The sequence below is a fragment of the Prevotella sp. HJM029 genome, from assembly GCF_000599605.1.
GTDB lineage: Bacteria > Bacteroidota > Bacteroidia > Bacteroidales > Bacteroidaceae > Prevotella.
In genome coordinates this window covers 1-57,671 of sequence record NZ_KK082674.1, presented here as the reverse complement: position 1 = coordinate 57,671, position 57,671 = coordinate 1, and the positions used below count along the sequence as shown (strand labels likewise).

Here is a 57,671-nt window from a genome sequence, read left to right as displayed (position 1 = left end):
GCTGCCTGTTTAGCTACTAATTCTTTTTTAGCTTCTGCTATAGAATCTTGTACGAAAGCAGCGCGCTGTTCTTCTGCAGAAGGTTGGTTATACCAACTAAATCCTATAAGGACTACTGCAATTAGTAAAAATCCAATGATGTTATTTTTATCCATTACTTCTTTTTATTTTCTATTGCTTTCTTAATAAAATCAAGGAACAAGGGGTGGGGTTTCAAAACAGTTGATTGATATTCTGGATGGTATTGTGTGCCTATATACCATTTTAATCCTGGTATTTCAACAATCTCTACCAAATCACTCTCGGGGTTCTTTCCCACACACATCATGCCATGTTTCTCAAATTCGGTTTGAAACTCATTATTAAATTCATAGCGATGTCTATGGCGCTCTTGAATATTTTCTTTCTTATAAATATCAAAAACTCGGCTACCTTGTTTTAAATTGCATTCGTATGCTCCAAGACGCATTGTGCCACCCATATTAGAAATGTTCTTTTGTTCCTCCATAATATCAATAACATTATGTGGTGTCTTTTCATCCATTTCGCGACTATTGGCATCTGCATATCCTAAGACGTTACGTGCAAATTCTATTACCATCATTTGCATTCCCAGGCAAATACCGAAGGTTGGAATATCGTGTGTGCGCGTATAGTGAGCAGCGATAATCTTTCCTTCAATACCGCGCTGGCCAAATCCTGGACAAATTACAATTCCATCTTGGTGTGCCAACTTCTCTGCTACGTTGGCTTCGGTTATCTCTTCTGAATTAAGGAAATTAATATTTACCTTGTAATCGTTGTACGTTCCTGCATGAGAGAGACTTTCGCGTATGCTTTTATAAGCATCTTGTAGGTCGTATTTTCCAACAAGTCCAATGTTGACGCTGTCTTTGGCTCTTTTACGTCGGTTGATAAACTCACGCCATGGACCTAATTCTGGTGTTGCACCAATAGGCTCTCCCGTCTTTCTCAAGATAGCCTCATCCAATCGTTGCTGTTGCATGTCAATGGGTACTTCGTAGATTGAAGGTAAATCTTCGCATTGAACGACGCAGTCTAAATCAACGTTACAAAATGCAGCGACCTTTTTTCTTACATCATTGCTCAAATGCTTCTCGGTTCGTAAAACGAGAATATCGGGCTGAATCCCTATGCTCTGTAATTCTTTTACACTGTGTTGGGTGGGCTTTGTCTTGAGTTCTCCTGCAGCTTTCAGATAGGGAACATAGGTGAGATGGATATTAACGGCACGTTTGCCCAATTCCCATTTAAGCTGACGTATAGCTTCCATGAATGGTGCGCTCTCAATATCTCCAATTGTTCCACCAATCTCTGTAATGACGAAATCATAATGATATTTTTGGCCTAAGAGCTTTATATTGCGTTTAATTTCATCTGTGATATGTGGAACCACTTGTATGGTTTTGCCTAAATAATCACCTCGGCGTTCTTTATCAATGACCGATTTATAGATCCTCCCCGTCGTCATGCTGTTAGCTTTCGTGGTTTGGATACCCGTAAATCGTTCATAGTGCCCCAAGTCTAAATCGGTTTCCATTCCATCAACCGTCACATAACATTCTCCATGTTCATAAGGGTTGAGTGTGCCTGGATCGATATTAATATAGGGGTCAAACTTTTGTATTGTAATATTGTAACCTCTTGATTGTAAAAGTTTACCTATTGAGGCGCTAATAATTCCTTTTCCTAATGAGGAAACAACGCCACCTGTTACGAAAATATATTTTGTTTCAGCCACGTGTAATTACTTTTTATTCATTTATAAAAATTATATTCTTTTCCAAACGTTGCCCTGTTTTCCTAAAAAGAATAGGCTATACCAAAGCTTGCATATTCTTTTATTTGCCAATAGCCAAATTTATGATCGCGTAATCCTGCGTCATCAAAGCGAGGATATATAAAGATGTTACTACTGAGGTAGCGGCTGAATTGCAAAATGAATGTGTTTTCCCACTCTATTTCGCTGCGGCGATAGGTGGTGTAGCCGTATAAGCGTGTCTGCCATTTCACTCTGTCGCTAAAGTTCCATTGCAAGTCAAAAGTGCATTCCGAACCCAAATTATGTAAGGTATGATGGCCTGCATCTAATCCGTTGCGTTCGCTTAGTGACAACCGACTTACATATTTAAAGTTATAGGCGAGCGGTGCCATGTGTATTGAGCCAACCAAACGTTTATTAAACCATTCCACATTATAATCCATACCAAGCGAAAGATTTACGTTGAGCGGATTGGCGAAAGCACTATAAACGAACGGGTCATTATTTTTAACTCCATGAAGGAATTGCGTGTTGCCTATGAGCTGTATGGTGTAATACCATTTCTTTGTGGCTTGGAAACCCAATTTTCCGGTGTAGCGCAGCAGGTCTTCGCTTGTTTTTAATTTGTGCAGATTGTCTGTTTGGGAAGTTTGTATGCCCAATTTCATTTCCAACTTGTTATCCCATTTGACCTTTTGCTTGTTATTATAATTCGCTGCTAATGTAACCGCTCCTACGGCACTATAGTTGCTTTCTCCGCCTTTATACCAGTTGTCGGAGATATAATTTTGAATGAATTGCAGGTAGAAATCACCATGATAAGTCCAGAAATTGGGCTTATAAACCTTGATGTCTGGCGCTTCAGGTTTCGGTTCTTCAATTTTCGAAACTTTTTCTATAGGCAATTGCTTGTTAACAGCAACTAAAGGTTTGTCGATAGCTTTTGATGGCCCTATTTTATTTAGATAGTCATCGGTGGTTTGAACCAAGTCGGGGCGATGTAAATACACATAAAGCAAGGTGCGGGCAAGGGCGTTTGTTGCGATATCTTGTGAAAAGTCTTTTGCCTCGAGCATCCGTTCGCCAATCTTTCCATAGTAGGTTGGTGGCAAAAACAATGGCGCGTATTTACCCTTTGGAACGAATAATTTTGTGGAGTCACCATTGTAACTCGTATTATTCATGTCGAGTGCTTGCTGTGCTATGCGCAAACTATCTGTATAACGCTCTACAAATGTTTTGCTTCTATTATCAGAAGCAACTGTCAGACGCTGTGCGAAAACTCCTCCAGGAAGTGCATGCAGCAGAAAAATCGCGAGTAAATTTTTTAATGAATTCATATTTCGTGGGCAAAGTTACATGAAAAAAAGCTAATAGACAAGAAACCATTTTGCAAAATACATGTTTTAAATCAGAAACGTGCAATTGGTGGGGTTGGGAGACGATGGGATGTTTTAAAAATAACGGGTTCCAAAGTTGGGGGAACATCAATTCGTTGAAGTTTGCGAGAAGCGAAGCGATTGCAAATGGCCAAACACAGCCTTTCCGCCGCGGCAACTATCTGTGATGCTGCCGAACGCGCCATTTTTGGTAACCCACTTTGTTGCCACATCGGCGGCGAGGGCATTTTTCGCGATAACGAGAGTTGGTTATCGCGAGCGAGGGTAATTTTCACGATAACGAGCAGTGGTTATCGCGGGCGAGGGCATTTTTCGCGATAACGAGAGGTAGTTATCGCGGGCGAGGGCAATTTTCACGATAACGAGAGGTAGTTATCGCGAGCGAGGGCAATTTTCGCGATAACGAGCGTTGGTTATAGCGGGCGAGGGCATTTTTCGCGATAACGAGAGGTAGTTATCGCGGGCGAGGGCATTTTTCGCGATAACGAGAGGTGGTTATCGCGAGCGAGGGTAATTTTCACGATAACGAGAGTTGGTTATCGCGAGCGAGGGCATTTTTCGCGATAACAAGAGTTGGTTATCGCGAGCGAGGGTAATTTTCGCGATAACGAGCGTTGGTTATCGGCGGCGGAGCCCTTCGCCTGAATAGATTTCTTTATTGAATGTGGTGGCGAGCGCTTTGCTCAGGTATGTTTTTCATTTGGATGTGTTGGCGAAACCCTTGCCCAAACATTTTTCTTGATGGCATGTGCAGGCAAGGGCTTTGCCATTAAAAGTCTTCGTCATCACTCATCGAGGATTCCTCAACATCTAAATTGTCAGGATCTTCATCATAAGTGGTTCGATAACTTTCTTCGGTCAATGTTTCTTCGTCAAAGGAATCTTCGTCGTCTTCATCGGTTTCATTAAACTCTTCGTCGAGAAGAACTTCATCTTCAGCGTCAGCATCTAAGTTTTCCTCATCGTCAAAGTCCTCATCCTCGTCAGCGATGTTTTTCGTTGTTTTCAACTCGGGTTTTTCTTTCGCAAAGATAGCCTCGACCCAAGTTCCTTTTTCAATTTCTAACACCTCATAGCCATCTTTGAGCTTCTTTTCATACATGCCTCCGGGTTTGTGCAGACGGTCCTTAGGTAGCGTTGTGGTGCTGATGTCAAAGCCCCGTTCGATGATGTCTTGAATGCTTTGCGACAAGCCTTCCCAACCACTTCCAAAATTGCGGTCTAACACCTCTAATAATTTTGTAGCCGAGATGTGGCGGATATTTTCATAAGTGAGGTCGGTTACACGCAAAATGGGTTTCTTCTTGATAGCCCATTTCACTTTGGTGCTGTCATCGATTTTTACAAAGCCCACCTTAAAACCGCGTTCTTCAAACTTGGCAATCACTTCAGGCTTATCAACTTTTACTTCCTCAATATCGAAAGCACTTTTAATCACATCTACATAATGACGCATGTTCTCTCTCAAATCGCTTTCGCGCTCGGCAGTGTCTAAAAGACGAAATACATCATTTTCCTGAATGTCCCAAATATTACTCTTTGTTAGAGTCCGTAAAGTAAGAGATTTTTGTTGCTTCATACATACTATTTTCTTTGCTGCAAAAGTATATACTTTGGGCCACATGCACAAACTTTTAATTGATATTTTTTTTGCGGTATCATGCGATTTCTTTATTTTTGCAGCGAATTATGAGCGAGCCATTAGCAGAAAGAATGCGTCCTCGAACGCTTGATGATTATGTGGGGCAGCAACATTTAATTGGTGAAGGTGCTGTTTTGCGTAGAATGATAGAAGCAAAACATGTTTCTTCTTTTATTTTATGGGGGCCTCCAGGGGTGGGAAAGACAACTTTAGCACAAATTGTTGCTCACAAGTTGGAAACACCTTTCTACACGCTGAGTGCAGTCACGAGCGGCGTAAAGGAGGTTCGTGAAGTGATTGATAAAGCAAAGAATAATCGTTTTTTCAACACGGCCTCCCCGATATTGTTTATAGACGAGATTCATCGTTTCAGTAAATCGCAGCAAGATTCTTTGCTCGGGGCAGTGGAACGTGGCGTTGTTACCTTGATAGGTGCCACGACCGAAAATCCCTCGTTTGAAGTTATTCGTCCATTGTTGTCACGATGCCAACTTTATGTTTTAAAGGCTTTGACCAAGGATGACTTGCTGCAATTGGCGAAACGTGCTATCGATACGGATGTTGAGTTGCAGAAAAAACACATCGTGCTGCAAGAAACTGAAGCGCTGCTGCGGTATAGTGGGGGAGATGCTCGTAAACTTTTAAACATTTTAGAGTTAGTCGTTGAGGTATCGGGAAAGGATGTTGTTGTGACGAATGCGCTGGTTGAAGAGCGTCTCCAGACCAATCCCATGGCCTATGACAAAGAGGGTGAATTGCACTATGACATCATCTCAGCTTTCATCAAGAGCATTCGAGGAAGCGATCCTGATGCTGCGCTTTATTGGCTGGCGCGCATGATTGAAGGAGGCGAGTCGCCACAATTCATCGCACGCCGCTTAATGATTAGCGCCGCAGAAGATATTGGTTTGGCCAATCCCAACGCCTTGTTGTTGGCCAACACAGCTTTTGATGCCGTCATGAAGATTGGGTGGCCCGAAGCGCGCATCATCTTATCTGAGGTGACGACCTATTTGGCTACAAGTGCCAAGAGCAATTCGGCTTATTTGGCTATCGATGCGGCTTTAGCAAAAGTGCGTGAAACAGGAAATCTCCCTGTGCCTTTGCATCTGCGTAATGCACCCACCAAGCTGATGGCCGAGTTGGGCTATCATGATGGTTATGCCTATCCACACGACTATCCAGACAACTTCACGCCGCAACAATATCTGCCCGAGGCACTGCAGGGCACGCGTTTCTGGGTGGGGCAGCACAGCGCGGCTGAAGAAAAATTAAATCAACAAATGGTGAAAAATTGGGGCGACCGATTTAAAACCTGATAAAAAAATATTGAATCATGAAAATTGTAGAATTAGATGGCTATGCCGTCAATCCAGGCGACCTCAGCTTAGAGGCCTTAAAAGCTTATGGTGAACTTGTTGTTTACGAACGCACAGATGCGAACGATGTTGTCTCGCGCGCACAAGATGCCGAGATGTTGCTCATCAACAAAATCAATCTCACAGCTGATATCCTGGCACAGTTGCCTCGACTGCGCTATATTGGTGTGATGGCGACGGGCTACAACACGGTCGACATTGAAGCGGCAAAAGCACAGGGTATTGTCGTAACCAATATTCCTGCCTACAGCACCGACAGCGTGGCGCAGATGACCTTTGCTCACATTCTCAATCTCACCAACCAAGTGGCTCACTATGCGCAACGTAATCGCGAAGGGCGATGGAGCAAAAATGCTGACTTCTGTTATTGGGATACACCCTTGATAGAGCTGCATGGCAAAACGCTTGGCATCGTAGGACTGGGCAACATCGGCTGCAAGGTGGCACAGATAGCTCACCAATTTGGCATGGATGTGTTTGCACTCACCAGTCGCAACGCTGCCGATTTGCCCGAAGGTATTCAAAAAACCACTTGGGAAGGCCTGCTAGCAGCGAGCGACATCCTGACCTTGCATGCTCCTTTGACTGCCGGCACACAAGAGATGGTGAATGTCGAAGCACTAAAGAGAATGAAGCCTGGTGCACTGCTCATCAACACTAGCCGTGGAGGTCTGATTGATGAACAAGCTGTGGCTGAAGCCTTGGCTACAGGACAATTGGGTGGCTATGGTGCCGATGTGATGACACTTGAGCCACCTGCAGCCGACAATCCCTTGCTTCATGCGCCAAATGCCTATATCACACCCCATATTGCCTGGGCCACGAAGGCTGCACGCCAACGGTTGCTTGACATTTGTATTGAGAATGTTAAAGCTTTCCTGGCAGGTACACCGCAGAATGTTGTCAATCCCTAAGCTCACAAAACATGTTGCCTGCAAATTTAGAGTTAGCACATACGGTGCAACAAATCATCGAGTTCATTGGTACATTTGCCTTTGCTATCTCTGGCATCCGCATGGCCGCTGCAAAGCATTTCGATTGGTTCGGAGGCTTCGTTTGTGGTTTTGCAGTGGCCATCGGGGGTGGAACGATTCGCGATGTGATGTTGGGTGCCACCCCCTTTTGGATGACTTCAACTATCTACATCATTTGCACTATTATTGCCATGTTGGTGGTGATTGTTTTTGCCAAATCGCTCATCCGCTGGGAGAATGCCTGGCTCACCTTCGATACCTTTGGCTTAGCCCTCTTTACCATTGCAGGCTTGCAAAAAACCTTGCAATACGACCACCCTTTTTGGGTGGCCATCATCATGGGCTGCATCACGGGAGTTGCTGGCGGCATCATTCGTGATGTATTGCTCAATCAAGAGCCTGTCATCTTTCAAAAAGATATCTACGCCATGGCCAGTGTAGCTGGCGGACTACTCTACTGGCTGCTTTTCAAGATCGAGGTCAATGTGGGGCTTACTTCTATCGCCACCTTCTTTGCTATCTGTTGCATTCGCTTTTTAGCCATCAAATACCACATTTCATTGCCCATTTTGCGCGATGAAATCAAAGACAATTCGTAATTCTTGGCCCATAACAAAAAGTGCAATACGATTTACGATAGCCAATTCCACGGCATGTTGCTGTGAGTAATGGGATTTTTTGAGATTCCTCCAGTATCTCAATCATTTTTATTTCAGTTGTTAGGGCGGCATTGTGAGTCATGCACAATTGACTGCATCAAAAACTTGGTAGAAATAGGTAACGATGGAGGTGATGAACTTATTTTTCGTTGAGCAGGGCTTCGAGCTTGACGATTTCATCACGATATTGAGCAGCTTGTAGGAAATCGAGCTCTTTTGCAGCTTGTTTCATGAGTGCTGTGGTATTGGCAATGCTCTTTTTGAGTGCTTCCTTGCTCATGCTGCGGCTGATGGGGTCGGCCACGAAGGCTTCGCCAGTTGGATTGAGCTGTGCATATTTTGTGTCTGAGGCTTTTCCTCTCTGTTGCGCCGTCTCAGTGCTTCCGGTCTGTATGGTGAGCGACGATCCAATTTTCTTTTCAATGGGTTTGGGCACAATATGATGGGCTTCGTTGTATTGCATTTGTATGCTGCGTCGGCGCGCCGTTTCATCAATGGTTCGTTGCATGCTTTCGGTGATGCTATCGGCATACATAATAACTTTGCCATGCACGTTGCGAGCAGCTCGGCCAGCCGTTTGTGTCAGACTGCGATGGTTGCGCAAGAAACCTTCTTTGTCGGCATCTAAAATGGCCACCAACGACACTTCGGGTAGGTCGAGTCCCTCGCGTAGCAAGTTGACGCCCACTAAAACATCGTAGACGCCAGCACGCAAATCGTTCATGATTTTCACCCGATCTAATGTAGCTACATCGCTGTGGATGTAGTTGGTTTTGATGTCATGATTTAAAAGGAACTCGGTCAGCTCTTCGGCCATTCGCTTTGTAAGTGTGGTCACCAATACACGCTCTTGCTGGTCGATGCGATGGAGTATTTCGGACATAAGGTCGTCGATTTGGTTCTCTGATGGACGCACTTCAATTTCAGGATCTAAGAGCCCAGTAGGTCGGATGATTTGCTCTACTACTACGCCTTCGGCCTCCTCGATTTCATAGTTGGCTGGTGTGGCACTGACGTAGATGATTTGGTGAATGAGGCTGTGAAATTCATCGAACTTTAGCGGACGGTTATCAAATGCGGCAGGCAGTCGGAATCCATATTCTACCAAGTTTTGCTTGCGTGAGCGGTCACCACCATACATAGCGCCGATTTGCGGAATGCTCACATGGCTCTCATCGACGATGATGAGATAGTCTTTGGGGAAGAAGTCGAGCAGACAATAGGGACGATCGCCAGCCTGTCGACCATCAAAATAGCGCGAATAGTTTTCGATGCCGCTACAATGGCCAAGCTCTTTAATCATTTCCATATCGTATTCTACGCGCTCCTTGATGCGTTGTGCCTTGATGTTATCGCCAATCGATTCGAAATAGGCAATACGCTCGACAAGATCATCTTGGATGGCGCGAATGGCATGTGTGGTTTGTTCGGGGGTGGTGACAAATAGGGTAGCGGGATAGATTTCATATTGTTCGAAGCTTTCGAGGCGATGAAACGTGTCAGCTTCAACTTCCTCGATGCTGTCGAGTTCATCATCCCACCATGTGAGGCGCAACACATTGTCACTATAGGTAGTGAAGATGTCTACCGTATCGCCTTTCACGCGAAACATGCCGCGTCCTGGTGCAATGTCATTTCTTACGTATTGCGCATTTACTAGTCGACGCAGGAATTCATTCATGTCTAATTGCTTCCCCTTTTGAATGCGAATGATATTTTCTTCCATCGCAATAGGTGCTCCCATTCCATAGATACAGGACACTGACGAAACAATGACGACATCTTTCCGTCCAGAAAGTAGTGCCGAAACAGCACGCAATCGCAACTTATCGATTTCGTCGTTGATGGCTAAGTCTTTCTCAATATAGACATCGGTCGTGGGAAGATAGGCTTCGGGTTGATAGTAATCATAATACGACACATAATATTCTACGGCATTGTGTGGAAAAAAGCCTTTCATCTCTTCATAGAGCTGTGCAGCTAAAGTTTTGTTGTGGCTCAGGATAAGTGTGGGTTTGTTAGCTTGTGCAATGACATTGGCCATGGTGTAGGTTTTACCCGAACCAGTGACACCAAGCAACACTTGTGAAGTTGTTCCGTCATTAATTCCATCAACTAACTGTTGTATGGCCTGAGGTTGGTCTCCCGTAGGTTTATAGGGTGAAGTAAGTTCAAATTTCATTTATGTATCCTTGTAACGAGATGCAAAGTTACCTCTTTTTTTAAGAAATGGCCTGCAGAGACTGTATAAAAAGCATTGTCGTACGGTGAAAGTACTAAAAAGTGTTTTCGTTGCTTTGTAGATTATGAAAAAGTAGCTACCTTTGCGACAAATTATCCAATATGAAAAAGAACGGAATACTTTTGTGCTTCATGGCGATTCTATTTGCAAGTTGTGCGCAAGAGTTTGCTAAGGTCTATAAAACGGAGAATGCTCAATATAAATATGAGTATGCCAAGGAATGTTATGCAGAAGGAAAATTTGCGCAAGCTATTACTCTGTTGACAGGCCTTATCAATATAGAAAAAGGTACAGATAATGCCCAAGAGAGTCTCTATATGTTGGCCATGGCCGAATATAATAGTATGGATTATGAGGGTGCGGCGCAAGCTTTTAAGCGTTATTATCAGTCGTATCCAAAAGGTTATTTGGCTGAAATGGCACATTATTATGAGGGACAAAGTTTGTACATGGGAACGCCTGAACCACGTTTAGATCAATCGATGACGGTTACTGCAATTGCTGCGTTCCAAACCTATTTGGATCTCTATCCAGATGGGAAATTGAAAGATGAAGCACAGCAGCGGCTTTTCGAGTTGCAAGATAAGTTAGTTTTGAAGGAACTTTATTCCGCAAAATTATATTTTAATCTTGGAACATATTTCGGTAATTGCACTGAAGGGGGAAATAATTATGAAGCTTGTATTGTCACCAGTCAGAATGCATTGAAAGATTATCCGTATTCTAATTTGCGTGAAGATTTCTCGGTACTGATTATGAAGAGCAAGTTTGAATTAGCAGAACAGAGTGTTGAAGCAAAGAAATTAGAACGTTATCAGGATGCAGAAGATGAATGTTACGGCTTTATTAATCAATATCCTGATTCAAAGGAAAAAGCGACGGCAGAAAAATATATCGCACGATGTAAGAGGTTTACAATGCGTCATTCTAACGAAAATCAATTATAAAATATAAATAAATGGACTATAAGAAATCAAAAGCGCCTGTAAATACAGTAACGCGCAACATTATGGACTTAAGTCGAGAAACAGGAAATATCTACGAAAGTGTTGCTATAATTGCAAAGCGAGCGAATCAAATTTCTGTAGAGATTAAACAAGATTTAAATAAGAAGTTATCTGAGTTTGCTTCGTATAACGATACTTTAGAAGAGGTTTTTGAGAATCGTGAACAAATAGAAATCTCTCGCTATTATGAAAAACTTCCTAAGCCAACACTTCTGGCCACAGAAGAGTTTGAAGAGGGGAGTGTTTATTGGCGCGATCCCACACGAGATAACTACAATCAGGAGGGTTAATGATACAGCGCAAGCAAACTTTATTTCTGTTTATCGCATTAGTATTAACATTTGTCTGCCTTTCCTTTCCTTTGGCGACATTTGTCGGCGATGATTTGCATATGGATACGCTGGTAACTAATCTGTGTGAAAGGTTAGGGCGTGGAATTCCAAACTTTAAGACTGCGCCACTATTTGTGTTGCTTTTACTTACACTTCCACTCAACCTGTGGGCGATATTGGCATTTAAAACGCGCAGATTCCAAGCAAAGTTGTGCTTGATAAACGTTATTTTATTGGTATTGTGGCATATTGCTGCTATCTATTTCCTATTCTTCAGCATTGAATCTCGAGATGCAACATTAAAAATTCATGTCACAGCATTCTTCCCATTAATGTCATTGTTGCTTTATATTTTAGCGCGGCATGCTATTTTGGCAGATGAAAAATTAGTGCGGGCAGCAGATAGGATTCGATAAGACATTACATACATAAAGTTAATCCTCTATGGCAGTTAGCCATGGGGGATTTTTGTATTTTGAAGAGTTATCACTGGTAGAATTTAGAATAAACAGAAAATTATAGTACGAAAAGATAAAAAACGTGTAATTGCGGTTGCCTATCTAAATGAAAAATGGTATATTTGTGCACCAATAATAGAGCAATGAACAACATTAACGTAATGAACCACGCAGCAGATAATATTCGTATTCTTGCTGTAGCAATGGTAGAGAAGGCGCATTCAGGGCATCCTGGTGGCGCAATGGGTGGCGCAGATTTTATCAATGTCCTTTTTTCTGAATATTTAGTTTATGATCCTCAAGATCCAGGCTGGGTAGGACGCGACAGATTTTTCTTAGATCCAGGGCATATGAGTCCAATGCTTTATGCAGCATTAGCTTTACGGGGGTATTTTTCTTTAGATGAGCTCCAAGCGTTTCGACAATGGGGTTCTGCTACGCCAGGGCATCCTGAGGTTGATGTATTGCGTGGAATCGAAAACTCTTCCGGTCCCTTAGGACAGGGGCATGCCTTAGCTGCAGGAGCTGCTGTTGCTGAAAAATTCCTTGAAGCGCGGCTGGGCTCTATCATGATGCAGCATAAAATTTATGCTTATATTAGTGATGGTGCCGTCCAGGAAGAAATTTCTCAGGGCGTTGGGCGTATTGCAGGCAGTTTGGGCTTAAATAATTTGATAGTATTCTATGATGCTAACAATGTGCAGCTTTCCACAAAATGTGATGTGGTTACTACTGAAGATACGGCCATGAAATATAGAGCGTGGGGATGGAAGGTGATTACAATTGATGGTCATGATGTAGATGAAATTCGCCATGCATTAGATGAAGCTACTGCTGAGGCTGAACGCCCTACGTTGATAATCGGTAAAACAATCATGGCAAAAGGGGCTTTGAAAGAAGATGGGAGTAGCTATGAGCATAGTGTTAAAACGCATGGAGCACCACTTGGTGGAGCGGCCTATACCAACACTATAAAACATTTAGGTGGAAATATTGAAAATCCTTTTGAAATATTTGAGGATGTAGAGCAGCTTTATGCACAGCGAAAAGAACAATTAAACCAATTAGTTGCAGAGCGTCGGGCTACTGAACGTGCATGGCGTGAAGCTAACCCTAACTTAGCACAGCAGATGGATGAATGGTTTAGTGGGCGTGCTCCAAAGGTTGATTGGAGTGAGCTTACATTGCAAGAAGGTGCTGCCACACGTGTAGCGAGTGCTGCATGTTTAGGGATTTTAGCAGAGCAGGTGCCCAATATGATTTGTGCATCGGCCGATTTGAGTAATTCGGATAAAACAGATGGATTTTTAAAGAAAACAAAAGAATTAGTGCGTGGTGATTTCAGTGGCGCATTTTTCCAAGCGGGCGTAGCGGAGTTGACCATGGCTGATATGTGCATCGGGATGATGCTTCATGGTGGTGTAGTAACAGCAATGGGAACATTCTTTGTTTTTTCTGATTACATGAAGCCAGCTATTCGATTAGCAGCCTTGATGCAAACACCTGTAAAATTTGTTTGGAGCCATGATGCTTTCCGTGTTGGGGAAGATGGACCAACCCATCAGCCAATAGAGCAAGAAGCTCAAATAAGGTTGATGGAGAAGTTAAAAAACCATGCAGGCTATGATAGTGTCCGCGTGTTCCGTCCTGCAGATGTTTATGAGACAGCTGAATGCTGGAAGTTGGCTATGGAGAATGTAGATACACCAACTGCGCTCATTCTCTCGAGGCAAAATGTGGATATGTTGCCAGCAGGTAATCCTTATGGAGATGTTGCGAAAGGCGCTTATATTGTTAGTGAATCGGATGTGCATCCCGATATAATCTTAGTGGCTAATGGTTCTGAGGTATCGACATTAGTGGCAACGAGTAGAATGTTACGCAGCGATGGCGTGCGTGTGAGTGTGGTGAGTGCTCCTTCTGAAGGGTTATTCCGTAGACAGCCACAGGCTTATCAGGAGGCTGTGCTCCCTATTGCGGTGAAGAAGTTTGGTTTGACAGCAGGGCTTCCCGTTACGTTGGAAGGACTCGTTGGAACTGATTCATCAAGTGCCATTTATGGTATGTCATCCTTTGGCTTCTCTGCACCTTATAAAGTTTTGGATGAAAAATTAGGTTATACCGCCGAACACATTTATGAAGAAGTAAAAGTTTTTCTTAATCGATAAGAATTAGTAAGGGATGGCCATTTCAGGCTATCCCTCTCACCTTTAAATATACAGGCTTATGGAAGTTAAAACTGTTGGAATAGCTTGTGATCATGCAGGCTTTCCTTTGAAGCAATTCGTAGTCGAATATCTTAAAAAGAAAGGTTATGCCTTAAAAGATTTTGGTACGTTTAGCGATGAGAGTGTGGATTATCCCGATTTTGCTCATCCCTTAGCTAATGCAATAGAGGATGGTGATGTTTATCCAGGGATTGCAATTTGTGGAAGTGGTGAAGGAATGGCTATCACGCTTAACAAACATCAAGGTGTAAGGGCAGGATTGGCGTGGAACAAAGATATTGCGCAGCTCACTCGCCAGCATAATGATGCTAATGTAATTGTGCTGCCAGGACGTTTTATAGACAACAAGACTGCCGCCGAAATTTTAGATAGTTTCTTTAGTGCTACTTTTGAAGGTGGCAGACATGAACGTAGAGTGAAAAAGATTGTGAAGTAGAATTTTGGTACTTTAAATTGCTCTAAAGTCAAACCCTATGTTCATCTTGTTTTCTACAATCATCATCAAATCATGAATTTGTGTACATGGATGATTGGAAAGAATTTTTAATATGCACCATCTCATTAGACGAAATGGTGCATATTTTCATTTAAAGTATCCCACTTTATTACAAAAAAGCAGCAAAATAGGAATAGAAAGTAGTGGATTCTATAATACCTTTCCATGAACTTAAACTCAGAGAAAATGATGTCTGTCAGGTTGGCACAAAAAAAGAGAATCCATAGAATTCTCTTCTTCTCAATCCTCTGTGTGACATAATTAAGCTTGTTGCATCTCACGTAGAAGTTGCTTCTGACGTTCATTGAGTCCTGTCGGCAATTTCACTTGGTAATTAATAATCAAATCACCAAAAGTACCATCACCTCTATTATATCCCTTCCCGCGTACACGTACCTTCGTGCCATTTTGTGTTTCGGGTTTAACTTTTAATTTTAATTTCTGCCCATTACTGAGTTGGATTGTAATCTCACCACCCAATAAAGCAGTGTAGAGGTCTATATTCACCTTTGCTTCCATCTGTCCACTATCTGGACGTCCCTGTGTGCCATAGCCAAAGCCAGATGTCCGGAAGTGTGCACCTCCTCCAAATAAATCTTGAAAAAAGCTAGAGAAACCTCCGCCGCCTTCTCCATACCCGCTAAAGTCAAATCCCTCAAATGGGTTTCCTCCAGCATTGCCTCCCGCTTGTCCTTGGAAAGTATCAGCTTGTTGCCATTTCTCACCATATTGGTCGTATTTAGCTCTCTTCTCTGGGTCGCTGATTACGTCGTAGGCCTCATTGAGCGCTTGAAACTTTGCCTTTGCTTTCGGGTCGTTGGGGTGCAGGTCTGGATGGAATAGTTTAGCTCTCTTTCGATAGGCTGCCCTCACATCTTTTTGCGGAATATTTTTGTCAACGCCTAATATCTTATAATAATCAATAAATGCCATATTTTAAATCTCCTTTATTTGTTTCTTTTTATACTTTTGCGCTAATAATGCAAAAAGTGTGCCCAATCGGATACTTTTGGCATAGCCTTTGCAAGAATGATAAGAAAGTATTAAGAATAAGAGGAGAAATTAGTAGAAACAATGAGGCTATGTGCCTCAAAGTAGAAAGGAATGACAATATGACAACCCAATTCTCACATAATGTTTCCGTGGTCTTAGCATCTAGTCGTGAAGAAGCCGTTCGTCTCTCCAGTCCATCAGTGGAGCCAGAGCATTTGCTCTTAGGTATGCTTAAAGAAGATGATAACTTGCTTCATACACTTTTTGAACGTATGAATATCAATGAAGATGAGGTGAAACGTGCTCTTGAATCGCAAGTCGATACAAAAGGTACCAGTGTGCTACAAGAAGAAACAGAGATAGTATTAGATCAGCAATCAAGTAACATTTTGCGCCTGTCAGTGTTAGAAGCACGTATTTTGCGTTCGGAGATAGTAGAAGTACAGCATTTAATTTTAGCGATTTTGCACGACCACTCAGACAATGGTGCCAAGGAAATATTAGAAAAAAACAAAATGGAATATATAGACGTACTGGCTTTTATCAGGGCAGAGGATGAAAAGGGCGAGAAGAGTGAAGTTCCTGCTGATAGCCTTGAGATACCCAATGAGGCCGAAGATGAGATGGCCAATGATAAGAGTGAAGACACGCAATCCGAGTCAGCCGATGATGTTGCACAAGATAAGACGACGAGTAAGACCCCTTTCATTGACCACTTCACAACTGATTTAACACGCGCTGCAGCTGATGGAAAATTAGATGCTATGGTGGGACGTGAGCACGAAATCCAGCGGGTGATAGAGATTCTTTGTAGACGAAAGAAGAATAATCCCATTTTAATTGGTGAGCCTGGAGTGGGGAAGAGTGCCATCGTAGAGGGGCTTGCTCAGCGTATTGTGAAGCACGAGACGACACCATTTTTGTTTAGTAAGCGAGTAGTTTGTCTCGACCTCACTTCGATTGTTGCGGGTACGAAATATCGTGGACAGTTTGAAGAACGCATTCAATCTTTGGTGAATGAATTAGAGAAAAATCCCGATATCATAGTGTTTGTTGATGAGATACACACGATTATTGGTGCTGGAAATTCATCGGGAAGTATGGATGCAGCCAACATTTTAAAGCCGGCCTTGGCACGTGGTGCGCTCCAATTTATTGGTGCTACGACGCTGAAAGAATATCGCAATTCTATTGAAAAGGATGGTGCATTGGAGCGCCGTTTTCAAAAGGTACTGGTTGAGCCGACTACGAGTGAGGAAACGCTAGCTATTCTGCGCAACATAAAAGGTCATTACGAGCGACATCACCATGTTTATTTTGACGAGGAAGCATTGTCTGCTTGCGTCAGATTGACACAACGTTACATCACGGATCGATTTTTTCCGGATAAAGCCATTGACGCATTGGATGAAGTTGGTGCACGCGTGCATTTGCAGCATGCCAAAATGCCAACCGAGATTACTGACAAGCAACGTGAGCTGGATGGTGTCATTGCTAAGAAGAAGCGAGCGGTGAAGAGTCAAGATTTTGAATTGGCAGCGCGCTGTCGTGATCAGCAAACGAAACTCGAAGGAGAGTTGAAGGAATTAAATCGGATGTGGGCCGACGAAGATAGCAAAAATTGGCATCGTGTTTCAGAGCGCGATGTAGAAGATGTGGTGTCGATGATGGCGAGTGTTCCTGTACAACGCCTCACTGAGGATGAGCACGTGCGTTTGAAGAAAATGCCCGAGCAGTTGAAACAGTGTGTGGTTGCACAAGATGCAGCTATTGAAAGGATGACAAAGGCTATTCAGCGCAATCGAGTGGGCATAAAAGATGCTAATCGACCCATAGGAACATTCATGTTTTTAGGGCCGACGGGTGTGGGGAAAACTTATTTGGCAAAGCAATTGGCCAAATATATGTTTGGCTCAGACGAAGCACTTATCCGTATCGACATGAGTGAATATGCCGAGAGCTTCAATACATCACGTCTCATCGGTGCTCCTCCTGGTTATGTGGGCTATGAAGAAGGAGGGCAGCTGACCGAGCGTGTTCGCCGTCATCCTTATTCTATCGTGCTTTTGGATGAAATCGAGAAGGCGCATTCCAGCATTTTTAATCTGCTGCTGCAAGTACTCGATGAAGGGAGGCTTACCGATGGAAATGGGCGAATAGTTGATTTTCGTAACACGATTATCATCATGACTTCTAACACGGGAACACGTCAGCTGAAAGATTTTGGTCAGGGAATTGGTTTTACGGCCAATCGTCTCAATGGGGTGAATATGACTGCATCAGATAAGGAATATGCGCGGGGCATTATTCAAAAGAGCTTGAGCAAGCAGTTTGCACCAGAGTTTCTCAATCGTTTAGACGAGATTATTACGTTTGACCAATTAGATTTGGAAGCGATTAAAAAGATAATCGATATCGAGTTGCGAGACTTATTGCAGCGGATGCAAGATTTAGGTCATCCACTACAAATTACTGATACTGCTAAAATTTTTGTGGCAACGAAAGGATATGATGTACAGTATGGTGCTCGTCCTTTGAAGCGTGCCATCCAAACTTATATTGAAGATGGTGTGATCGAGCAGATTCTGACAGGTACATTGAACGATGGCGATACTATCACGATTGATAAAGACCTCGATAAGGATATGCTCATTTTCAGTGTTCAGAAGGCACCACTCGTAGCTACTGATTAACGAGAGAATGAGTCTAAGTTAAGGCATTGGCTTGTAATTTGGCGCACAGCCTCTGCATTTTCTATATTTCTATATGGTGGAGCCACACTTCGGGGGAAAGCATCCTATCAAAAGAGATGCAATCCCCAATGTGAAGTTACGATAAAATGAGAAAAAGGTGGAGTTGTGAGCTCATGGATGCAACACAATGCGAGAAAAGTTATAATCGGGAATGGTGCTGTTGTGCATCACGGGTACAGCGAGGAAGGAGTTATTTCTTCTGTTCCTGCTCGCTGATGATACCATGCCGGTAAGCATAGAGTAGTTCCTCCAAATCGGCAATTTGCTTCTTTAGTTCTACACCTTTATCGGTGTCAGCCACCAACATGCGATGACTGCTCATTTCAACAATTTGAATAGTCGATTTGATGTCGGTTCCGCGCAGCACAGCATCAGTCGCACTGGTGAAGGGCTCGTGCTGAACCAGTTGGAATCCTCGGCTGTGGAATACGAGCGTGTAGCCTGCAATACCTGTTTCTTTGTGATAGGCCTGTGAAAATCCACCATCAATAACCATGAGCTTTCCATTGGCCTTAATGGGATTTTCGCCATTGGCCACATGCACGGGAACATGTCCATTAATGATGTGGCGATTGTCACCTTTTACGTCAAAAGCGTCGAGGATGTAGTCCACGATGGCTTCATCATCACGCAAGAGGAAATAATTTCCCTTCTCTTCTTTATGTGTTGCTTTATCGACAATAAAATAGCGTTCAAATGTTGCCATTTTGCTCTTGTCGAAAAGTGGACTATTGGGGCCGCACCACAGGTAGAGGAAATAGTCAATGGCATATTTCCGTTCTTCGGGCGTGCTGTCGTCTTGGAACGCCGAGCGAATGAGCATGCCTATATTTTGGAATAGCTCCTTGCCTTTGTAGCACTTTCCCAGCGTGACTATCACATCTTTCAGTTTCCCTTTCTCGTCAAGAGGGATTGCGGCATGGAAAAGTAGGTTTCCATTTCTCACGGCATACATGCCACCATGCTGTAGCAATAAGCGGATGTGTTTATTGAGCTTCTCGCTCACGTGGAACGAGTGGTGGAGCTTGCCCATGAGCATTTTCTCTTCGAAGGTGAGCTGGCATGGATGCTTGGAATCGATGGTTGGGAAATGACAGCTTGTTAGGGGATAGTCTTTTCCGTCAATACGAATCGTTTGCTTTTCGTAGTCGATGTGTTTAAACAGCTCACGATCTTGCATGTTCCATTCAGGATGTGCCTCATAGAGTTGCGCCTCTTCCTTGAATTGTATTACGGCGATGGCTTTATGCATTTGTGCAGTCAGCCGCATCGTTTTTTCGTCAACCTTCTTAGCCCCGCCACTGAGCCGGGGCATAAACTCTTCACAGGGGTCATCCTTATAAACTTCCATGGCGAAAGTGGCTAATGGGACAAGGTTGATACCATATCCTTCTTCTAAAGTCGTGAGATTGGCATAGCGTAGGCTTAATCGGATAACATTGCAGATGCACGCGTTATTGCCTGCACAAGCTCCCATCCACAGAATATCGTGATTGCCCCATTGAATGTCCCAACTATGATAGTGGGCCATCGTGTCCATGATGATGTGTGCGCCAGGGCCTCGATCATAGATGTCACCTAAAATGTGAAGCTGATCAATAGCTAATCGTTGGATGACGTTGCAGATGGCAATAATGAAATCATCTGCACGGCCTGTAGAGATGATTGTGTCGATAATAACATTAACGTAGGCCGTTTTGTTAGAATTGTTTTCTGTGTGCTCGTGGAGCAATTCCTGGATAATATATGAAAATTCTGTAGGCAACGATTTACGCACTTTTGAACGTGTGTATTTGCTTGAAACGGTTCGGCAGACAGCTACTAATTGGTGGAGTGTGATGTGATACCAGTCTTTGATGTCAGTCTCGTTTTCTTTAACCAATTCAAGTTTCTGCTCAGGATAATAAATCAGCGAGCAAAGTTCGCGTTTCTCTTGCTCGCGCAAGGTGTTTCCAAAAAGTTCGTTCACTTTGCGCTTGATATTTCCAGAAGCATTCTTGAGCACATGTTGAAAGGCTTCATATTCGCCATGGATGTCGGCTAAAAAATGCTCTGTCCCTTTAGGCAAATTCATAATCGCCTGTAGATTGATAATCTCTGTACTTGCATCGGCAATTGTAGGGAAGGAGTTAGACAGTAATTGCAGATAGCGAATGTCTTTCTCTATATTATATTTCTTCATACGATAGTTTTATTTATATTCTTTGTAAGGCGGTTTTGTAGAGGCGGAATGGGCATAAAGCCTTCGGAAAGCAGTTGTCGTTCCTCCATAACCTGTTCTAAGCTGGCCATAAAACCATGAACTTTTAATAGCTGAAGGTTTTTAGCCAATTCGTCTTCATCATAATTTGTTTCGTGCATCAAATGCCCCAACTCCTCTATATTCGACGAAAGAATTTGTTTGCGTTTGAACTTATATTCTACATAGAGGATTTGCTGTAGCACTTGAAAGATAGCAGGCTGCTCTTCCTTCAAATGTAATAGACCAATACGTTGGCGAATCAAACTCCATATAAAATCTTCGTGATGCTCTAACACCTCTTGATAAAACCTCTGTATAGCAGAAGCAAACTCGGTCACAGTAATGTCAGTAGCCGTCACAGGATTTTTTAACCATGTGATGGTTGTTGGGGTAAATAGTTGTTGTAAATATTCATATTCATGTTTACCACAAGCATGCCAAGCGATATATTTACCCAGCGTTTGGGGAATTGGGATTTTTCTCCATGGGGCGATTGTGCCTAATGGAGAATAAACTATCGGAATAAGCCTCTCTCTCTCTTGCTGTAAATGGCGTATGACAGACGAGGTTGGTAATCCAATAACATGGAGAAAATCATAATATCCATCTGTAACAATTGTAATATCATTATTATCCCATTTTTCTTTCAGAAGCCCTAAGAAGGATATTGCTTGTAAATCAGCGTGAGGTAATGAAGTTAAGACCTTAATTCTCATATTTGTATTAAAGCTTGTGGCTACTGAAACTAACTTTGTCTGCACGCCAATATTGGAATCTGTAGGCAAGACTATGCCAACAATAGCTTATTCCACGGAAGAATAAACTTGCATTTCCAATAGGAGTTTCGAGAAGTCTATTTACACGTTTAATCAATAATGTTTGTAGAAGGATGAGCAGAAGGAGTGCGAAAGCCGAAGCACCTAAAAGAATCCATTGCTTCAAGATAATTCCTCCTGCAATGCCTAAGGATGAAATAATAATACTGATATGTGATAGCAAACTATAAAAAAATATCTTTGTGCGATATTGTACTTGCCCATGAAGCTTGGAGCGAATTGCCAAGAAGTTTGTATGAAGATTTTTCCATTCCGCTTTATTTAGTTTATCTTCATATAGCCATTCGTCTTTATCAATAGCAATATTTGTAGAAGTTTCACGTGCATATTCGTTTACCAGAAAATCATATTCTCCGCGAATGAACTGCAGATTATTTCTAAACCCTTCATTTTTCATGAACATACTTTTCCGTAAGGCTATGTTGGGAGAATTTGTACTCCAAGGGCGTTGATGTGCTGCGGAGGACAAGCGTAGATAAGCTTGCATAGCATGTTCGAACTGCCATGACTTAGGAGAATCGCTCGATAAGGCGGTATACCCCATAACAAAGCCAGCAGAATCTGTCATATGTTTTGCCATGGCTGTCAGCCAGCCCGTGTGACAAGGCCTACATGTTGGTTCTGTTATAAGTATCCATTCTGTTTGTGCAGCTTTCACCCCAAGTGTTATTGCTAATTTCTTGCGGCTCATATAGCGCGAAGAATTTGGTAATGAGGTGACATATAAATGAGAATATTTAGAACAGAGTTGTTTCATTAATTCTTCTGTATCAAGTTGATCTTTGTCAGTAACGACGATGACTTGATAGTAGGAAGAATATGCCTGTTCAAGTAAAGCAGGCAAATTTTGGGCTAAAACTGTAGCCTGCTCATGTGCATATATGACGATGCTAATTTGAGGAAGCACCACATTTTGTTGGCAAGTATCAGCAGTCTTTCGGATTTTTAATTTTTTCAAAAACGGACTTGTTAATACTGCAAGTATTGCTATCAGTAGGATAGTACCACTGATGATAGTAATAGAATTTAAAAATAAATTATCCATACCTATGGTTTTACGTCCGAGAGTTCCTCTGAAGTATAATTTTGAGGTAATGGACGACAATTATATTGGCTGGCCATAATTTCTCCATATGCTCCTGCACTATGAAGTGCTATCAAGTCGCCACGGTTTGTCTTGGGTAATAAAATATCTTTAGCAAAGACATCGCTCGATTCACAAATTGGCCCAACGACATCATATTTTTCCAGGTCTCCATCACTGCTAAGATTCTCTATTAGGTGATGAGCCTGGTAGAGTGCAGGGCGAATTAAGTCGGTCATTCCAGCATCAACTATGATAAATTGTCTTGTGGCACCCTGTTTTACATATAGTGTCCGTGTAATGAGACTACCACATTGACCAACAATTGCTCGCCCTAATTCAAAATGTAACTGTTGTTCATCAGACAAATTTAAATATTTCGCGTAGGTATTGAAATAGGAAGAAAAGTTTGGAATAGGGTGTTTGTCTGGCTGCTCATAATCAATTCCTAAGCCGCCGCCAACATTAATATGCTTAAGTTGATGGTGATTTTGTTTTAGTTGACATATAAGCAGATTAATACGTTGACAAAGCACTATGAAATCATTCATTTCTAAAATTTGACTCCCGATGTGAAAGTGCAATCCTAAAATGTGAACATGGCTAAGCCGCTCTGCTTTTTGAATGATTCTCTCTATATCATCCATAGCGATCCCAAATTTATTTTCAGCTAAGCCAGTTGTAATGTTGGCATGTGTATGTGCACCAATATTAGGATTAATTCTAAAAGCTACGGATGCGATTTTCCCTTTTGCTTTAGCTAATTCATTGATAACTTCTAATTCAGGCTCACTTTCTACATTAAAGCAGAATATGTCATTATCTAAGCCTAAATTTATTTCCCAATCGCTTTTTCCTACACCAGCGAATACAATCTTTGATGGCGAGAATCCAGTCTTTAAAGCTCTTTGTATTTCGCCACCACTTACACAATCCGCACCAAATCCTGCTTGTGCTATGAGTTGAAGCAATTTTGGATTTGCATTTGCTTTAATGGCATAATGAACTAAATAGTTCTTATGGAAAGAAATCTCTCTTTTTATTTCTTGGAGAGTTTCCTTTAGTAGCTCTATATTATAGAAATAAAATGGAGTTTGAATACCTTTAAACCGTAAAATGTATTTTTTATCTATAAGCATTTATTTTTTTCTTTAATAAAGAATATTAATGCTGGAAAAGCACGTCACTAAGTTGCTGAAGTGCACGCTGCTTGTCTTTAGCATTGATAAGAAAGGAAATATTGTAGTTACTTCCACCATAAGAAATCATGCGGACGGGAATTGATTTCATAGCCTCAAGGACTAATGTCTCAAATCCTAAATTCTTCCAGTCCAAATCGCCTACAACACAAACAATACACATATCATGGTCTACTGAGACTGTACCATATTTCTTCAATTCATTTACAATCTCATTTAAGCGAGCTTCAGAATCTATGCTCATAGACACGCCAACTTCACTGGTTGTAATCATGTCTATAGGAGTCTGGTTACTTTCAAAAATCTCAAATACTTTTCTCAAGAAGCCTGTTGCTAAAAGCATTCTACTACTTTTAATTTTAACAGCAGTAATGTTGTCTTTAGCCGCAACAGCTTTTATTTTCCCTTTAACAATGGTATTATCGATAATGGTTCCTTCAGCTTCGGGCTCCATAGTATTTTTTAATCTAACAGGGATTCCAGCATACTTAGCAGGTTGTATGCATGTAGGGTGTAAGATTTTTGCACCAAAGTAGGCTAGTTCGGCAGCTTCCTCGAAGTTGAGTTGGTGTAAGGCTTCTGTTTTCTTTACCACTCTTGGGTCATTATTATGCATGCCATCAATATCAGTCCATATCTGAATTTCACTTGCAGAAAGTGCAACTCCAATAAGTGATGCCGTATAATCACTTCCTCCTCGTAGGAGATTATCAACCTCACCATAGGCATTTCTACAGATAAATCCTTGTGTGATATAAATTTGAAAATCTTTATGTTGTTCCATAGCTTTCCCCAATTCTTTTTTAATAAATTCAGAATCAGGTTCGCCATTTTTGTCAGTACGCATAAAGTCAAGTGCATTAAGCAATATCACCTTAATCCCTTTTTCTCGGAGATAGTTTGTAACCATATTGGTGCTCATGATTTCTCCTTGCGCAACAATATTCTTTTCTTCAAAGCTGGTAAATAGGTCTTTTGTAAATGAACGTAAATATTCAAATTTCTTTATCAGGAACTCCTTAGTCTTTAATTTATATTCCTCTGTAGAATATAAATCTTGCACGTGTTGCAGATATTTATCTTCGAGCTTATTGATAACTTCATTTGCACCTTCAGGATTTTTCTTATAAAGGTAATCAGCAATTTCAATTAATGCATTCGTTGTACCACTCATAGCAGAAAGAACAACAAACGTAGGTTCTGAGGATGCTGTAACTAATGATGCGACTTCCTTCATGCGGCTAACTGTACCAACAGAAGTGCCACCAAATTTCATAACTTTTATACTCATCTTGTATTTATTGTCGCGTTATGCTTCTGTGTTAGGAACTGTCTCTATATCTTCAGTGAGATCTAAATGATTATATTCTTTTGTAACTTCTGCAATGGCGCCATCCTTACAGCAATATACAATTCCTGGAATTTTATTCAGCATTGTTATATTGTGTGTTGTAATCACAACAGCTGTATTGGATTTTGTTAAATTCTTGAGCAAATGAATAATATCATTTGCAGTTTCAGGATCGAGGTTACCTGTCGGCTCATCTGCCAAGATTATTTTGGGCTCATTTAAAATTGCTCGTGCAATAGCAACACGCTGCTGCTCTCCTCCCGATAGTTCATGTGGATATTTATCGATTTTATCCAACAAGCCTACATCAGAAAGTGTTGTTTCAATGCGCTCATTTATTTCTTGCTCATTTTTCCATCCCGTAGACTTTAGGATAAACTCAAGGTTTTTTCGTACACTTTTTTCGTGTAGCAGTTTAAAATCTTGAAAGATAATGCCAAGCTCTCTGCGCAAGGCTGGCACTTCTTTTCGTTTTAAAGTCAGCATGTCGCGCCCCAGAACTTCGGCTTTCTGTTCGTTCTTTTCAGCATCCTTGTATAAATCAAGTTCGCAATATAATGTTTTGAGCAAGCTTGTCTTTCCAGATCCAACTTTGCCGATAATATAAATAAATTCTCCTTCTTCAACTTGAAAAATCACATCTTTCAAGACGAGATTATCCTCTTGATAAATGTCTATGTTGTTGTAGTCAATTAAACTCATGATTTGAAAAACTTAATGCTGTTATGGTTTCATGAAAAATATCTAATGAAAAATGATAGCCACAAAGGTAGATAATATAATTTAGAAAAAAGAATGTATTATTTCTTTTTCAACTTTATACGGCTCTTCGTTACAATTCGCCTGCAAAAGTGTAGCAGTTGGGAAATGAGGAGGAGAAATCTTTGGGATTCTCCTTAAAGAGTCCGTAAAGACTGCTGCCACTGCCACTCATCGAAGCGTAGCATGCACCTTGCCGATAGAGTTCTTCCTTAATTTCTTTCAGCTGTGGATAGTTTTTGAATACCGATGTCTCGAAATCGTTTTTCAACTCATCCTTCCATGTTTCAACAGGTTGTTTCACGATGTCTTTGCAGCATGTTGCGGGTCGTTGTGGTACCACATGGGAGTAGGCTTCTTGCGTAGAAACAGCAACAGGTGGTTTTACAATGCCAATGTAATAGGATTGTAAGAGATTTTGGAGCTCATCCATGGGCGACAAATTACTACCAATTCCCTCTGCAAAAGCTGCTTCATTGCGGATAAAAAAAGCACAATCTGCGCCCAAATTTGCAGCATATCGTTCCATCTCTGCATAGCCTAAGTTGAGGCGGAAGCGCTCATCTAATAATTTTATCATGAATGCGGCATCACTTGATCCGCCGCCTAATCCTGCTTGTGAGGGTATTTGTTTGTAGAGATGAATGTGGATGCGCGGCAATTTGAAATCGCGTTTCAGCAGTTGATAGGCTTTCACCACAAGGTTGTCTTGTTCATTGCCTTCCAGCTGATTTCCCGTTATTTTAAGATCGCAATCGGTTGTCGACGGGAAGTTCTCGTCCATGTTTTTAATTTCGAGTGCATCACATAGTGGAATGGGGTAGAAAATGGTCTCAATATTGTGATAGCCATCGCTTCTTTTTTCAACGATGTTGAGCCCGAGATTGATTTTTGCGGTGGGAAATAAAATCATGTGTTTATGCTTATTTTTATGGGTTACAAAAATACAAAAAATAGATTTACTAAGATGGCCTATACTTAAAAAAATGATTACCTTTGCCGAAAATCAAAAAAATTTATGGTAGAAAGTAGTACTAATGGTGCTCGGCGCCGAAAGGGAACACAACAGATAGACATCACCTATGGGCATTTGCAGCCACAGGCTACCGACATTGAGCGGGCTGTGATAGGTGCGTTGATGATTGATAAAGATGCTTTTTCGGTTGTTTCAGAAGTGATACGTCCAGAGACTTTTTATGAGCCTCGGAATCAAAAGATTTATCAAGCGATTCAGAACCTGAATATGACCGAGCGTCCTGTTGACATCATGACGGTGACGGAGGAGCTGAAACGCAATGGCACTTTTGAAGAGGTGGGTGGTTTGGCTTATTTGATGGAGATTAGTGACCGCGTAGCATCTTCAGCCAATGTAGAGTATCATGCACACGTTCTGGCGCAAAAGTTCTTGGCGCGCCAATTGATACAATTTGCCAGTAGAGTAGAGGAGAAGGCCTTTGACGAAACGGTGGATGTAGATTTGTTAATGCAGGAAGCCGAGGGGTCGCTCTTCGAAATTTCGCAGCGCAACATGAAGCAGGATTACACCCAGATTGATCCTGTCATAAAAGAGGCTATTGATATTTTGCAAAAGGCATCGGCCAACAAAGATGGGCTGACAGGTGTTGCGACGGGGTACACAAAATTAGACGAAATAACGAGCGGCTGGCAAAAAAGTGATTTAGTAATTATTGCAGGCCGTCCAGCCATGGGCAAAACGTCATTTGCATTGAGTTTGGCCAAAAATATAGCGGTCGATTATCAGGTTCCCATTGCTTTTTTCTCGCTTGAAATGAACAATGTGCAGTTGGTGAATCGTTTGATATCAAACACGTGTGAGGTGATGGGTAGCAAAATTTTAAGTGGCCAGCTTACCCCCGATGAATGGGAACGTTTAGACAAAAATTTGGGGAGGCTCACCGGAGCACCCATTTATGTGGATGACACGGCCAATCTCTCGGTGTTTGAATTGCGGACGAAGGCGCGTCGACTGGTGCGTGAAAAAGGAGTTAAACTAATCATGATTGACTATTTGCAGCTCATGAATGCCAACGGAATGAAGTTTGGCAGTCGTCAGGAAGAGGTGTCAACCATTTCGCGTTCACTCAAAGGATTGGCTAAAGAATTGGATATTCCCATTTTGGCCTTGTCGCAATTAAGTCGTAATGTGGAAAATCGTGATGGTGTAGATGGCAAGCGTCCCGTGTTGAGTGATTTGCGTGAGTCGGGCGCTATTGAGCAAGATGCCGATATGGTGCTCTTTGTGCATCGCCCCGAATATTATCATATTTACGAAGACCAAAATAAAAATGACTTGCGCGGCATGGCACAAATCATCATTGCCAAGCACAGAAAGGGTGCGACGGGCGATGTGTTGCTCACATTTAAAGGTGAATTCACCAGTTTTCGCAATCCCGAAGAATCTTATCATTCGATGCACGATGGTGGCGAAATCGTTGGATCGCGCATGAATGGCGGTGAGAGTAATCCGCCGGAGAGCTATCCATTAAGTGACGCTCCATTCAAAGAAACAGGTGGCGATGTGCCCTTCTAACGTTGCGCATGGAATAGTATAAAAAGATTTTGGTGTTTGCCGATGGTTGAGCAAGCACCATTTTTTTTGGAAGCGGCTTGCTAACAACTTAGCAGGACAAAAAAATGATTTTGAGGCTTGCTAACAACTTAGCAGGGCAAAAAAAATGATTTTGAGGCTTGCTAAAAACTTAGCAAACGCCAAAAAAAAATTTTGAACCTTGCTAATAACTTAGCAAACACCAAAAAGAAAAATCGGTGCTTGCTCAAGCTTGAGCAAGCACCGAAAAGTTTTATGATTTAACTTCTTTACTTCATTTCTGTTGCAATGGATTCCATCCTTGTGCCTGCAATTGAAACTCATTGTTATCGCGCGTAACTAACATGCAGCCTAAATTGGGCTTGGTGATGTAGCCTATTTGCCGCACACCTTCCATATTTTTAATCTTCTCGTGATTGCCTATGGGAACAGTGAAGAGCAACTCATAATCCTCGCCACCATTGAGCGCACAGGTTGTGAGGTTGATATTGAATTCCTCTGCTGTGACGGCAGTCTGGTAGTCAATGGGAATTTCTTTTTCGTAGATGCGGCAACCACAATTGCTTTGCTCGCAGATGTGCATCAATTCGCTGCTCAGACCATCTGAAATATCCATCATGGCAGTGGGGTGGATGTTAAGTGCGCGCAATTGCTCAATCATGTCGCCGCGCGCTTCGGGCTTGAGCTGGCGATTTAAAAGATATTCTTTTCCAGCAAAGTCGGGTTGAAAATCTTCGAAAGCTTGGCGCTGCTGTTGCAAGGCCCTCAATTTGGCTTCATCATGTAGCTCCTTCGCTTGGTTCACCTTTTTGTTGTAGTCTTCAATCTGCGAATAATACACCGCCTTTTCGCGTTCTAAGATTTGCAATCCCATATAGGCCGCTCCCAAATCGCCCGTGACGCAGATGAGGTCGGTTTCTTTTGCTCCGTTGCGATAAACGATATCTTCTTTCGCAGCCTCGCCAATGCATGTGATGCTGATGGCCAATCCTGTGCGCGAGGAAGTGGTGTCACCGCCTACAATATCTACCTGCCATTTGTCACAAGCAGCTTGCATGCCTTGATAAAAGCTATCCATATCTTCAATGGTGAAACGTTTGCTTAATGCGATGCTGACAATGATTTGCCGTGGAAAACCATTCATAGCAAAAATATCGCTGAAATTAACCATCGCCGATTTGTAGCCTAAGGTGAAAAAATCCATGTAGGTGAGGTCGAAGTGAACGCCCTCCATAAGCATGTCTGTGGTGACGAGTGTCTCGGTCTTGGGGTAATGAAGCACGGCGCAATCGTCCCCCACACCATATTTTGTGCTGGGATTTTTGATCTGAATATCCTTTGTGAGTCGCTTAATGAGCCCAAACTCACCCAGTGTAGCAATGTCTGTCATAACGTAGGATGATAGGATTTATGCGCGGCGAATCATTTCGCGCATGATGGTTGTCATCTTTGGCTGTGCGCCATTAGCTGCCTTTTGCACTTCTTCGTGACTCACTTCTACCGGTGTGTCGAAGCCGCCTAAATCGGTGATGATGCTCATGCCAAATACTTTGATGCCACAGTGGCGTGCTACGATAACTTCAGGAACTGTGCTCATGCCCACAGCATCAGCACCCATGAGATGATACATGCGATATTCTGCCGGCGTTTCGAATGTTGGGCCTTGCACACCCATATACACACCATGTTGTAGGGTGATATCGAACTCTTTTGCAATATCGTCAGCCAAGGTGATAAGTCGCTTGTCATAGGCCTCATGCATATCAGGAAAACGCGGGCCTGTGGGGAAGTTCTTGCCATGCAAAGGATGTTCGGGGAAAAAGTTGATATGGTCGGTGATGACCATGAGGTCTCCAATTTTGAATAGTGGGTTCATCCCGCCAGAAGCATTGCTGACAAAGAGTGTTTCAATGCCTAATTCATACATGACCCGCTCCGGGAAGGTAACTTCTTTCATGTTGTAGCCTTCATAAAAATGAAATCTTCCCTCCATGGCCATAATATCTTTTCCGCCCAACTTTCCAAAGATGAGCTTTCCCGCATGGCCTTCAACTGTCGACACTGGAAAATGGGGTATTTCGCTATAGGGGAACTCGTAGCTATCGGTTATTTCTGAAGCTAATTGTCCGAGGCCTGTCCCCAGAATGATGGCTGTTTTAGGATTAGTTGTCATCCTTTCTTTTAGCCAAGATGCTGTCTTTTGAATTTCTTCGTACATAATTTATAATTTTTTGATTGAATTCCTCCTCTTGATGGAGCATGAATTTGATGCGAATCGGTAGCACATAAAGATTGCGCTTTACCTCCTCACTGAGTTCGGTACAATGCTCTAAACGCGAAGCATCCTTTTCTGTCGTTATAATAATTTTCTTGCCTTTGATAGCTTGAAACGTGTTGTTAATCCGTTCAATATCCTTCTTTTTAAAAGCATGATGATCAGGGAAAGCGAGCGATTGTATTTGCTTTACTTTCGGGGTGAGATCGAGAATCATTTGTTTGGGTGAGGCTATTCCTGTCAAAAGCAAGACCGATGTATCAGAGAGTTGATGGAGTGATGGCGCAGGTTGTTCGCTATCAAAGAGTGTTGTTAGGTCTTGATAGTCGATGGTAGTGAAGAAAAGATTTTGATAGGGATAGAGATTTATTGCTTTTGTGAGCACACGAAATTCCATTGGTTTTAAATCTTTCGGACATTTCGTGATAATTACAATATCGGCTCTATCTTTACCTGACTGTGGTTCGCGCAATCTTCCAGCAGGCAATAACTTGTCGTAGATAATGAGGCGATGATAATCAATCAAGAGTATGTTAATACCTGGTTTCACATAGCGATGTTGGAAGGCGTCATCTAACAAAATGACATCGGTATCTTGTGTCGCTTCGTCGTTGATGATATGTTTGATACCATTCACGCGTTTTTTATCTACTGCAATGTGAATATGTGGATACTTTTTCTTCATTTGGTAAGGCTCATCTCCAATCTCTCGTGCCGTACTTTCTGATTCTGCCAACTGGTAACCATGACTCTTACGCTTGTATCCACGTGAGAGTACACTCAATTGCAATTTATCTTTTAATAGATTGATGAGATATTCCACATGTGGTGTTTTTCCAGATCCCCCCACAGTGATATTACCTACCGCAATAATGGGCGTGTTGAAACTGTGTTGTTTGAGTAGTCCCAAGTCAAACATTTGGTTGCGTATTCCTACGCCAAGTCCATAAATCCAGCTTAAGGGCAATAGCCATTCATTGATATGTATAAAATCGCCTTCAGTCCTCATACTTATTGAATTTTTATAATATAGGGAATGCGTGCTTGAATCTTATCCATGTGTCGGTAGTCATTTGCCATCTTGAAAGGCTCATAATATTCACCAAGCAAAGTGTGTAATTGACCATTGAGCAAATCAGATGAAGCATTGTAGCCGCTAAAGAGTTGTTCCCATGCGCTAATAGGAGCAGGATAGGAACGTGTAGCCTTTGAATTGGTTTTTGCTAATTCGGCTGCTTTTGTGATAGCTTTGTCTAATCCGCCTAATTCATCCACAAGCCCAATACGGATAGCATCCTCGCCCAACCATACACGGCCTTGAGCCAATTGCTCTACACGTTCCATAGAAAGATGCCTACCTTCGGCCACACGTTTCTTGAATAGTCTATAGCCACGATTAATCTGGCGCTGCAAAAGTCCTAATTGTTCTGTAGTGAAAGGATGCCCATTTGCACCAAAGACGGCATTACGATTGGTTTTAACCTCGTCATAGTGTAGTCCTAACTTTTTTGTCATCAATTCACTAACATCGGGAAATAGACCAAATATGCCGATACTTCCTGTGATTGTAGAAGGGTTGGCAACAATCCAGTTTGCATTGCTACTGAGATAGTAGCCGCCTGAAGCAGCTGCGCCACTCATTGAAATGACGACAGGTTTTATCTTCTTAAGTTCAGAAATTTGGTGCCATATTTGTTCTGAGGCATAAGCTGAGCCACCTCCTGAGTTGATACGAATTACGACGGCTTCAACGTTATCATCGTTGGCTAAGTCCTCTAAATCCTGACACACGTTATCTGCAGCTATCTGGTGATTATCTTGAAATAGTCCTTGTGTTGAGGCTTGGTCTACGATGTCGCCATAAGCATAATATACGGCGATGTGTTGTCCAGTAGAAGTATTATTATCTTCAGCAAGCTTATCTACACTTACTTTATTGATTTCTTCATCGTTATCAATTTGTAGTTTCCATTTGATAATTTTTTTCACTTGATCATTGTAAAGGAGTCCATCTATCATATGGCATTTTACCAATGTTTCTGGTGCATCCATACCAATCACGTTGTCCGCATATCGATTGAGCAAGGACGAATTTATTTTTCGATTGTTGGCTACTGTGTTGAGAATGATTTTCCACCATCCATCAAGATAGCGTTGTGTTTGTTCGCGATCTGCATCACTCATCTTGTCTGCTGTTGTTTGTTCTACGGCACTTTTATATTTACCTTCTTTCGTAGCAATAACCCGGATGCCTAATTTAGCTAATAAGTTTTTATAATAAATACGCTCGCCACCGATTCCAGCCCAATCGAGCATACCTTCTTTGTTCATATAAATCTTGTCGGCAGCAGAAGCTACGTAATAGCCTAATGTGCTATAACTTTCACCATAGGCTATAATCCATTTTCCTGATTTTTTAAAATCCAGCAATGCAGATTCAATCTCTTGTACCTGTGCCAAATCCGCAGAAAAGGCTCCAGCTTCCAGATATATACCAACAATATTGTCGTTGCTTTTTGCGTGCTGAATAGCTTTCATGACATTTTCAAAACTCAAAGTAGACTCGTCGCTCAGGCTGCTAAAGATATCACCTTCTTGTTGTTCTGTCATGAGCCCCTTTAACTGAATAACCAATACTGAATTATTGCTGATGCTGCTCGAAGAAGAATCTCCAGCTGTAATCAATAATCCCATGATGGCTAAGAAACCAAATATAGTTGTAATAGCAGTGAAGATAAGTAGGCCTACAATCGTGGCCAAAACATGCTTAAAGAAATCTTTCATACATTTTACAAATAGGTTGTTTGTTACAAAAGTCTATTGCCAAAACACAATTGTGGTTATACAGTTGACCTTTTCTTTAATTAATATGGTTGCAAAGTTATGAAAAAATATTTGTAATGACTCTTTACGAATTCATTTATTTTGTTAGAAGAGAGTACTATTATAAGACAAGATACTGACAAAAGTTAACAGTCTACTGACAATTTTGTCGGTATAAACTGACAAAATTGTCATATATGAATTCTGGCATAATATTCGCATAAGGCAATGAGTAAAATTGAATATTAAACAATTAAATCATAAAAGAAATGAATATCAAACCATTAGCAGACAGAGTTTTGGTGCTTCCTGCACCAGCAGAAGAGAAAGTTGGCGGAATTATTATTCCTGATACAGCAAAAGAAAAACCACAACGTGGCCGTATAATAGCTGTAGGTCAAGGCACAAAGGATGAAACTATGGTGTTAAAAGAAAATGACATCGTATTATATGGTAAGTATGCAGGAACAGAACTGGAATACGAAGGAGAAAAATATTTGATAATGAGACAGAGTGATGTTTTAGCAGTATTGGGCTAAACATTTAATTTGTTAAAATGAGATTATTAAACGAGTCAATTTAAAACTAAAAGATTATGGCAAAAGATATTAAATATAATGTTGATGCACGCGAATTACTGAAAAGAGGCGTTGATCAATTAGCTAATGCAGTGAAAGTAACATTAGGACCTAAAGGGCGTAATGTAGTTATTGAGAAAAAATTTGGTGCTCCACAGATAACTAAAGATGGTGTAACCGTAGCAAAAGAGATTGAACTTGAAGATCGCTTTGAAAATACAGGGGCACAATTGGTAAAGAGTGTTGCCAGCAAGACCGGTGATGATGCCGGAGATGGTACAACGACAGCAACGATTTTGACACAAGCCATTGTAAATGAAGGCTTGAAAAATGTGACCGCTGGTGCAAATCCAATGGATTTGAAGCGTGGAATTGATAAGGCGGTGAAAGCTGTTGTTGACTATATTCAGGCGCATGCAGAGCAAGTAGGCGATAACTATGATAAAATAGAACAGGTAGCTACAGTTTCTGCCAATAATGATCCTGAGATTGGTAAGCTTTTAGCTGATGCGATGCGGCGCGTTTCTAAAGATGGTGTTATCACCATTGAAGAGAGTAAGACACGTGATACCAGCATTGGCGTAGTTGAAGGGATGCAGTTTGACCGTGGTTATTTGAGCGGTTATTTTGTAACCGATGCTGACAAGATGGAATGTGTGATGGAAAATCCCTATATTCTCATCTACGATAAGAAGATTAGCAATTTGAAAGATTTCTTACCCATTCTTCAACCTGCAGCTGAAAGTGGACGCCCCTTGATGGTGATTGCCGAGGACGTTGATTCTGAAGCTTTGACAACGCTTGTTGTAAATCGCTTGCGTGGTGGTTTAAAGATTTGTGCAGTGAAAGCTCCTGGCTTTGGTGATCGTCGCAAGGCTATGCTCGAGGACATTGCAGTGCTCACGGGTGGTGTTGTTATCAGTGAGGAAAAGGGCTTGAAGTTAGAACAGGCAACACTCGAGATGTGTGGCACAGCTAAAAAGGTGGTTATTTCGAAAGATAACACTACAATTGTTGATGGTGCAGGTAAGAAAGAAAGTATTGCCGACCGAGTTGCACAAATTAAGAATGAGATTGCAAACACTACCAGCTCGTATGACAAGGAAAAGTTACAAGAGCGTTTAGCTAAGTTGGCTGGTGGCGTAGCTGTACTATATGTAGGTGCAAACTCTGAGGTAGAAATGAAAGAGAAGAAGGATAGAGTTGATGATGCACTATGTGCAACACGCGCTGCTATGGAAGAAGGAGTTGTTGCTGGTGGTGGCACAACTTACATTCGGGCTCTCGATGCTTTAAAGACTCTTAAGGGTGATAATGCCGATGAAACGACTGGTATTAAGATTGTGGAGCGTGCTATTGAAGAACCACTTCGACAAATCGTTTCTAATGCAGGTGGCGAAGGTTCTGTAGTTGTGAATAAAGTTGCTGAAGGTAGTGGTGATTTTGGTTACAATGCACGCACAGACGTTTACGAAGACATGCGTAAAGCTGGTATCATTGATCCCGCAAAAGTTGCTCGTGTAGCACTTGAGAATGCCTCTTCTATCGCAGGATTATTCTTGACAACAGAATGTTTGATTACGGATAAGCCTGAAGAAAATGTACCCGCTATGCCTGCTGGACAACCAGGAATGGGTGGTATGATGTAAGCAAGAGTTATTCATAATAATAAAAACAAGGGATATACTCCATAGTGGGTATGTCCCTTTTTCTTGTAATATGGTACAGGAACATGCCCCATTCGTTTGATATCTTCATCTTTTGGAAAATGTATAATACTTGCTTATCTAAAATTATACGTGATTACACAAAAGACATTCGCTTAAAAGTAAAATGGAGAGGAGAATGGATTTGCAAAAGGAGTAAGTCGTATTGTGAGCAATAATATATGAAAGATTATGGCAAGAATTGCTCCTTTCTCTGCAAAATTGAGGTTAATAAATAAAAAAAATGAGGCAATTTCTTTGAGCTTGTCATTTATTTTTCTATCTTTGCACTACAAAATCGAAATTTAAGGAGTATTACTCCAGAAAAGATATTTTTTTTGATTTGTTTTAGTAGATTAGTTTTTAAGTAGTTTGTTTTTGGAAATCGGTTGTCGTGATGACATCCGATTTTTTATTTATTTCTTTTGAATTTCCTCGTATTATCTTTATCTTTGCAGGTATGAAAATAAAATTCAATTGGAAACGTGTCGCATTATTTGCTGTCTTGTCCGTATTATTGCTCATTAACACCCATTCTTTTTTAATGTCATTGGGAATTATGATGATTCTACTATTGGTTGATGCACTTTTAGCACAATGGGAAGATAAACGGCGTAATCACAACAAAATGAATTAACCAATGGAGCAATTAACCTCACTTTATAAGCAGTTTACAGGTCATTCGCCTGCGAAGATTGAGAAAATTGATGGTGCAGGTAGTAACCGGCAATATTATCGTTTTATATCAGACAGCGGCGACAGTATCGTTGGTGTAATAGGGACAAGTCGTGATGAAAATCATGCATTTATTTATTTAGATCGTCATTTTTTGCTTAGAAAATTGCCTGTCCCAGAAGTACTGGCTGTGAGCAATGATGAATTGCGCTATTTGCAGACAGATTTAGGGACACAATCGCTATTCGAGGCTATTCGAGGCGGACGCGAGGCTGGTGGACGTTATAATCAAGACGAGCAAGCACTGTTACTGCATGTGATTTGTGAACTCCCCAATATTCAGATTCGTGGTGCACGCGGTTTAGACTGGAATAACTGCTATCCTCAGCCAGCCTTTGATGTAGAAAGCGTGCTCTTTGATTTGAACTACTTTAAATATTGTTTTCTGAAGGCGACAGGTTTGGATTTTCACGAATTAAAGTTGGAGGCAAACTTCCGCATGCTTGCCAAGGACTTAACCGAAGAGGTAGGCGAGAGTTTTCTTTATCGCGACTTTCAAGCACGCAACATTATGCTCGATGCGCAGGGAAATCCATACTTTATCGACTTTCAAGGTGGTCGGCGCGGACCTTATTACTACGATTTAGCTTCGTTTCTTTGGCAGGCTTCGGCGAAATATCCCGATAAACTGAAGGTGAAGCTCATCAAAGCCTATTATAATTCATTGAGTCAATACATAGAAGTTCCGCCCGTTCATGAATTTACCAATCGCTTGTCGTTGTTTGTGCTGTTTCGCTTGTTGCAGGTGCTTGGTGCCTATGGTTTTCGCGGTTATTTTGAGCGAAAGAAGCATTTCTTAGACTCTATTCAGCCTGCCATAGAGAGTTTGCGCCAGTTACTTGCTGCACAAGCTGCGCTTTTCCCTTATCCTTACTTAGTCGAGATGTTGACACGTCTCGTAGCCTTGCCGCAGTTCCAAGATGCCCCCATACCTGTGCAGGCACGGACAGATGGATACAAAACCACCGATAGTACTGTGTACGAAGCGCATCCAGAAGACGGTCCCGCCACCTTTTCTAAGTACGACGGCAAAGGTCCTTTGGTTGTTCGCGTGTGTAGTTTCTCCTATCGCAAAGGAATTCCCGAAGATCCATCGGGTAATGGTGGGGGCTACGTGTTTGATTGTCGAAGCACACACAATCCTGGCCGCTACGAGCCCTATAAAGCACTTACCGGCTTGGATGAGCCCGTGATTCGATTCTTGGAGGACGATGGCGAGATATTACATTTCTTAGAACACGTCTATCAGCTCGCTGACCACCATGTAGCGCGCTATATGCAGCGTGGTTTCACCCATCTCATGTTCTCATTTGGTTGCACAGGCGGTCAGCATCGCTCTGTCTATAGTGCACAGCATTTGGCACAACACATCCACGAGAAGTTTGGCATTGAAGTGCAAATTTTACATCGAGAACAGCACATTGAACAAGTATTAAAGGCGCGAAATTAGCGTAGCAACACCAGTGCAGCATAGGGGATTGACAAAAATCCACCTTGCAAGCACATTTCCTCATCAACATTATGCAAGCAATGATATTTGCAGCGGGATTGGGTACCCGCTTAAAGCCGCTCACCGACAAATTGCCCAAAGCCCTCATCGAGATTGACGGCGTACCACTGCTCAAGCGCGTCATCGAGAAGTTAAAGGTCTCGGGATGCGACCACATCGTCATCAACGTGCATCACTTAGCCCCGCTCATCATCGATTACCTCAAAACCAACGATAATTTTGGTGTCGACATTCGTGTGAGCGATGAAACCGCCGAGTTATTGGAGACTGGCGGTGGGTTGAAGCATGCCCAACAGCTTTTTCGCCCCGACGAGCCAATTTTAATCCATAACGTAGACATTCTGAGCAACATCGACCTGCGCGCGTTCTACACCACCGATCGCATGATGATGTGCCCCACGTGCGGCGTCCCTCACGAGCAAGCATCGGCCGTGCTCTTGGTGAGTCAGCGCGTCACACAACGCTATCTGCTCTTCAACAACCAAATGCGGCTCGTTGGCTGGGTAAATCTTGCAACGGGCGAGGTGAAAAGCCCCTTTACCGAGGTGCAACAAGCCTCGATCGACACCATTCAGCACAACTACCAGCTGTTTGCGTTCTCGGGCATCCATTTGTTCGCGCCCACGCTCTTTCCTTTGATGGAATCGTTTGCAAATCGCTTTTCCATCATCGATTTTTATCTAAAAAATTGCAGGCAGGTAGCTATCAAGGGTTGTGTTGCGCAAAATTTGCAGCTGCTTGACGTGGGCAAGGTCGAAACACTCGACGCCGCCCACAAATTTGTTGAGTCCCTCAACGGTACAGGTCAAATCACTCTTTAAAATCACAATATACATGCAACAGAAGATCATTATTTTAGATTTTGGCTCGCAAACCACCCAGTTAATCGGCCGGCGCGTGCGCGAATTAGACACCTTCTGCGAAATCTTGCCCTACAACAAGTTTCCCAAGGACGATCCGTCGGTGATCGGTGTAATTCTTAGCGGAAGTCCCTATTCAGTGCACGATGCAGAAGCTTTTCAGGCCGATTTGAGCGCATTAATTGGTAAGTATCCTGTATTAGCCATCTGTTACGGCGCACAATTCATTGCAAACGCCTGTGGCGGGAAGGTGGAACAAGCAGGTACGCGCGAATATGGGCGCGCCCACCTCTCGTCTGTCGATTCCACGTCGAGAATCTTCAAAGGCTTTGCGTGCGGCTCGCAAGTCTGGATGAGTCACGGCGATACCATCACGGGCATACCGAGTGACTACAAGGTAATTGGCTCAACCGACGATGTCGAGTACGCTGCCTTTGCCAACGAGGACAAGCGCGTGTGGTGCGTGCAGTTTCACCCCGAGGTTTACCACTCAATACAAGGCAGCCTGCTCTTGAAGAACTTTGTAATCGACATTTGCGGCAGTCGCCAGTCGTGGAGCGCGGCGTCATACGTCGAAACCACCGTGAGCGAGCTCAAACAACAGTTGGGAAACGACAAAGTCATCCTCGGTCTGTCGGGTGGCGTCGACTCATCGGTCTGCGCCGTGCTGCTCAACCGAGCTATCGGTAAAAACCTCACCTGCATCTTCGTAGACCACGGAATGCTGCGCAAGAACGAGTTCGCACAGGTCATGCAGGACTATGAAGGCTTAGGGTTAAACGTGATTGGCGTCGATGCAAGCGAAAAATTCTTCGGTGATTTAGCGGGCGTGACCGATCCTGAAGAGAAACGCAAGATTATTGGTCGGGATTTCGTCGAAGTGTTCAATGACGAAGCACGTAAAATCGTCGACGCGAAGTGGTTGGCGCAAGGCACCATCTATCCCGACCGAATCGAGAGCCTAAGCATCACTGGTATGACCATAAAAAGCCATCACAACGTGGGCGGTCTGCCAAAAGACATGCAGTTAAAGCTCTGCGAACCGCTGCAATGGCTCTTTAAAGACGAGGTACGCCGCGTGGGCTATGAATTGCAGATGCCTACACGCTTGATAAAGCGCCATCCTTTCCCTGGTCCGGGACTTGCCGTGCGCATACTCGGCGAAATCACGCGCGAAAAGGTAAGTATCTTGCAGGAAGCCGACGACATTTACATCAGCAAGATGCTTAACTACCAAATGCCCGACGGAACAACCCTCTACGACAACATTTGGCAGGCGGGAACGGTCTTGTTATCCACGATTCGGTCGGTAGGCGTCATGGGTGACGAGCGCACCTATGAGCATCCTGTAGCGTTACGGGCAGTGACAAGCATGGATGCCATGACGGCTGACTGGGCACACCTGCCTTATGACTTCATGGCCGATGTTTCTAACGAAATCATTCGCAAGGTGAAGGGCGTCAACCGCGTTTGCTACGACATCTCGTCGAAACCGCCCTCGACCATCGAATGGGAGTAGGGTAGAGGGTCGACAATTTCCTCAAACTCATTGAGCAAGCACAATCTCCATGCGAGGTTGTGCTTGTTTTCATCGTGCGAGCCATGTTGCAACAAGCATTAGCGCAACGCGCCAGCGTGCAGGCATCTTGCATGATGCAGAACCGATAAAGACGAGTTTCGCCAGTCAAGTGACGACTTGTGCACGACGACCAAACCCCAAAAACTGCAGAGTACCGAGGTGGGATTGTGCATTTTTACCCCGAAACTGCATTGTACCGAGGTGGGATTGTGCATTTTTACCCCGAAACTGCATTGTACCGAGGTGGGATTGTGCATTTTCACCACGAAACTGCATTGTACCGAGGTGGGATTGTGCAGTTTCACCCCAAAACTGCATTGTACCGAGGTGGGATTGTACATTTCCACCCCGAAACTGCATTGTACCGAGGTGGGATTGTGCATTTTTACCCCGAAACTGCATTGTACCGAGGTGGGATTGTGCATTTTCACCACGAAACTGCATTGTACCGAGGTGGGATTGTGCAGTTTTGGTTCGTTCAGCCCATGTTTTCAGGGTATCACTGCTTTTTCGCTTGTTTTCAGCCAATCAATTGGTAGGATAGGCATTTTTTAGAGAATATTTTGCTAATTTTGCATGCTGTGAAAAGCAGAACAAGGCCGCGGCTAATCCGTCTGCAGGCTTCATTGCTTTGAATAAAAACATTTTTGACGAATGACAAGAAAACATAAGCCATTGCCACTGTTGCAAGACGTGGTCATCGAGGCTATTGCAGCCGAAGGAAAGAGTTTGTTCCATGTCGACGAGCGCGTAGTGTTCGTTCCGTTCTGTGTGCCAGGTGACGTGGTCGATGTTCAGATTACCCGCAAGAAACATAACTATATGGAGGGCGTTGTTGTGCAATTCAAGGCCTATAGTGACGTGCGCGCAGTGCCTACTTGTCAGCATTTTGGCGTTTGTGGCGGGTGCAAATGGCAGAATCTGCCCTACGAGGCTCAGTTGGCCGCGAAACAACAGCAAGTTGTCGACCAACTCACGCGAATTGGCAAAGTCGCGCTGCCACCCGTCAGCCCCATCCTGGGCAGCGTGAAAGTGCTGGGTTATCGCAACAAATTAGAGTTTGGCTGCGCTAACAAACGTTGGTACACGGCAGAAGAGCTCGCAGCCTTGCCACCACGCACTGAGGATGGTGCAGGACATTTGAACGACAGCGCAATAGGCTTCCACATCACGGGTGCATTCGATAAAATCTACCCAATCGAGAAGTGTTGGTTGATGGACGACCTGCAAAATCGCATTCGCAACGAGATTTATCGCTACGCCGTGGCCGAGCAGCTCAGTTTCTATGACATTAAAGCGCAGCATGGCCTGTTGCGCAGCTTGATGATGCGCAATTCTAACACGGGCGAGTTCATGCTGTTGGTGCAATTCCACTATGATGCGCCCGACGATGCCGAGCGTGCAGAAAAACTATTGGAACACGTCGCGCAGACCTTCCCCGAGATTAGTAGCTTGCTGTATGTCGACAATCAAAAGGGCAACGACACCTTTGCCGACTTGGATTTAATCACATTTCGAGGCACCGACTTCATTTACGAGACGATGGAGGACTTGAAATTCAAGGTCGGGCCAAAAAGTTTCTATCAAACCAACACCGAGCAGGCGTTTCACCTCTATGACGTGGCGCGCCGCTTTGCCGCGCTCACGGGCAGCGAATTAGTCTATGATCTTTACACCGGCACAGGCACGATAGCCAATTTCGTAGCGCGGAAAGCGCAGAAAGTCATCGGAATTGAGTATGTTCCCGAAGCAATTGAAGACGCCAAGGTGAACAGCGCCATTAACCACATTGACAACACGCTGTTTTATGCGGGCGACATGAAAAACATCCTGACAAACGACTTTATTGCCGAGCACGGACGCCCTGACGTCATCATCACCGACCCGCCACGTGCTGGCATGCATGCCGACGTGGTGAAAGTCATCCTGAACGCCGCGCCACAGCGAATAGTCTACGTGAGTTGCAATCCAGCCACGCAGGCACGCGATTTACAACTGTTGGATGCGCAATATCGGGTGGTGCAGGTGCAACCCGTCGACATGTTTCCGCATACACCGCACGTGGAGAACGTGGTACTCTTAGAAAAAAAGTAATTCATAACATATCTTTCACTAATTCATGAACGCATGAAGACAAAAAACATCTTGGCGAGCATGTTACTGCTCGCTACACTGTCGGCACAGGCCGAAACACCCGAGTGGGTGAAGAGTATTAAGCTGTCAGGCTATGGCATGACACAGTACCAGTATTCTAATCAGCAGAACGCGAAGAGCAACACCTTTAACTTGCGGTTACTGCGCTTGTCGTTGGAAGGTCGCGTGAGTAACGACTTTTACTGGAAGGCGCAGATGCAAATCAATGGCAATACCTCGACGTTGGGCAGCAGCCCACGCTTGGTCGACCTCTTTGCCGAGTGGCAAAAGTATGATTTTGCCCGCGTCAAGGTGGGTCAGTTTAAGCGTCCGTTCACTTTCGACAATCCCCTGCATCCTATCGACCAGGGTTTTATGAGCGTTGGTCAGGCGGTGCTGAAACTCGCTGGGTTTAGCGACCGCAGCGGTGAGCAGCCCAGTAACGGCCGCGACATTGGTCTGCAATTGCAAGGCGATGTGCTTCCCAATGCCGAAGGTCGCAAGTTGCTGCACTATCAGGTGGGAATCTTCAACGGACAAGGCATAAACACCAAGGATGTTGACCAGCGCAAGGACGTGATTGGCGGTATTTGGGTGATGCCTGTCAAAGGCATGCGCGTAGGTGTGTTTGGCTGGGAAGGTTCTGTCGCGCGCCGAGGAACATGGAGCGATGCAGCTGGTGTTCTGCACAGTGGCGTGCGGTCATTGCCCAAACATCGCTATGCGCTGAGCGGTGAATACAAGGTAAACGACTGGACGATGCGTTCCGAGTATGTTCACTCCACGGGAAAGGCCTTTTCGACCGCGATTACGAACACTAACGCGCAAGATCCCAACTTTAAGAACTGTAACATCAGTGCACTGGGTGATAAAGCCGATGGATTTTATGGTTTGGTGATTGCACCAGTAGTGAAAAACAAATTTCACCTAAAAGCGCGCTATGATCTCTATCGTGCCAATGCAGAATGGAATCATGCGCGCACACAATATGAGGTGGGTGCCGATTATTTGTTCCATAAGAACGTGCAACTCAATGTGGAATATGCCCGCGTGAACGATCGGAGCTTGTCAAAGCACAATTTTAACCTCGTCGACGTGGAACTTGACTTTCGCTTCTAAGGTTTTCTGCAGAATCTTTGAGCGGGAGCGCATTGCTGCTGGCAATGTGTTCCCGCTCAGTATTTTTTTTGCCTATTCCCAATGCGTGACTCGTCAGGCACCGCTGGGCAGCACAAGTTGAGGGAGAATTTTTGTCAGAAAAATGTTGCGTTGTGTTTTCATTGTGTTAGCATTTGAGCGGAATACGGGAGTCGAACCCGCCTTTCAAGCTTGGGAAGCTCGCGCACTACCGATGTGCTAATTCCGCCTTGAGAGCCGATACTCGGACTCGAACCGAGGACCTATTCATTACGAATGAATTGCTCTACCAACTGAGCCATATCGGCGAACCTAAACATCTGCGCTTGCAAATGCGTTGCAAAGGTATATTTTTTTTTTAGACGTGCCAAATTTATTGGCGCTTTTCTTTTACATAAATGTTTTTGAAGATTTGATGCAGTTTCTCCCGTTGTTCGATGATGTTTTGTATTTTTTTGAGGTTTTCTGCATTTGAACTCCCCGGTATCCAGCTGTGAATGTAGCCGCGAGCAGAATATTTTTCGTTCATGTGCTGAACAAAGCGTTTCCACTGCTGTTCCTCGTCTAACAAAGGATAATTCTCTATGCCGTACTGAATGGCACGGGTGAAAACGACGTCGGGATCAAGATCTTTGTCGGCTTCTGCAACAATTTTGCCGTAAATCGAGCGTGGCGCGCGGCTTGCACTGGCGCGATGGTCCTCGACAGCCTCTTTCATGATTTTTATCTGCTCGGTACTGAACCATTTCTTTAAGCGCGAGTCAGCATTCAGGATGCGCCCGCCTGTAAGATGGTGAACTGCGCGAGGACCGCTCATGCCTAAGTCGTGATAGGCTGCGATAACATAAGCCATGTCGACGTTTGCGCCAATTTGGTTGGCTAAAGTGATGGACGCCTTGATAACACGGCTGACATGCTGCAATCCGTGACTTTTCCCAAAGGAATTGTAGCGGGGAAGAATGTTTGTCTCAATAAACTGAATGAGTTCTAAGTTGGGCTGTTGCATCCTGAGAAGTTCTTTATAGGAGTAGTGCAAAAACGGACAGTGCGCCAAAAATAAAGATGTTGCGCGCGGTTAAATTTAAGATTTTATTCAGTTCCCGACCTTGACGCAGCTGAATCATCTTTTCGTAAGCATAAAAATGTGCGAGTAAATACAGAATGAGGAGCATCGAGCCGATTTTGCTTTCGTTCTGTGCATAAACGACGTAGAACAGCAAAAGTTCGCCGATGATTCCGGCAAGCAGGTATAATCTCGCGCCCCACCGCTCACCAACACGCACAATGAGGGTGATTTTTCCGCTTTTACGGTCGTTATCTCGATCTCTGTAATTGTTCACGATGAGTAACGTGTCGATAACGAGGCCGCACGCGAGTGCCAGCAGAATAACCTCTAAGGGAAAGGCTTGCAACGCTGACGGCACAGCAACATAGTAGGTGAGACAGACTGGCGTGAGGCCAAAGAAGAGAATCACGAGGAGGTCTCCTAAGCCCCAATAAGAAAGCTTCGTTGTATAGAGAAAACAAAACAGGATACAGGCTAATCCGGCAAAAATCAGCTTGTAACCGCCGTAGACAATCAGTGGCAGCCCTGTTATCGCAGCAATAATGGTGCAGATGATAATGGCTCTCCTCATGGCTGCAAGCGTAATCCATCCTTCAGAGCATGCGCGCTTCGGTCCCAACCGCTCTTCGGGCTTGTCGTTTCCTTTTAAGCAGTCGAAGTAGTCATTAATGAAGTTGGCATCAATCTGCATGATGATGGCAAATGCAAAACAGAGCAGAACAGGCAGTTTTTGGAACTGTTCAATGCTGGTTTGACTAAAAGCGTAGGCTGCCCCCAAAGCTACAGGGACGATTGCGCTGACGAGGGTCTTGGGGCGCATGGCCAGACACCAAGCACGGAAGGAATTGGTTGTAACTGCAGAGTTTCGCATCGTTAATTGAAGAAATTCCAACTGAGCCCAATTCTAAAGATGCGTTCATTGAGCGCATAATGTGGTGTGAGGAAATAATCCTTGTTACCCATGCCTGCATTGATGTGACTCATCATGATGAAGAACCGAGTATGTTTGAGAAAGAAGTTGGCATAGACATTCACAATAGGGTAATTGCCTACTTGCACGCGACTCTCGCCACCCACTGTGTTGGTATTGACTTGCACAGCGTATTGCCCAATGTTGGGTGCATAGTCAGGAGCATAATAGCGTGTAAAATAGCGAGCATCGGCTCCGAAATCGCAATGTAGCACTCGTGCAATCTTAAAACGCAAGTAGACATTGCTATAAAAATTGAAATCGGGCAATGGAAGAGCGGTTGCATTGCTTGTTTTTTGATAGGTGAGCCTGTTCTCCCAGTTCAATGGTCCAACCGTGAAGTCTTGTGTCAAAGACGCAGTGAAAACGCTGATGCCTCCGGCGTGCTGAACCACATCATATGCGTGATTAATCCGATTACCGCTGCTCACGGTATATGCTGAGGTGAAATACGTATGATTTTTGATATTATCGAAAGCTACACGTAGTGTCGTGCGTGTCTTTTGATAGGACAGACTACCTTCTAAGCGGCTATGCAGTATTTTCGACAGGTTTGAGTTATCCCACCAGGCGTGTCGCCCATGAAAATGCCGATAGTAGAATGTTGGGGTTAAGCGATGGAAGAAACCTGTCGCAGACAAGCTGAGTGTATCGCCGAAAAGCTTAAAATTCAGGTCGGCAGTAGCATCTACCTTTAGTTGCCCCGCATCAACCCCCGTCAGCCAAGTCTCTGCCAAGGCTTGATAATGAAAAACGCTACCTTGCTGCTTGCTCAACGAGGCACCAATGCTCAGATTATGCTCGTTGTAGGTTTTATAATCCGTTATATCGGGCAGCGTAACATGTCGGAAGTCAGATGTTGCAAAGGCTTTCAGTCCAGATTTTGCCCACTTGTTAAATCCCTCTAAGAGCGAGATTGCAAATGTATTTTTCAGCTCATAAAACCTCGTTTTATCATAAATATCAGCGCCGCCATAAGGCGGAATAATCGTATAAGTGTTCGCGTAGAAGTTAGCAGGCGTTTCGTAGGCTTGGTAAATGCGGCGATAGTTGTCAAAACTTAGGGTGTGAATGAAGCTCGTGACAGGAACAAACACCGTTTTCACCCATGCAGTATCTTGCTGTGCTTTTTTCTCTGCCTGCAGCAAACTGTCTGCAGTAGCTTTATCCATCACCACGCGTTGTGCAGCCTTCTTTCCGTCAACAGGTTCGGTCCCAGCAATCTTTGCATCTTCTGGACGACCAGCAGTTATAATGGTTTTGTCTTGCTTCGATTTTCCTGTTTTATCTTTATCTTTCGCTTCTTCGTTTTCCTTTTTCGATGCCATAGCAAACTTTTTCGCCTTGATTTCCTCCTCGGTCATAGGCTCCTTCTTGTGGAAGCCTACGTTATAGCGCTGTGTGAAAAAGACATGCTGATTATCATTTCTGTTCCAGTTGCGTGTGAGGGCTGTCGGAATCTCGTCTGTGCTATAGCTCTCATTAAAACTCTCGGGATGCTTGATGTAATCGTCGTTTGTAATGCCACCATTCTCGGCCACCTTCTGGTGATAAGTGGAAAGCAGCAGATGAGCTTGATACTGGTCGCCTAAGTAGGAGCCGTACATGGTGTAATTAAAATGTGCCGTGCTTTGGTTTTGATAGTATCCGCGCCCATACAGATAATCAAATATTAACCCCACGCCAATCCGCTTGCCTGCGTTTACTGCAAATTTTGCAGTGAGATGGTCTTCACCATTGTTGCGATTACCTGCATTGTTATAGCTCAGATTGGTAATAGGAGAGAGCGTGTTGGTGAAAAGGAATTGCGAGACGGGCGTGATGACAAAGTCATAGGGCTGTGTGAAAATAAATTGTTGCGCAGGTTGCCTGTCGATGAAAATGCGATTTAAGCGTGGTGCTCCTAAGTTTCCCGTAGTGTTATATTGCCCATAGAGCCCCGTGGTGAAGATAGTGTTCATGTACATATAGGACAAGGTGTCGGGTACAGCGGCCTTCCTATCGCCAAATCGCGAATCAATTGTCCACACTTTGAGTCCCATCGGAATCTCGTGATGTGTGTTGGTTGAATCTTTTTTAGCTAAATTATTACGCTGGGTAACATTTCCCATCTCATCAATTTGATTAAATCCATCATCAAATTGAGCGAACCCCTGTAGAGTAAACAATAAGAGAGCGGTGGCTACGAGAATTTTCTTCATGAACGAAACATTCGAATGGCTACTTCTGCAAACTTAATCACTACAGCAACAATCAAGATAATTGTTGCAATGGTGTGTTGTTCGCTTTGTAAATAAAGCACTACGCCCACCACAGCCAAGGCCATAAACACCAGGTTTAAAATGTTTCTCACCTTCAACATCGAAGGACCACCTTCGCCCAAGCGTTTGAGTCGGTGATGCGGTTTCACTGCATATTCGCGCTTATTTTTTTCCGTGTTGTATTCTTGTTCCATCATTATTTTAAATTTGTTTGAAGTGTTTTGAATATTTCATTTACCCGGTCAATCGTTTTCTTTCTGAATTTCCCGTTTGTTTTAAACAGCTTTGTGCGCTTTTTATTCAGTGCCACGCTATCAGAAATCAGTTCCTCAGCCGAGGCTTTAAATCCCGACGAGCGATTTTCCTCATACGCATAGCTGATGCGGCAAAGCGTCAGTGCTATCGCATTGTCTTCACAGTGCGCAATCAACGTGTAGTCAAATTTAGTACGATCCAACGAGAGCAAGCTATTGTTAAACACGAGCCATTCGCAATATTTTCCTACAATAGTGTGTTCATCCTCGTTCACCAGCACAATGCGGCTTCCCGAAGCTTGATGCTCATCGTGCGTCTGTGCCGTTAATAACGAATAGGTTTTCTGATAGATTTCGGCAGCTGTCATTCCGGGGAGGGCAAAGTGTTCGTTGAAAACCACTTTTCCGTTTACCTCGGGCACCACCCCCGCCAAGTAAGCCTCGTCTTCGTTTACTTTTTGGGTTGATGGTGTTTTGCTTTCTTTCGTCTTAGTTGGTGTCTCTGCAGGAATTGTCCATCCCTTCGCTGCCTTGCCCTGTTCTTGTGCTGCCTGCTCGGCTTTTTTCGCTGCCTCTAAGGCTTCTTCTGCTGCACGTTGCGCTTTTTCAGCAGCAGCTTTCGCTTCTGCCGCTTTTCGTGCAGCCTCGGCTTTTAATACTTCAATATTGTTTTTTTGCATGGTTGTGTCGGTTTGTGCCAGCATAGCCAATGGCATCAAAAAAACTATCGTGAGTAGAAATATTCTCATTTCGCGGGGAATTAAAATTTTATTGTCGCAAAGGTAATAAAAAAGGAGGAGTGCAGGAGGCAAACGGCTATGGCGATAACCCAAACTTAACGATAATTAATAGATAGCATTCCACTTGCTCCCTGTTCCTATGGAAATCACGTGTTACGACGCGTTCGAAGCCTTGTTGCATGGATGTAAGACGTATTTAGACGCGTCTGCGAGGGTTGTTTTCGAAATTAGACGCCCAATCAGAGGGTCTGCGAGGGTTGTTTTTGAAATTAGACACCCAATCGGAGGGTCTGCGAGGGTTGTTTTCGAAATTTGACGCCCAATCAGAGGGTCTGCGAGGGTTGTTTTCGAAATTTGACGCCCAATCGGAGGGTCTGCAAGGGATTTTTTGAGATTTTCTGTTGTTCCGCCATGGCTGAACACTTATTTTTGAGCATTTTGGCCTGCAAGCCCGAGGTTGCGCCATGAAAATAAAAAAAACGAGGATAGCGGCCTGTGGCAAACTATCCTCGTTATACTGATTGGGCGGCAGTGCACTGCTTTCTAAAGCAGCCCGATGCATGCCCCATTCGCTCCGTGCTATTTCTTTTCGGGCGCTTTATCAATCAAGTCCATAAACTGATCGAGTTTTGGCGTGATAATGATTTGCGTGCGGCGGTTGCGCTGTTTGCCCACCTCGGTGGCATTCGTTGCAACGGGATTATACTCGCCACGCCCGCCAACGGTGAGCCGTTTGGGGTCTACACCATAGTGGGTTTGCAGGAATTGCACCACAGAAGAGGCGCGCAAAGCCGAGAGATCCCAGTTGTTGCGGATATTTTTCATTGCGGGAGCGCTTGCGTTTACAGGCACATTGTCCGTGTTACCCTCAATGAGCACGTCGTAATCCTTATAGTCGGTGATGATTTTTGCAATCTTGCTCAGCGTCTCTGCCGCCCGGTCATTCACCTCGTAGCTGGCTGTTTTGTAGAGCATATTGTCGGCCAACGAGATGTAAACCACACCTTTCAGCACCTGCACGTCGACCTCTTTCATCTCCTCACGGCTCAACGAGCGTGTGAGCTTGTTGGTGAGTGCCATGTTGAGCGAGTCGCTTTTGCTTTTCACTTCAACCAAGTGGCGGATATATTGGTTGCTCTCATTAATCTGATCGACCAATTTTGAAATATTGATGTTGTTGGTGTTGGCGCTCGAGAGGCTCTTGTTGAGCGATTGCTGCAAGGCTGCATAGTCGCGTTTTTGCTGGCGCAACTGTTCCTCTAAGCTGGCAACACGTGTTTTGCTGGCGGCTAATTGCTCGCGTGCCTGCTGATAATTAGCCGTGAGTTCGCGATTTTCATTCTGACAATTCTCTAAATCCTTTTTGCTGGCGCAGCTGCTCAACAGCAGTGCTCCGGTAGCAAATGTGAGTAGAAATACACTTTTCTTCATATACTTTTCCTTTCGTTGGTATGCAAAATTTTGATGTTGCAAATATAATAGATAGCCCTCAGATGGCGAAATAAGCCTTTTGGGTTTTGCGATATTTAACGCACTTTACAACCTTTTGAAGCCTTTTTGAGCGTCATAATGGTGCGTCAGTGTCTCAATTTAATCTATGAATCGGCGGACGATGTTTCCATATTCATCAATGCGCCTGTCGCGCAAGAACGGCCACCAGCGCCTGACTTGCTCGCTGTGTTGCAAATCGATGGGCACAATAACGTTCTCTTCATCGCTGTTGCTGGCACGATAGAGGAGCTCGCCTTGCGGACCTGCTACAAAACTGCTGCCCCAAAACCGTATGCCTTGTGTGTTTCCGCTGGGATCGGGCTCTAATCCCACCCGATTAACGGCTACTACAGGCAGTCCATTTGCTACGGCGTGGCCGCGCATGACAGTTGTCCATGCCTCGCGCTGGCGTTCTTGTTCGTCGGGTGTATCACTGCTTTCATAACCAATGGCCGTGGGATAGATGAGCAATTCGGCTCCCTGCAAGGCCATGAGACGGGCGGCTTCAGGGTACCATTGATCCCAACAAACCAGCACGCCCAATTTGCCTACGCTTGTTGTTATGGGATGAAAACCTAAATCTCCGGGAGTGAAATAGAACTTTTCGTAATAGGCAGGGTCGTCGGGAATGTGCATCTTGCGATATTTTCCAGCAATGGTTCCGTCGGATTCTATTACTACTGCGGTGTTATGATAGAGGCCAGGCGCCCGCTTTTCAAACAGTGACGTGACGATGACCACCCCAAACTGTTTAGCCAACTGGCCATAAAACTGTGTTGATGGACCGGGGATAGGCTCTGCCCAGTCGAAGTTGTTCACGTCTTCCACCTGACAAAAATAGAGCGAGTTGTGCAGTTCTTGCAACACGATGAGTTGTGCACCCTGTTTCGCTAAATCGGCAATGCCCTTGGATAGACGTTGCATGTTGTCTTCGGGCACCGCCGTGTTCTGTTGTTGTATAAAACCTATTTTAATTTCTTTCATGTGCTTATTTTGGGAATTGCATTGTTAAACAGTGTAGTGAACCATGTTGGCGGATGACCGTACGGGCATCGATACCGATAATTTCTCTGTCGGGAAAAGCCTCTTGAAGTTGTGCCATTGCTTTTGCATCGTTAGCCGGTTGTGCATAAGTGGGGCAGAGGATAGCGCCATTGAGAATGACAAAATTAGCATACGTGGCAGGCAATCGCTCGCCATCCTCAACGATAGCATTGGGGAAGGGGAGGGGAATGAGCCGATAGGGTGCTCCCTTGCGCGTGCGCAGCAGTTTCAACTCTTCTTCCATAGCTTTGAATTCCCCATATTGTTCGTCTGTTTTATCCTCACAGGCCGCGTACAATAGCGTGTCATTGGGTGCCATCCGAACAATCGTATCGATGTGCCCATCGGTGTCGTCACCAAGGAGACGACCATGATTGAGCCATAGAATTCGGTTAGCATGTAGCATATTTTTGAGCCTCTGTTCAATTTCTTCCTGTGTCAGTGGTTGGTTGCGATGTGGTGCAAGCAGGCAAAAAGAGGTTGTAAGAATAGTTCCTTCACCATCACTCTCAATACTTCCACCTTCCAATACAAAATAGTTATGGTCTTCGACTATGCCCGAAAAGGCTTGCAACTCGGCCATTTTCTTGGTAATGGCATTGTCCTTTTGCCATGCAAACTTTTCTCCCCAGCCATTGAATTTGAAATCTAAATATTTAAATTCTTTACCACATTTCAACGTTAATGCTGCATGGTCGCGTGCCCAAGTGTCGTTCGTCTCTATTTCGAAATAACGCACCCGTAGGCATTGTTCCGCAGTTAAGTGTTGTGTGAGTAACAGGCTGACAACTTGCTTTTGAGGCGTGACAATCCATAGATTTTCATGTTTTGTAATACTATCGGCCATTGCAACATAGACCATTGTTATTTCGTCTAAATAATCTTTCCAATCGGTATTCTGATGGGGCCATGTTAACATCAGAGCTTGCTGTGGTTCACTTTCTGATGGAAGTCTATAATCGTTGTAGCGTAACTTCATATTTTTTATAATTAAAAACGTGCTAAATCGTTGTGCAATATAGTGCAAATTATAGCTCGAAATCGCACATGTCTCATGCGCAAAATTAGCTATTTTTTCTGAATTGTTCCGATTTTAGAGTAAAAATCCCTATCTTTGCCTCGCTAATATAGATGCAGAATGTTAGAAATTAAAGACGGGGAATTAAGTGGAATCTTATCTTCAACCCCTACATCACCAATAAACTTTAAGCTCAATGCGGGTGAATCCTTGTGTATTTATGCATGGGAGCAACCCATCAGGCAAGTGCTTGTAGACACGATTGTTGGACTACGCCCACTGAAAAAGGGATATTTCACGATGGATGGAGATATAATAGATTCACAATCTGTAGCTTATTTCCATCAGTTTTTTGCCTTTGTGCCTCGTCAACTTGATTTCCTATTAGAAACAGTCGATGAATTGTTAGATTATATATCGTTAATAGATCGGCAGATAATATGTGAGCAAATTAAAGCAGAATGGCTAAAATTTGGCTTTGGAGATAATCTTTTTGAACAATCTTTAAATAAATTGGGACATAATGCTTTACAGACATTGCTCATCATATATGCTGTATTGTTGAAGCGTGCTTATATAGTGTTGGACTTAGACGATGAAGTTATGCTGTCTGAGCAGGTGTTAAATTATTTACAAGACTATCTGCATTCTGGTGGTGCTATCATCATGGCATCAAACCATGAAAGCATGAAAAATTTCTGTATGGGCACGTTATCAAGCCTCACACTTCACATAACTCCTCAATCTTTTTGAATAGAATATGTTTTTATCTTGGTTTCTCTTGCTCTTGTTATTCTGTATTCCTGTTGCAATTGTAGCTTTGTTTCATCTGCGCTTACAACGAAAATATTTTTGGGCTGCAGGGAAAATGGCAGTCAACATGTTTGTGGCTTGGCTACTGCTTAGTTTCCTTGTTCAACAAGACTCAGTTGTTTTGAACCTCATTTGCTTACTGATAGTTGTTGCATTTGCATCGTTCACCATTGTTCATCAGGTTAGGTGGAAAGTTAAATACCATTTTATTCCTGTGTTTGTCGCTACGCTATGTGCGTCGATTTTAGTCACTATAGTGGCGGTATTTGCCGTTTCGTTAAAAGGAAATTTGCTTAATGCACGCTATTTGCTGCCTATACTCGCATTTTGTGTGGTAGGTGTTTTGGAGAGCAACAGCAAAGCTTTGGATACTTATTATATGGGGCTTTACCATCATCATGCACTTTATAACTATTTATTGGGCAATGGTGTCTCTCACCAACGAGCAGTCTATTTTTTTATGAAGCGTGCCATAACCCGCTCGCTCTTACCATCAATTAGGCACATGTCTTACATTGCTGTGAGCACGACTTCCATGGTATTGTGGGCAATGTTATTGGCTGGCGCAAGCGTCTATGATGCTATATTTTTACAACTCATTGCTATTGCGACGATGGTTGCAGCAGCTCCTTTAGCACTTATTTTTAGCTTATTATGGGCTCGGCGTTATGCTTTTGATGCGTATGGACATCTACTTTCAAAAGAAAAATTCTCAAAAGGAGAAGAAGGGTAGATAAATGATTAATAAAAAAAGTTAAACCATGGTAGGATTGTGGTTAGAAGCGTAGTAAAATAACTATCTTTGTAACATAATTTTATGCATAGCATGACAATTAAGGAAGTGATTTGTGCCCTTGAGCGATTTGCACCTCTGCCTTTGCAAGCCGACTATGATAATGCAGGCTTGCAAGTTGGATTAACAGATGTGGAAGTTTCAGGGGCTTTATTGTGTCTTGATGTGACTCCTGCAATTATTGACGAGGCCATTGAGAAGGGGTGTAATCTTGTGGTTGCACATCACCCTTTGATATTTCATAAGCTAAATCGAATTGCTGATGAGAATGAAGTGCAGAGTGTTGTACGTAAAGCTATCGAACGGCATGTGGTGGTTTACGCAATGCACACCAATATTGATAGTGCATGTGGTGGCGTGAATTTTAAAATAGCCGAGAAGTTAGGATTAGCGCAAATGCAATTCTTTGGACAGCAACAAATCGTAGATGGCGTTAGGGGGGGCGATGGTGTTATTGCAGAGTACCCTACACCCTTAGCCGCAGACGATTTCGTTTTGCAACTTAAAAGGCAATTCGATGTAGAATGTGTGCAATGCAATGCGCTTTTGCGTCGTCCCATTCGGCGTGTTGCTGTTTGCGGTGGTGCTGGCTCCTTTTTGTTAGAACAAGCGTGGAAATGTGGTGCCGATGCCTTTATTACGGGCGAGATGCACTATCATGAATATTTTGGTTACGACCAGAAACTGCAAATCGCCGTCATCGGTCATTATCAAAGCGAGCAATATACGACAGAAATATTTCAAACAATCATAACGGAGCAGTGTTGTGGCGTGCGATGTGTTCAAAGCGCTATTAACACTAATCCCATTATTTATTTATAAAAGATATGGCAAAGAAAGAAGCAGCTGACTTGTCAGTAGAAGAGAAATTGAAGACGCTCTATCAATTGCAAACAACATTGAGTGGCATTGATGAAAAGAAGGCTTTACGCGGAGAGTTGCCCTTGGAGGTTCAAGATTTGGAAGATGAACTCGAGGGTTTGAATATTCGTGTGGATAAAATCAAGCACGATATTGCCGATGCAGAAGATGCCATTCATGGCAATCAGCAGCTCATTCAAGAGGCGCAAAAGAGCGTAGAGCGCTATCAACATCAGCTCGACGAGGTGAAGAATAACCGGGAATATGACACGCTGACGAAAGAAATCGAGTATCAATCGTTGGAGATTGAGCTGGCCAATAAGAAAATTAGAGAGGCAGCTATGGCGATTGAAGAGCGACAAAGAGATTTAGAAATAGCCCAAAAGACAATTTCTGAACGTCAAATAGATTTAGATGAGAAGCGTGATGAGTTAGACGAAATCATGCAAGAAACACGTGAAGAAGAGGAAAAGCTTAAAGCACATGCAAAAGAACTAGAGTTGAAAATTGAACCGCGTTTATTGACAAGCTTTAAGCGTATTCGGAAGAATGCACGTAATGGATTAGGCATTGTATATGTGCAGCGTGATGCATGTGGTGGTTGCTTCAATAAGATACCGCCCCAGCGTCAGTTAGATATTCGTATGCATAAAAAGATTATTGTTTGTGAATATTGTGGGCGTATTTTAGTTGATCCAGAATTGGCAGGTGTAACAGTTGACAATGCAGCAACTGAAGTAAAACCAAAGCGTGCAAAGCGTACTACCCGAAAGAAAAAAGAAGTTGATACAGAAGAATAACCTTGCTTTTTGAGAGTTATCTTTAAAATGAGAATAGGCTATTTCAACTTGTGGCAGTAGCATCTTATATATTGGTCACAAAGAAGTGCGGTTTATAAGCTTTGTTGCTTACTTTTGCAAGTTGGTATAACCTATTCATATTTACTTAAACCTTATCCATTAGATAGTATTATTAAAAATATGTCGAAATATAATATTACAGAAAAAAAAAACAAAGTTCAGGCTAACCCAGTGTTAATGCGTGCTACAGTGAGAGATGAGCTACAAAAGGGTATCTATCAGTGCATTGTAGTTGAAAAGAAATATAAAGAACCAGGTTACAACCTGAAGCGTTTAGCAATAGATTTAGGAACGAATACACGCTATATCTCTGCTGTTTGCTCAGAGAGATTTCATACCAATTACTGCGGTTTAATTAATGCTGAACGCATTCGTGAGGCAAAGCTGTTGCTAACGACAAAGCGCTGTTCAAATCTCAGCACAGAAGAAATTGGTGAAATGGTGGGATTTAATAATCGACAAAGCTTCTATGGAGCCTTCTATAGACATGAGAATACGACCCCTGCACAATATAGGAAAGCTAATATGGCTGTGCAAGTCCCTGAAGCAAAATGATGAAAAATCTCCCTACGCTATGGTAGATATAAAAAGGCACATATTTATTTCCTTCATAAATGAATAAGATTAAGAAAATTGTACTCACAGGTGGTCCTTGTGCAGGAAAGACCACTGCTTTAGTAAAAGTAATAGAGCATTTTTCAAGCTTGGGTTATAAGGTATTTACTATCCCAGAGGTGCCCACGATGTTTAGCCAATCTGGTATGGACTATCTAACTCAAAATCGTGCATTGTTTTACGAAGGAGAGAAGGCCACACTTGAAATCCAGTTGGCTTTGGAAGATAAGTTTCAGCACATGGCTGAACAATGCGATGAACCAACAATGATTATTTGCGATCGTGGAGCGATGGATATATCAGCCTACATGGAGCCACAGCTTTGGAAAGATATCACAGCTGCTGTAGGAATCTCAACCACAGACTTGCGTGATCATCGTTATGATGCCGTTCTCCATTTGGTTTCGGCTGCAGATGGTGCTGAGAAATATTATACTACGGCTAATAACAAACAGCGGACAGAGGGCTTGGAGATGGCTCGTGAGGTCGATAAGAGGGTGATTAATGCATGGACAGGCCATCCCCATCTTCGTGTAATCAATAACCATGAAGACTTTAATAATAAATTGCATCGTGTATTAAAAGAAATTTCAAGTGTCTTAGGCATTCCGCAACCCATTGTTGAAGAAAGGAAATACGTGGTTGAATTAATTGGTGAAATACCCAATTGCATTGAAAGCGATATTACTCAAACCTATCTTGTGGCCGAACCTGGTTGCGAAATACGTTTGCGTAGGCGGGCATGGCAGGGAAAAAATGTTTATGTGCATACCACGAAGAAAAATTTACCCAATGGTGATCAGTTGGTAACTGAGCGACAAATTCGTAGTAACCTCTATCAATCATTGTTACAGCAGGCAGATCCCTATCGTCAAGAAATCCAAAAGACACGCAAGAGCTTTATTTGGAAAGGGCAATATTTCGAATTGGATAATTTTCAACGCCCTATTAATGAACTAATGATCTTAGAAACAAAGGGTATTACAGAGCAAGAAGCTGTGAATTTTCCTCCATTTATAAAGGTGCTGAAAGATGTGACGGGTGATTCACATTATTACAATTATAACATTGCATTAAAAGGATAAAATATACCGAGAGTGTAAAGTAAACAGTGTCATGCTACAATAAAATTAGTTTTACACAGTTTATTTATTATGGACAAC

Annotated in this window: 49 protein-coding genes and 2 tRNA genes (1 of these 51 running past the window's edge); 23 read left to right on the top strand and 28 right to left on the bottom strand. The window is 43.2% G+C overall.

Annotated features, from left to right (window positions below):
* From yidC to X919_RS0112395, 4 genes are all read right to left on the bottom strand, one after another.
* Positions 1–155: the 5' end (the start) of a membrane protein insertase YidC gene (gene yidC, locus X919_RS0112415; RefSeq protein WP_028900386.1), read on the bottom strand. 1,771 nt of this gene lie to the left of the window's left edge; the window shows 155 of its 1,926 coding nt (coding positions 1–155); it begins with the start codon at positions 153–155; the stop codon falls past the left edge of the window.
* Positions 155–1,762, bottom strand: coding sequence for a CTP synthase (locus X919_RS0112410; RefSeq protein ID WP_028900385.1), 1,608 nt, complete (start codon positions 1,760–1,762; stop codon positions 155–157). Before X919_RS0112410 ends, yidC begins: the two co-directional genes overlap by 1 nt.
* A 62-nt stretch (positions 1,763–1,824) precedes the next feature.
* Complete coding sequence (locus X919_RS0112405) at positions 1,825–3,123, bottom strand: DUF3078 domain-containing protein (RefSeq protein WP_028900384.1); 1,299 nt, start codon at positions 3,121–3,123, stop codon at positions 1,825–1,827.
* 829 nt (positions 3,124–3,952) lie between these two features.
* Positions 3,953–4,762 carry a hypothetical protein gene (locus X919_RS0112395; RefSeq protein WP_028900383.1) on the bottom strand — a complete coding sequence of 270 codons (810 nt, stop codon included), beginning with the start codon at positions 4,760–4,762 and terminating at the stop codon, positions 3,953–3,955.
* 110 nt (positions 4,763–4,872) lie between these two features.
* On the opposite strand from X919_RS0112395, the gene X919_RS0112390 reads away from it, so the two are divergent.
* The 3 genes from X919_RS0112390 to X919_RS0112380 are packed head-to-tail and all read left to right on the top strand — an operon-like array spanning position 4,873 to position 7,777.
* Positions 4,873–6,144 carry a replication-associated recombination protein A gene (locus tag X919_RS0112390; RefSeq protein WP_028900382.1) on the top strand — a complete coding sequence of 424 codons (1,272 nt, stop codon included), beginning with the start codon at positions 4,873–4,875 and terminating at the stop codon, positions 6,142–6,144.
* 17 nt (positions 6,145–6,161) lie between these two features.
* Positions 6,162–7,118 carry a D-2-hydroxyacid dehydrogenase gene (locus tag X919_RS0112385; protein WP_028900381.1) on the top strand — a complete coding sequence of 319 codons (957 nt, stop codon included), beginning with the start codon at positions 6,162–6,164 and terminating at the stop codon, positions 7,116–7,118.
* An 11-nt stretch (positions 7,119–7,129) separates the two neighbouring features.
* Positions 7,130–7,777, top strand: a complete 648-nt coding sequence (locus tag X919_RS0112380; RefSeq protein WP_028900380.1) for a trimeric intracellular cation channel family protein — start codon at positions 7,130–7,132, stop codon at positions 7,775–7,777.
* Between the two features lie 199 nt (positions 7,778–7,976).
* Here X919_RS0112380 and uvrB read toward each other — a convergent pair whose 3' ends face one another.
* A complete protein-coding gene (gene uvrB / locus X919_RS0112375; RefSeq protein WP_028900379.1) occupies positions 7,977–10,019 on the bottom strand; it encodes an excinuclease ABC subunit UvrB in 2,043 nt (680 codons plus the stop codon).
* A 161-nt stretch (positions 10,020–10,180) separates the two neighbouring features.
* Here uvrB and X919_RS0112370 point away from each other — a divergent pair, with 161 nt between their 5' ends.
* The 5 genes from X919_RS0112370 (at position 10,181) to rpiB (ending at position 14,540) form a co-directional block, all read left to right on the top strand.
* A complete protein-coding gene (locus X919_RS0112370; RefSeq protein WP_028900378.1) occupies positions 10,181–11,026 on the top strand; it encodes an outer membrane protein assembly factor BamD in 846 nt (281 codons plus the stop codon).
* An 11-nt stretch (positions 11,027–11,037) separates the two neighbouring features.
* Positions 11,038–11,376 (top strand): DNA-directed RNA polymerase subunit omega, encoded by a 339-nt coding sequence (locus X919_RS0112365; RefSeq protein WP_028900377.1) that lies wholly within the window; start codon positions 11,038–11,040, stop codon positions 11,374–11,376.
* The gene (locus X919_RS0112360) at positions 11,376–11,834 is read left to right on the top strand and encodes a DUF4293 domain-containing protein (protein ID WP_028900376.1); all 459 of its coding nucleotides are present in this window, start codon (positions 11,376–11,378) and stop codon (positions 11,832–11,834) included. The genes X919_RS0112365 and X919_RS0112360 overlap by 1 nt, the downstream gene beginning before the upstream one ends.
* Positions 11,835–12,019: 185 nt before the next feature.
* Positions 12,020–14,044 carry a transketolase family protein gene (locus tag X919_RS0112355; protein WP_028900375.1) on the top strand — a complete coding sequence of 675 codons (2,025 nt, stop codon included), beginning with the start codon at positions 12,020–12,022 and terminating at the stop codon, positions 14,042–14,044.
* 58 nt (positions 14,045–14,102) lie between these two features.
* Positions 14,103–14,540, top strand: a complete 438-nt coding sequence (gene rpiB, locus X919_RS0112350; protein WP_028900374.1) for a ribose 5-phosphate isomerase B — start codon at positions 14,103–14,105, stop codon at positions 14,538–14,540.
* A 321-nt stretch (positions 14,541–14,861) separates the two neighbouring features.
* On the opposite strand, the gene X919_RS0112345 is transcribed toward rpiB, so the two are convergent.
* Positions 14,862–15,533 (bottom strand): DnaJ domain-containing protein, encoded by a 672-nt coding sequence (locus X919_RS0112345; RefSeq protein WP_028900373.1) that lies wholly within the window; start codon positions 15,531–15,533, stop codon positions 14,862–14,864.
* 179 nt (positions 15,534–15,712) lie between these two features.
* On the opposite strand from X919_RS0112345, the gene X919_RS0112340 reads away from it, so the two are divergent.
* Positions 15,713–18,286 (top strand): ATP-dependent Clp protease ATP-binding subunit, encoded by a 2,574-nt coding sequence (locus X919_RS0112340; protein WP_028900372.1) that lies wholly within the window; start codon positions 15,713–15,715, stop codon positions 18,284–18,286.
* Positions 18,287–18,536: 250 nt separating this feature from the next.
* Here the strand turns inward: X919_RS0112340 and X919_RS0112335 are convergent, their stop codons facing one another.
* From X919_RS0112335 to ispE, 7 genes are all read right to left on the bottom strand, one after another.
* Positions 18,537–20,528: a fructose-bisphosphatase class III gene (locus X919_RS0112335; RefSeq protein WP_028900371.1), complete on the bottom strand. Its 1,992-nt coding sequence runs from the start codon at positions 20,526–20,528 to the stop codon at positions 18,537–18,539.
* Positions 20,525–21,304: a hypothetical protein gene (locus X919_RS0112330; RefSeq protein WP_028900370.1), complete on the bottom strand. Its 780-nt coding sequence runs from the start codon at positions 21,302–21,304 to the stop codon at positions 20,525–20,527. Before X919_RS0112330 ends, X919_RS0112335 begins: the two co-directional genes overlap by 4 nt.
* A 7-nt stretch (positions 21,305–21,311) precedes the next feature.
* Entirely contained in the window at positions 21,312–22,469 is a 1,158-nt protein-coding gene (locus X919_RS0112325) for a glycosyltransferase (RefSeq protein ID WP_036918018.1), read from the bottom strand.
* 2 nt (positions 22,470–22,471) lie between these two features.
* Positions 22,472–23,647 (bottom strand): diaminopimelate decarboxylase, encoded by a 1,176-nt coding sequence (lysA, locus tag X919_RS0112320; RefSeq protein WP_028900369.1) that lies wholly within the window; start codon positions 23,645–23,647, stop codon positions 22,472–22,474.
* A gap of 25 nt (positions 23,648–23,672) precedes the next feature.
* Positions 23,673–24,992 carry an aspartate kinase gene (locus X919_RS0112315; RefSeq protein WP_028900368.1) on the bottom strand — a complete coding sequence of 440 codons (1,320 nt, stop codon included), beginning with the start codon at positions 24,990–24,992 and terminating at the stop codon, positions 23,673–23,675.
* A 24-nt stretch (positions 24,993–25,016) separates the two neighbouring features.
* A complete protein-coding gene (locus tag X919_RS0112310; protein WP_028900367.1) occupies positions 25,017–25,760 on the bottom strand; it encodes a cell division ATP-binding protein FtsE in 744 nt (247 codons plus the stop codon).
* Positions 25,761–25,890: 130 nt separating this feature from the next.
* Complete coding sequence (gene ispE, locus X919_RS0112305) at positions 25,891–26,730, bottom strand: 4-(cytidine 5'-diphospho)-2-C-methyl-D-erythritol kinase (RefSeq protein ID WP_036918016.1); 840 nt, start codon at positions 26,728–26,730, stop codon at positions 25,891–25,893.
* 105 nt (positions 26,731–26,835) lie between these two features.
* Here ispE and dnaB point away from each other — a divergent pair, with 105 nt between their 5' ends.
* Positions 26,836–28,368, top strand: coding sequence for a replicative DNA helicase (dnaB, locus tag X919_RS0112295; RefSeq protein WP_028900365.1), 1,533 nt, complete (start codon positions 26,836–26,838; stop codon positions 28,366–28,368).
* A gap of 292 nt (positions 28,369–28,660) precedes the next feature.
* Here the strand turns inward: dnaB and thiL are convergent, their stop codons facing one another.
* From thiL to sppA, 4 genes are read right to left on the bottom strand one after another with little or no spacing between them, the layout of a single operon-like run.
* A complete protein-coding gene (gene thiL / locus X919_RS0112290; protein ID WP_028900364.1) occupies positions 28,661–29,776 on the bottom strand; it encodes a thiamine-phosphate kinase in 1,116 nt (371 codons plus the stop codon).
* Positions 29,777–29,794: 18 nt separating this feature from the next.
* Positions 29,795–30,559, bottom strand: a complete 765-nt coding sequence (locus X919_RS0112285; RefSeq protein ID WP_028900363.1) for a purine-nucleoside phosphorylase — start codon at positions 30,557–30,559, stop codon at positions 29,795–29,797.
* Positions 30,549–31,670 carry a tetraacyldisaccharide 4'-kinase gene (gene lpxK, locus X919_RS0112280; RefSeq protein ID WP_028900362.1) on the bottom strand — a complete coding sequence of 374 codons (1,122 nt, stop codon included), beginning with the start codon at positions 31,668–31,670 and terminating at the stop codon, positions 30,549–30,551. The genes X919_RS0112285 and lpxK overlap by 11 nt, the downstream gene beginning before the upstream one ends.
* A gap of 2 nt (positions 31,671–31,672) precedes the next feature.
* Positions 31,673–33,445 (bottom strand): signal peptide peptidase SppA, encoded by a 1,773-nt coding sequence (gene sppA / locus X919_RS0112275; RefSeq protein WP_028900361.1) that lies wholly within the window; start codon positions 33,443–33,445, stop codon positions 31,673–31,675.
* A 308-nt stretch (positions 33,446–33,753) separates the two neighbouring features.
* On the opposite strand from sppA, the gene X919_RS0112270 reads away from it, so the two are divergent.
* The 5 genes from X919_RS0112270 (at position 33,754) to guaA (ending at position 40,392) form a co-directional block, all read left to right on the top strand.
* Complete coding sequence (locus tag X919_RS0112270) at positions 33,754–34,023, top strand: co-chaperone GroES (RefSeq protein ID WP_028900360.1); 270 nt, start codon at positions 33,754–33,756, stop codon at positions 34,021–34,023.
* Between the two features lie 56 nt (positions 34,024–34,079).
* Positions 34,080–35,711, top strand: a complete 1,632-nt coding sequence (gene groL / locus X919_RS0112265) for a chaperonin GroEL (RefSeq protein ID WP_028900359.1) — start codon at positions 34,080–34,082, stop codon at positions 35,709–35,711.
* A gap of 697 nt (positions 35,712–36,408) precedes the next feature.
* The gene (locus X919_RS0112255; protein ID WP_028900358.1) at positions 36,409–37,953 is read left to right on the top strand and encodes a RapZ C-terminal domain-containing protein; all 1,545 of its coding nucleotides are present in this window, start codon (positions 36,409–36,411) and stop codon (positions 37,951–37,953) included.
* Between the two features lie 68 nt (positions 37,954–38,021).
* The gene (locus tag X919_RS0112250) at positions 38,022–38,834 is read left to right on the top strand and encodes a sugar phosphate nucleotidyltransferase (RefSeq protein WP_028900357.1); all 813 of its coding nucleotides are present in this window, start codon (positions 38,022–38,024) and stop codon (positions 38,832–38,834) included.
* A 13-nt stretch (positions 38,835–38,847) separates the two neighbouring features.
* Positions 38,848–40,392, top strand: a complete 1,545-nt coding sequence (gene guaA, locus X919_RS0112245) for a glutamine-hydrolyzing GMP synthase (RefSeq protein WP_028900356.1) — start codon at positions 38,848–38,850, stop codon at positions 40,390–40,392.
* Between the two features lie 165 nt (positions 40,393–40,557).
* On the opposite strand, the gene X919_RS0112240 is transcribed toward guaA, so the two are convergent.
* Positions 40,558–40,980: a hypothetical protein gene (locus tag X919_RS0112240; RefSeq protein WP_028900355.1), complete on the bottom strand. Its 423-nt coding sequence runs from the start codon at positions 40,978–40,980 to the stop codon at positions 40,558–40,560.
* 126 nt (positions 40,981–41,106) lie between these two features.
* Between X919_RS0112240 and rlmD the strand changes: the two genes are divergently transcribed.
* Both rlmD and X919_RS0112225 read left to right on the top strand, forming a co-directional pair.
* Positions 41,107–42,546 carry a 23S rRNA (uracil(1939)-C(5))-methyltransferase RlmD gene (rlmD, locus tag X919_RS0112230; protein WP_028900354.1) on the top strand — a complete coding sequence of 480 codons (1,440 nt, stop codon included), beginning with the start codon at positions 41,107–41,109 and terminating at the stop codon, positions 42,544–42,546.
* Positions 42,547–42,579: 33 nt separating this feature from the next.
* A complete protein-coding gene (locus tag X919_RS0112225; protein ID WP_028900353.1) occupies positions 42,580–43,704 on the top strand; it encodes a porin in 1,125 nt (374 codons plus the stop codon).
* 176 nt (positions 43,705–43,880) lie between these two features.
* Here the strand turns inward: X919_RS0112225 and X919_RS0112220 are convergent.
* The 10 genes from X919_RS0112220 to X919_RS0112170 form a co-directional block, all read right to left on the bottom strand.
* Positions 43,881–43,951: transfer RNA gene (locus tag X919_RS0112220), tRNA-Gly, on the bottom strand.
* Positions 43,952–43,957: 6 nt separating this feature from the next.
* Positions 43,958–44,030 (bottom strand) — tRNA-Thr (locus X919_RS0112215).
* A gap of 65 nt (positions 44,031–44,095) precedes the next feature.
* The gene (locus tag X919_RS0112210; protein WP_028900352.1) at positions 44,096–44,728 is read right to left on the bottom strand and encodes an HD domain-containing protein; all 633 of its coding nucleotides are present in this window, start codon (positions 44,726–44,728) and stop codon (positions 44,096–44,098) included.
* A gap of 13 nt (positions 44,729–44,741) precedes the next feature.
* Positions 44,742–45,659, bottom strand: a complete 918-nt coding sequence (menA, locus tag X919_RS0112205) for a 1,4-dihydroxy-2-naphthoate octaprenyltransferase (protein WP_028900351.1) — start codon at positions 45,657–45,659, stop codon at positions 44,742–44,744.
* 2 nt (positions 45,660–45,661) lie between these two features.
* Complete coding sequence (locus tag X919_RS0112200; protein WP_028900350.1) at positions 45,662–47,959, bottom strand: putative porin; 2,298 nt, start codon at positions 47,957–47,959, stop codon at positions 45,662–45,664.
* Positions 47,956–48,216 (bottom strand): mechanosensitive ion channel protein MscS, encoded by a 261-nt coding sequence (locus tag X919_RS0112195; protein ID WP_253270145.1) that lies wholly within the window; start codon positions 48,214–48,216, stop codon positions 47,956–47,958. The genes X919_RS0112200 and X919_RS0112195 overlap by 4 nt, the downstream gene beginning before the upstream one ends.
* Positions 48,216–49,022 carry a DUF4468 domain-containing protein gene (locus tag X919_RS0112190; RefSeq protein ID WP_028900348.1) on the bottom strand — a complete coding sequence of 269 codons (807 nt, stop codon included), beginning with the start codon at positions 49,020–49,022 and terminating at the stop codon, positions 48,216–48,218. Before X919_RS0112190 ends, X919_RS0112195 begins: the two co-directional genes overlap by 1 nt.
* 570 nt (positions 49,023–49,592) lie before the next feature.
* Positions 49,593–50,444 (bottom strand): OmpA/MotB family protein, encoded by an 852-nt coding sequence (locus X919_RS0112180; protein WP_004379521.1) that lies wholly within the window; start codon positions 50,442–50,444, stop codon positions 49,593–49,595.
* 159 nt (positions 50,445–50,603) lie between these two features.
* Positions 50,604–51,488: a carbon-nitrogen hydrolase gene (locus tag X919_RS0112175; protein WP_028900347.1), complete on the bottom strand. Its 885-nt coding sequence runs from the start codon at positions 51,486–51,488 to the stop codon at positions 50,604–50,606.
* A 4-nt stretch (positions 51,489–51,492) separates the two neighbouring features.
* Positions 51,493–52,527, bottom strand: a complete 1,035-nt coding sequence (locus X919_RS0112170) for an agmatine deiminase family protein (RefSeq protein WP_028900346.1) — start codon at positions 52,525–52,527, stop codon at positions 51,493–51,495.
* A gap of 159 nt (positions 52,528–52,686) precedes the next feature.
* Here X919_RS0112170 and X919_RS15435 point away from each other — a divergent pair, with 159 nt between their 5' ends.
* The 6 genes from X919_RS15435 to X919_RS0112140 all read left to right on the top strand — a co-directional run bounded on the left by X919_RS15435 (position 52,687) and on the right by X919_RS0112140 (position 57,593).
* A complete protein-coding gene (locus tag X919_RS15435; RefSeq protein ID WP_051502534.1) occupies positions 52,687–53,319 on the top strand; it encodes a hypothetical protein in 633 nt (210 codons plus the stop codon).
* 7 nt (positions 53,320–53,326) lie between these two features.
* A complete protein-coding gene (locus X919_RS0112160) occupies positions 53,327–54,112 on the top strand; it encodes an ABC transporter permease (protein ID WP_028900345.1) in 786 nt (261 codons plus the stop codon).
* A gap of 93 nt (positions 54,113–54,205) precedes the next feature.
* Complete coding sequence (locus tag X919_RS0112155; protein ID WP_028900344.1) at positions 54,206–54,994, top strand: Nif3-like dinuclear metal center hexameric protein; 789 nt, start codon at positions 54,206–54,208, stop codon at positions 54,992–54,994.
* A 5-nt stretch (positions 54,995–54,999) separates the two neighbouring features.
* A complete protein-coding gene (locus X919_RS0112150; protein ID WP_028900343.1) occupies positions 55,000–55,833 on the top strand; it encodes a zinc ribbon domain-containing protein in 834 nt (277 codons plus the stop codon).
* Positions 55,834–56,013: 180 nt separating this feature from the next.
* Positions 56,014–56,448 (top strand): helix-turn-helix domain-containing protein, encoded by a 435-nt coding sequence (locus X919_RS0112145; RefSeq protein ID WP_028900342.1) that lies wholly within the window; start codon positions 56,014–56,016, stop codon positions 56,446–56,448.
* 59 nt (positions 56,449–56,507) lie between these two features.
* Entirely contained in the window at positions 56,508–57,593 is a 1,086-nt protein-coding gene (locus tag X919_RS0112140; protein WP_028900341.1) for an AAA family ATPase, read from the top strand.
* Positions 57,594–57,671: the final 78 nt, after the last annotated feature.

Coding starts and splice junctions, on each gene's coding strand:
- X919_RS0112405 (WP_028900384.1), bottom strand. CDS start 3,123: ATGAATTCATTAAAAAATTTACTCGCGATTTTTCTGCTGCATGCACTT.
- X919_RS0112395 (WP_028900383.1), bottom strand. CDS start 4,762: ATGAAGCAACAAAAATCTCTTACTTTACGGACTCTAACAAAGAGTAAT.
- X919_RS0112390 (WP_028900382.1), top strand. CDS start 4,873: ATGAGCGAGCCATTAGCAGAAAGAATGCGTCCTCGAACGCTTGATGAT.
- X919_RS0112385 (WP_028900381.1), top strand. CDS start 6,162: ATGAAAATTGTAGAATTAGATGGCTATGCCGTCAATCCAGGCGACCTC.
- X919_RS0112380 (WP_028900380.1), top strand. CDS start 7,130: ATGTTGCCTGCAAATTTAGAGTTAGCACATACGGTGCAACAAATCATC.
- uvrB (WP_028900379.1), bottom strand. CDS start 10,019: ATGAAATTTGAACTTACTTCACCCTATAAACCTACGGGAGACCAACCT.
- X919_RS0112370 (WP_028900378.1), top strand. CDS start 10,181: ATGAAAAAGAACGGAATACTTTTGTGCTTCATGGCGATTCTATTTGCA.
- X919_RS0112365 (WP_028900377.1), top strand. CDS start 11,038: ATGGACTATAAGAAATCAAAAGCGCCTGTAAATACAGTAACGCGCAAC.
- X919_RS0112360 (WP_028900376.1), top strand. CDS start 11,376: ATGATACAGCGCAAGCAAACTTTATTTCTGTTTATCGCATTAGTATTA.
- X919_RS0112355 (WP_028900375.1), top strand. CDS start 12,020: ATGAACAACATTAACGTAATGAACCACGCAGCAGATAATATTCGTATT.
- rpiB (WP_028900374.1), top strand. CDS start 14,103: ATGGAAGTTAAAACTGTTGGAATAGCTTGTGATCATGCAGGCTTTCCT.
- X919_RS0112345 (WP_028900373.1), bottom strand. CDS start 15,533: ATGGCATTTATTGATTATTATAAGATATTAGGCGTTGACAAAAATATT.
- X919_RS0112340 (WP_028900372.1), top strand. CDS start 15,713: ATGACAACCCAATTCTCACATAATGTTTCCGTGGTCTTAGCATCTAGT.
- X919_RS0112335 (WP_028900371.1), bottom strand. CDS start 20,528: ATGAAGAAATATAATATAGAGAAAGACATTCGCTATCTGCAATTACTG.
- X919_RS0112330 (WP_028900370.1), bottom strand. CDS start 21,304: ATGAGAATTAAGGTCTTAACTTCATTACCTCACGCTGATTTACAAGCA.
- X919_RS0112325 (WP_036918018.1), bottom strand. CDS start 22,469: ATGGATAATTTATTTTTAAATTCTATTACTATCATCAGTGGTACTATC.
- lysA (WP_028900369.1), bottom strand. CDS start 23,647: ATGCTTATAGATAAAAAATACATTTTACGGTTTAAAGGTATTCAAACT.
- X919_RS0112310 (WP_028900367.1), bottom strand. CDS start 25,760: ATGAGTTTAATTGACTACAACAACATAGACATTTATCAAGAGGATAAT.
- ispE (WP_036918016.1), bottom strand. CDS start 26,730: ATGATTTTATTTCCCACCGCAAAAATCAATCTCGGGCTCAACATCGTT.
- dnaB (WP_028900365.1), top strand. CDS start 26,836: ATGGTAGAAAGTAGTACTAATGGTGCTCGGCGCCGAAAGGGAACACAA.
- thiL (WP_028900364.1), bottom strand. CDS start 29,776: ATGACAGACATTGCTACACTGGGTGAGTTTGGGCTCATTAAGCGACTC.
- X919_RS0112285 (WP_028900363.1), bottom strand. CDS start 30,559: ATGACAACTAATCCTAAAACAGCCATCATTCTGGGGACAGGCCTCGGA.
- lpxK (WP_028900362.1), bottom strand. CDS start 31,670: ATGAGGACTGAAGGCGATTTTATACATATCAATGAATGGCTATTGCCC.
- sppA (WP_028900361.1), bottom strand. CDS start 33,445: ATGAAAGATTTCTTTAAGCATGTTTTGGCCACGATTGTAGGCCTACTT.
- X919_RS0112270 (WP_028900360.1), top strand. CDS start 33,754: ATGAATATCAAACCATTAGCAGACAGAGTTTTGGTGCTTCCTGCACCA.
- groL (WP_028900359.1), top strand. CDS start 34,080: ATGGCAAAAGATATTAAATATAATGTTGATGCACGCGAATTACTGAAA.
- X919_RS0112255 (WP_028900358.1), top strand. CDS start 36,409: ATGGAGCAATTAACCTCACTTTATAAGCAGTTTACAGGTCATTCGCCT.
- guaA (WP_028900356.1), top strand. CDS start 38,848: ATGCAACAGAAGATCATTATTTTAGATTTTGGCTCGCAAACCACCCAG.
- rlmD (WP_028900354.1), top strand. CDS start 41,107: ATGACAAGAAAACATAAGCCATTGCCACTGTTGCAAGACGTGGTCATC.
- X919_RS0112225 (WP_028900353.1), top strand. CDS start 42,580: ATGAAGACAAAAAACATCTTGGCGAGCATGTTACTGCTCGCTACACTG.
- X919_RS0112210 (WP_028900352.1), bottom strand. CDS start 44,728: ATGCAACAGCCCAACTTAGAACTCATTCAGTTTATTGAGACAAACATT.
- menA (WP_028900351.1), bottom strand. CDS start 45,659: ATGCGAAACTCTGCAGTTACAACCAATTCCTTCCGTGCTTGGTGTCTG.
- X919_RS0112200 (WP_028900350.1), bottom strand. CDS start 47,959: ATGAAGAAAATTCTCGTAGCCACCGCTCTCTTATTGTTTACTCTACAG.
- X919_RS0112195 (WP_253270145.1), bottom strand. CDS start 48,216: ATGATGGAACAAGAATACAACACGGAAAAAAATAAGCGCGAATATGCA.
- X919_RS0112190 (WP_028900348.1), bottom strand. CDS start 49,022: ATGAGAATATTTCTACTCACGATAGTTTTTTTGATGCCATTGGCTATG.
- X919_RS0112180 (WP_004379521.1), bottom strand. CDS start 50,444: ATGAAGAAAAGTGTATTTCTACTCACATTTGCTACCGGAGCACTGCTG.
- X919_RS0112175 (WP_028900347.1), bottom strand. CDS start 51,488: ATGAAAGAAATTAAAATAGGTTTTATACAACAACAGAACACGGCGGTG.
- X919_RS0112170 (WP_028900346.1), bottom strand. CDS start 52,527: ATGAAGTTACGCTACAACGATTATAGACTTCCATCAGAAAGTGAACCA.
- X919_RS15435 (WP_051502534.1), top strand. CDS start 52,687: ATGTTAGAAATTAAAGACGGGGAATTAAGTGGAATCTTATCTTCAACC.
- X919_RS0112160 (WP_028900345.1), top strand. CDS start 53,327: ATGTTTTTATCTTGGTTTCTCTTGCTCTTGTTATTCTGTATTCCTGTT.
- X919_RS0112155 (WP_028900344.1), top strand. CDS start 54,206: ATGACAATTAAGGAAGTGATTTGTGCCCTTGAGCGATTTGCACCTCTG.
- X919_RS0112150 (WP_028900343.1), top strand. CDS start 55,000: ATGGCAAAGAAAGAAGCAGCTGACTTGTCAGTAGAAGAGAAATTGAAG.
- X919_RS0112145 (WP_028900342.1), top strand. CDS start 56,014: ATGTCGAAATATAATATTACAGAAAAAAAAAACAAAGTTCAGGCTAAC.
- X919_RS0112140 (WP_028900341.1), top strand. CDS start 56,508: ATGAATAAGATTAAGAAAATTGTACTCACAGGTGGTCCTTGTGCAGGA.